Raw genomic sequence first — 52989 nt, 5'->3', positions numbered from 1 at the left:
GGCGGGGGCACCGGCGGCTGCACGGTTGGGCATGCCACGTCCGGTGCGGCCGTCGCCCGCGGTGGCACAGCCACCACCGCGGACATCACCAAGGCGCCACTCAGCGTCATCGTAGCAACGCGAAAGGTAGTCACGTTAACGTACGGTAATCCCGGCGGGGCGGTCGCGGTCGGGGTTGGGTGAAGAACCTGCGGTGACGGTGAGACTTTCTCGTCCGAGCTGGTAGCGGACACCGAGGCGCGGTGCGATAAGGGAGCAGCTACGGCGGGTCAGACGCCGGTGTAGAGAATGGCGTCGACCTCGATGTCAAAGCCTTCCAGCGCGACCGGCAGCGTCGTGCGGACCGGCAGGTTCCGCTCGCCGAAGAACTCCACGTAGATCCTGTTCATCTCGGGAAAGTCGGCGAAGTCGCGCAGGTAGACCCCGACGCGGACGGCCTGGCTCAGGTCGGCGCCGGCAGCCTCGGCGACGCGGGCGAGGTTGGTGAACGCCGCCCGCGCCTGCTCGGCGAACGTGCCGCGCACCCACGCCCCGTCGGGCAGCACCGGGGTGGCGCCGGCCAGGTACACATGGTCTCCGGCGACCACGGCCTGGGAGTACGGGCCGCCGGGTTGCGCGGCCTGGTCGGTGGCGATGACGCGCTTGGGCATGTCAACCTCTCTCATCCGTACCCGGAGGCTGTTCCGGTCGTCGTGGAAACTGTTCGGCCAGCCCGTCGGGGCCGACCAGAGGCGCGCTGAACAGCGCACGCAGCGCACCGGCACGGTTGTCCAGGGCGTGCCGCTGGGCGGTGGTGAGCGGGATCCATGGGCGTGGCGGCTCGGGCAGGCGGGGTGGCAGCAGGCGTCCGGCCACGTACGTGGCGTCGTTGACCAGCCGCTGCTTGCCGACGCGGCGCTGCCGGTGGGCATCGACCAGCTCGACCGGGCCCTCCTTCACGGTGAAGACGGCCAAATCAGCGGGCGCTCCGGGGCTGAGTGTGCCCGCGCCGCCCGGCAGGTTGAGCGCCTGCGCCGGGCGGATGGTCGCCGCGGCCACCACCTCGTCGAGCGGTAGGCCGACCGCCAGGAGCTTCGCCATCGTCGTGGGCAGGTCAAACACCGGCCCGTACAGGCACCGCGCGTGCAGGTCCGACGATACGGTGTGCGGTGTCAACCCCGACTCCAGTTGGGCTTCGAGCACGTCGAAGGCGAAGCCCCCGGAGCCGTGACCGAGATCGAACAGCACCCCCCTGGCGTACGCGTCGTGCATCGCCGGGCTGACTAACTGCGGTCCTGCCGCGATGGCACTGGCGCAGTGGGTGACGATGTCACCGGGGCGCAGGAGCGCGAGGACGTCGGCGACAGCCGGCGGGGACGTACCGATGTGGACCATCACCGGGACGTCGCACGCCTCGGCGGCGGTAATGCCCCGGCGCAGCGGCTCGATCCCGTTCCGGCCCACGGTCTCCCGGTCGATGCGGACCTTGATCCCGGCCACCAGGTCCCGGTTGTCCCGCACCGTGGCGATGGCCAGGTCCACGTCGCAGTTGTCCAGGTCACGGCTCTCGCCGGTCCGCCCGGTGAGCCCGAGTGCGGAGATGTTCAGCAGTACGGGCACCCGGACCTCCAGGCGGCGCAGTGCGACCCGGAACGCGTCGAGCGAGTAGGCCCCCGCCGATCCGGCGTCGACCCAGGTTGTGACGCCGGAGCGCCACGCGACCGGATCCGGGTCGATGCCCCAGTAGGTGGCCCGGGCGGCGACGTGGGTGTGCAGGTCGATCAGGCCCGGGGTGACGACCTTGCCCCGTACGTCGACGACCCGCAGGGCACCGTCGGCCGGCAGTGCCGGCTTGATGGCGGCGATCCGGCCGGCCCGGACGGCGACGTCGTACCGGCCGACGTGCCCGCCGCCGACATCGATGACGTGCCCGCCGGTGAGGAGCAGGTCGTCCTTTGCCTGGTGGCTCACCGGCGCGTTTCGCTGATCGCGAGCCGGTACAGGCGGGTCGGGCGGCCCTTGCGGTTGACCTGCGCGCTGCCGTCGGGGACGACCAGGCCGTGCTCACTGAGCTTGCGGATCAGCCGTCGCCCGCTCGGGTCGGTGATCCCCAGTGAGGTGGCCAGGTCGCTGGGGGAGACGGACCTGCCGTTGAGGCTGCGCTCGATGGCGGTCAGCCGGGACAGCGTGGCCGGGCTGAGCCCGACGTTGCGGGCCAACTCCTCGATGTCGGCACCGTGCTCACGGTAGGTGAAGGACAGCGGCGTGCCGGCCGGCCCCATCGGGCCGATGACCACCCCGCTGTCCTCGATGAGGTAGGCGCCGGGTGCCGCATCCTGTTCGGCGCGGGCGGCGGCCCGTTCGGCGAGGGCGACGCAGGTCCGTGCGGAGGCGCCGATGCCGAAGCCGGCGACGACGCGGACGCCGAGGGTCTCCTGGGCCTGCGCGAGCACGGGCAGGCTGGACCAGCTGTGCGTGACCGTTTCGAACAGGGCGCGGTGTGCGAAGACCACCACCCCGCGTCGGTCCCGGTCCTCGATCCAGCAGTCCGCGAACTCGGGGGTGTTGAGCAGCATGTTCATCAGGCCGATCCGGGCCCGGTCCAGGTCGGGTGAGTGGTTGGTGATGAGGAAGACCCCGGCGGCGAAGCGGAGTTCGTTGGCTTGCTTCGACTGGATTCGTAGGGCCAGTTCGTGCAGCTCGGCGCGAATGGTGGTGGGACCCGGCAGGCCGCTGAGGACCGGTACGCTGCCCGCGAACGCGTCCATGACGCCGGTGCGCACGCTGATGAGGTACGCGCCGCCGGACATGCGCAGTGCGTCGCGGTGAAACTCGACGATGTCCTCGATGCGCTGCTTCGGGTCGAACGGCAGGCAGGCGATCTGGCTGCGGTCCAGCTCGAGTGCGTGGGCCACCTCGTCGATGGTTTCCCGGTCGAAGGTGTCGATGCTGACCGGGGTGGCGGGCCAGCCCTCGGTGAGCGCGCGGCACCAGGCGAGGGCCAGGTCGAGCCCGGCGGACCGGAGGACGGTGACCGGAAGGTCGGCGGGGAGTACGTCGCGGGACCGGGCGTACGGCACCGGCCCGAGCAGCAACCCGGCGACGTTCCGGCGGTCCAGCAGGTCACGTACCCGGTCACGGATTTCGTCCTCGCGCTCGTAGGTCACCCATTCCAGGGTCACCCCGGCCAGGGTGAGGGCCGCAGCCTCGAACCGGCTGCGGTGGCTCGCGTGGATCACGAGTCCGATCACCATCGCCACAGGGCCTGCTCCTCAAATACGATCCGGTTCGAAAGTAGCTCGCTGAAACTCGTTCCAAGAGTGCGGCCTCGCGCCGCGATGGTCAAGCTCCCGCATCGCGATGATCACGTCTGGCCCGTCGCGATGGTCACGTGCCGGCTCGCGACACCGACAGGAAGGCAGCCAGATGAACGTCGAGGGACAGATCGACTGGCGTACCAAGGGCTTCTGGTGGCCGGGGCCGGCGGTGGACGCCGCCGACTTCGCCGCAGCCGGGCACCACCTGTTCAGCGCGGCCTTCACCTGGCCCATTCTCGTCGTGCGGCGCACCGCGATCGAGCGCAACATCCGGACCCTCGCCGACTTCTGCGCCCGGCACGGGCTCGCGTTCGCGCCGCACGGGAAGACCACCATGGCGCCCTCGCTCATCGCCGCTCAGCTGGCGGCCGGTGCGTGGGGTGTCACGGTGGCCACCGCCAGTCAGGCGCTCGCCGTACGCGCGATGGGTGTGCCGCGCGTCGTCCTGGCCAACCAGTTGCTCGACCCGACCCCGCTGCGCTGGGCGGCCGGCGAGACCGAGCACGGCTTCGACTTCCTCTTCCAGGTCGATTCGACCAGCGGCGTGTCGGTCGCCGCCGACGCCCTGCGCACGGCTCCCGGCGACCGGCCGCTACGGGTGCTGGTCGAACTGGGCTACCCGGGTGGCCGAACCGGGTGCCGCACCCTCGCCGAACTCGCCGACGTCGCCGCCGCCGTCCACGCGGCGCCCCGGTTGGACCTGGCCGGGGTGGCCGCCTACGAGGGCGGGCTGCCCGAACGCGCCCACGTCGCCGCGTTCCTCGACCGGGTCCGTGAGGCCACCCGGGATCTCGCGGAGCGCGGCCTGCTGCCAGCGGAGGCGGTGGTCGCGGCGGGTGGCAGCGCGTACTTCGACCTCGTCGCCGAGCGGCTCGCCGGCCAATGGCTGCCCGGGCATCGCTTGACGACGGTCCTGCGCAGCGGGGCGTACGTCGCGCATGACGACGGCTTCTACCGGCTGCGCTCCCCGTTCCGGCACGTGCCGGACCAGGGCTTCCTCGAGGCCGCGATCGAGGTGTGGGCCCAGGTGCTGTCCACACCGGAGGATGGCCTGGCCGTCGTCGGCATGGGCAAGCGGGACGTCCCGTACGACGAAGGACTACCGGAGGCGGCCTGGGTCCGGCGGACGGACGGCACGCTGGTGCCCGCGCATGGCCTTCGGGTGACCAGGGTCAACGACCATCACGGGTTCCTCGCGACCGCGGGCACGGCGCCGGTACGTCCCGGTGACCTCATCGGCTTCGGCATCTCCCATCCGTGCACCGCCTTCGACAAGTGGCGGGCGATCCCGGTCGTTGACGATGACCGGGTGGTTACCGATGTTCTTCAGACCTATTTCTGAATCCCTGAGGTCTTGACTACCAGCCGACGGCGGCCCCACGCTATGACCCTGCGATTACCGAACCATTTCCGAACCTGGCCCGTTTCAAGGAGCCGCAATGAATGTTCGATTGGCGAAGGCACTCGCCGCGGTGTTGGTGGCCGGTCTCCTGGTAGGCGGGTGTGCGCCCGCCACCGCGCCGTCCTCGGGCGGCGGTGACGACAAGACCACCGGGACGCTGCGGGTTTGGCTGTTCGACGAACCCAACCGCGCACCGAAGCAAAGGGTGATCGACGAGGCGGTTGCCGAGTTCACCGCCGCGCACCGGGAGGTGACTGTCGACGTCCAGTACCTCGCGGTGCAGACCCGCAGCGAGCGGTTCAGGGGCGCGTTCAACGACCCGGCGAGTGCACCCGACGTGGTGGAGTTCGGCAACACCGACCTGCCCGAGTACGTGGCGGCCGGTGGGCTCGCCGACCTCGGCGCGGATGTCGACGGGTGGGCCGAGGGCAAGGATCTGGGCCCGGATCTGCGCGCCAGCGCGACGACCGACGGCAAGCTCTACGGCGTCCCCTGGTACCTGGGGGTGCGTGCCCTCTACTACCGAACCGATGTCTTCGCCGAGCTCGGCCTGACCCCGCCGACCTCGCAGGAGCAGCTGGTCGCCGCGGCCCGGAAGATCCGCGCGGCGAAACCGGACCTGTTCGGCCTCGCGGTCGGCGGCAAGTACACCTTCGCAGCCCTACCGTTCGTCTGGGACGCCGGAGGCGACATCGCCGCCACGTCCGGCGACCGCTACACCGCTGCGATCAACTCCCCGCAGTCCCGCGCGGGGATCAAGGCGTACACCGACCTGATCAAGCCAGACAACTGCCCGCCGCAGCAGTGCGCGGACCTCACCGGCGGCAAGACCGTCGAGCTGTTCGCCAGCGGCAAGGCCGGGATGGCCATCCTCGGCAACTTCAACCGCACCGCCGTGGAGGCCGGCGCGGCCAAGGGTAAGTACGCGGTGGTGCCGCTGCCCGGGACGACGCCCGGTTCGATCGCCCCCGCCTTCGCCGGCGGCAACAACCTCGGCATCATGAAGAACACCCAGCGCCGCACGCTGGCCGCCGACTTCCTGAAGCTGCTCGCGAGCAAGAAGTACCAGCAGCAGATGTACGACGCGATGGGCAACCTGCCGACGCTCACCTCGGCCCGTACCGAGCTGGCCGGCAAGGAGCCGTTCCTCCGGCCGTTCCTCGACACCATCGCCGCCGGTACCCGCTTCGTACCGCTGCACCCGGGTTGGGGCAAGATCGACGCGCAGGCGGTGATCCCCACGATGCTGGAGAAGATCGTCACCGGTCAGGCGACCGTCGAGCAGGCGACCGACGAAGCGGCGACCGCGATCACCGCCGCCCTCGCCCAATGAGCACCGCGTCAACGGCGCTGGCGGAACCGCGATCAGGGGTCCGCCCCGCCCCCGCGGGCCGCCGCACCCGCCTCAGAATGCGCCGGCGCACCCCGCTGTGGCTGCTCATCCCGGCCGCCGCCGTGCTGCTGCCGTTGTTCGTCTACCCGATCTACCAACTCGGTCTGCTGTCCGTACTGGACTTCCGGCAGGCACAGGTCAGCGGCGGCCAGCCGACCCGGTTCGTCGGCCTCGACAACTACCTGACGTTGCTGCGGGACGGGAAGTTCTGGTCGGTCCTGCTGGCCACGGTCGGGTTCGCCGCCGCCTGCGTGGCGGCGACGCTGGCCGTCGGCGCCGCACTGGCCGTCCTGCTGACCCGGGTCAGCAGGTGGCCCGGGTACGCCCTGTCACTCGCCGCGATGGCGGCCTGGGCCGCTCCGGCGATCACCGGCTCCACGGTCTGGATGTTCCTGTTCGACGCCAACCTGGGCCTGGTCAACCAGGTGCTCGGGCTCGACGGGCACAACTGGACCTACGACCGGTACAGCACGTTCGCGCTGGTCGGCGCGGCCGTGGTGTGGCACTCGTTCCCGTTCGTCATGGTCACGCTGTACGCGGGAATCCGCGCCATCCCCGAGCAGATGCTCGAGGCGGCGGCGCTGGACGGCGCCAGCCACTGGCGGTCGTTCTGGCAGATCGTGGTACCGATGATCCGCCCGCTGCTGGTCATCGTGGTCATCCAGTCGATCATCTGGGACTTCAAGGTCTTCACCCAGATCTATGTGATGACCGGCGGGGGCGGCATCGCTGGGCAGAACCTCACCCTCAACGTCTACGCGTACCAGCAGGCGTTCGCCGCCTCCGAGTACGGCCTGGGCTCGGCGATCGGCGTGGTCATGATGCTCATCCTGCTCGTGGTCACTCTGCTCTATCTGCGGGCGCTGCGTCGCGGGGGAGAGCCGCTGTGACGACCGGATCGTGGTGGCGGCGAGCCGCCGACCTGACCGCTACCGTCGTCGCGCTGGTCACCGTTTTCCCGATCTACTGGATGCTGCTCTCCGCGCTGAAGCCGGCGGGGGAGATGCAGTCGCTGTCGCAGCGGCCGTGGACGCTCGCTCCGACGCTGGACCACTTCCGGCGCGTGCTGGGTGCGGAGGACTTCGGGCGGTACCTCGTCAACAGCCTCCTGGTCGCGCTGGCCGTGGTGGCGCTGTCCGGGCTGGTGGCGTTCCTCGCCGCGGTGGCGCTCACCCGGTTCCGGTTCCGCTTCCGCAGCACGATCCTGGTCATGTTCCTGGTGGCGCAGATGGTGCCGATCGAGGCGCTGACGATTCCGTTGTTCTTCCTGATCCGGGACGTCGGCGCCGTCGTACCGGAGGTGGGACTCAACACGCTCGGCTCGCTCGTGCTGGTGCATCTGGCGTTCTCGCTGCCGTTCGCGGTCTGGATGCTGCGCGGCTTCGTCGCCGCCATCCCCGAGGAGTTGGAGGAGGCGGCCATGCTCGACGGTGCCAGCCGCCGTACCGTGCTGTGGCGGATCCTCTTCCCGCTCGTCGCGCCGGGGCTCGCCGCCACCAGCGTCTTCTCCTTCATCACCGCGTGGAACGACTTCCTCTTCGCGCGGACGTTCATCATCAGCGCGACCGACAACCAAACCCTGCCCATGGCGCTGCTGGTGTTCTTCAAACCGGATGAGAACGACTGGGGTGGCATCATGGCCGCGTCGGTGCTCATGACCGTCCCGGTGCTCATCTTCTTCATCCTGGTGCAGAAGCGGCTGGTGTCCGGCCTCGGCGGGGCGGTGAAGGATTGATCATCCCCCGGCCCTCCGGCCTGGAACGAAGGCCCGGCACGTTCCGGATCGACGCGGGCACCGGCCTGGCCGCACCACCCGAACTCAACCAGGTCGCGGCGGGGTTGCGCGCCACGCTCGGCCCACCGACCGGGTGCTGGCTGCCGCCGGCGGCGGACGCCGCCATACGGCTGCGGCTCGACCCGGTGCTTCCGGATGAGGGGTACCGGCTGAGCGTGACACCGGACGGGGTGGACCTCGCCGGTGGTTCACCGGCCGGGGTGTTCTACGGCGCGCAGACCCTCCGGCAGCTCCTGCCACCGTCGGCGTTGCGACGCGCCCGAGTCGGCGACGGCCCTTGGGAGCTGCCCTGCGTCGACATCACCGACGCGCCCCGGTTCGCCTGGCGGGGCTGCCTGCTCGACGTCGCACGGCACTTCCTGCCCACGGCCGACGTGCTGCGCTTCGTGGATCTGCTCGCGCTGCACAAGTTCAACGTGTTGCACCTGCACCTGACCGACGATCAGGGCTGGCGGTTGGCGTGTGAAAGGTATCCACGGCTGACCGAGGTCGCCGCCTGGCGCGCGGCGAGCATGCGCGGTTCCCGTCAGCACGGCACATACGACGCTCGACCGCACGGAGGCTTCTACACCCCGGACGACATCCGGGAGATCGTCGCCTACGCGGCCGACCGTCACGTCACCGTCGTACCCGAGGTCGACCTGCCCGGGCACACGCAGGCCGCGATCGCGGCATACCCGTGGCTGGGTAACGGTGCCGAGGAGCTGTCGGTCTGGACGGGGTGGGGCTGCTCAACCCACGTCCTCAACGTGTCCGACGCGGCCCTGCGGTTCTGCCGCGACGTCCTCGACGAGGTTTGCGAGCTGTTCCCGAGCCGGTACGTCAGCATCGGCGGCGACGAGTGCCCGAAGGACGAGTGGCGGGCGAGCCCGCAGGCCCAGGCCCGGATGCGGGAGTTGGGACTGCCCGACGAGGACGCGTTGCAGAGCTGGTTCGTCGGGCAGCTCGCCGCGCACCTGGCCGGCCGGGGCCGCCGGGTCTACGGCTGGGACGAGATCATGGAAGGCGGCGCCCCGGCCGGCGCGACGGTCGCTGCCTGGCGCGGACCGGGTACGACCGTGCTCGCCGCGCGTGCCGGGCTCGACGTCGTGGCCTGCCCTGACATGTGGGCATACCTCGACTATCGACAGTCCGAGCACGAGGGGGAGCCAATCCCGGTGGGCACCGTGCTGTCCACGATGAACGTCTATGGTTTCGAGCCGGTACCGGACGAGCTGACCGCGACCGAGGCGGGCCGGGTGATCGGCGCGCAGTGCAACGTGTGGACGGAGCACATGGATTCCGCCCGGGCGGTGGACTACATGGTCTTTCCCCGGTTGTGCGCGTTCGCGGAGGTGGCGTGGGGGCCGCGCGCACGGGATCCCGCCGACTTCCGCGATCGGCTGGGCGCGCACCTCGCGCGGCTGGACGCGCTGGGTGTCGAGTACCGCCCGGAGTCGGGGCCACGGCCCTGGCAGACCCGCCCGGACGCCAAGGGGTGGCCACGTACCGTCGCGGACCGGCGAGCCCAGCTCGCCGCGTTGACCGCGAACCTGGAGCCCGATACGTGTTGATCGCGGTCGACGAGGCCGCACCGGATCTGAGCGCGGGTCCCAGCCAATGTCCGCGGGCACCGCCGGGCGGGTACTTCTGCGACCGCCATCGACAGGTCCCGCGACATCGGCGACGTCCGCCACGTTCACATAGACCAGCTACTGTCCCGCCCAGACGTACCCGAGGGCTGAGGAGAGACACGTTGATCGTCAAACGCGCGGCCGCCCTAGGACTGGCCTGCCTCACCACCGCCGTAGCCGCGGTCGTAGCACCCTACGGCTCCGCCTCCGCGGCGGTCGACGACCCCGCCGGGTCGGCGGCCCAGTACCACGTCGGTTTCCCGCTGTTCCGCAGTGCGAACATGTCCAGTCCGGATCGGCTGGCGAGCGGGGTCGGGTTCCACTCCTTCCGGATCCCGGCGGTGGTCAAGACCAGCACCGGGCGCCTGCTGGCCTTCGCCGAGGGCCGTCGGCACAACAACGCCGACTACGGTGACATCAACCTCGTCTACAAGCGCACGAGGACCGCCACGAGCCACGGCGCGGCACCTGGCGACTGGGAGCCGCTCAAGGAGGTGGTCGGAACCGGCCCGGGCACCTGGGGCAACCCCACGCCGGTGGTCGACGGCAACACCATTTACCTCTTCATGTCCTGGAACGCCGGCGACCGCAGCGCGTCCGGCAACGACCCGCTACCGGATGGCTCGCGCACCAAGGCGATCGACTCCACCGACGCCGGTCGGCGCCATCTCTACCTGAGCAGGAGCACCGACGACGGCGCCAGCTGGTCGACGCCGGTAAAGATGACCGCGGACCTGACGCCGGACGGCTGGGCGTGGGACGCGGTGGGCCCGGGCAACGGGATAAAGCTGCGCTCCGGCGAGCTCGTCGTCCCGGCGCGGGGCCGCAACATCGTCGGCACCCTCGGGCCCGACGGGCAGCGGGAATGGCGCTACCAACGGCTGAGCGAGACGAACAACGAGGGCACGATCGCGCAGACGCCCGACGGTAACCTCTACCGCAACGATCGGCCGAACTCCGGCGACTACCGGCGAGTGGCGCGCGGCACGCTTAGCAGCTTTGGCTCGTTCGCCAACGACACCGGGCTCCCCGACCCGGAGTGCCAGGGCTCGGTGTTGGCCTACAACATCGACGCGCCGGCTCGGACCATCTTTCTCAACTCGGCGTCCACCGAGAGCCGCCGGGCGATGCGCGTCCGGATCAGCTATGACGCCGACGCCCGGACGTACACCTATGGCCGCAAGCTCAGCGATGCACCGATCTCCGGCGTCGGCTACGAGGGTGGCTACTCCAGCATCGCGAAGACCGCCGATTACAAGATCGGGGCGCTCGTGGAGACCGACTTCTACGAGTACGGCAGCGACCCCCGCTCGCACCGGGCGATCGTCTGGCGGCGGTTCAACCTGTCCTGGATCGTCAACGGACCCAACAATTAGCGAGCGCTGACAGGTCCACGTCGAGTTCGTCCCCGGTCGGGGCCCGGCACTGGTGCACAGCTTGATCACAGTCGGGCCACAGCCGGCTCACTAATGCGATGGTGAGAGTGGGTGTGGCGCCGGGTGGCGTCAGGACCACGATCGGAGGAACTATGCCGCACCGCCAGCAACGCGATCCGATGCCGGGGTACGAGGGCCGTCCGCTGCCCCGGCCCGATGAGGAACTCGTCGACCAGGGGCTTGGCTTCGACCTCGGCACCATGATGGGACGACGACGGATGCTGCGGGCGCTCGGCCTGGGCATCGCCAGCTTCGGCTTCGCGGCCTGTGGGTCGGGCGGCGGCTCGGCGACGCCGTCCTCGTCGTCGACGCCCGCGACCACCGCCACCGGCGAGATCCCCGACGAGACCGCCGGCCCCTACCCGGGTGACGGCTCCAACGGGCCGAACGTGCTGGACGACAGCGGCATCGTGCGTGCCGACATCCGGTCGAGCTTCGGCGACGCCAGCGGCACCGCGCAGGGCGTACCCATGACGCTCGAGCTGGTGATCCAGGACCTGGCCAACGGCGGCGTGCCGTTCGCCGGCACCGCGGTGTACGTGTGGCACTGCGACCGCGAGGGCCGGTACTCGATGTACTCCGACGGGGTCACGGACCAGAACTATCTGCGCGGGGTGCAGATAGCCGACGCGGCCGGCCGGGTGCGCTTCACCAGCATCTTCCCGGCCTGCTACGACGGACGGTGGCCGCACATTCATTTCGAGGTCTACCCTGACCAGGCCAGCATCACGGACGCCGGCAATGCGATCGCCACCTCGCAGGTTGCCCTGCCCGAGGATGCCTGCAAGGCGGTCTATGCGCAGCCGGGCTACGAGGCGTCGGTTCAGACCCTGTCGCGGGTCTCGATCACGAGTGACAACGTCTTCGGCGACGACGGCGGCGCCAGCCAGCTCGGCACCGTGACCGGCGACGTCACCACCGGCTACGCGGTCTCGTTGGTTGCCGCGGTCGACACGACCACCACCCCGACCGGCGGCGGTCAGGCCCCGGGCAGCGGCGGGCCCGGCGGGCCGCCACGCTGACCGTGGCGGCGCGCTGGTAGCGCCGGGGCGTTAGCTGGCCCGACAGTTGCGGCTCCTCGGCAACCGGTCGCCGGCACCGCCGGCCACGCCGACGTCGGCGTGGCCGGCGGTGCCGAGTGTCAAGCCGTACGGTAGAAGCGGAGGTCCATCCGCAGCCCTTCGCGCCGGAGGATCATCAGCACGTTCAGCAGGTTGGGGACGTGGCGTATCAGGACGGAGACGGGCTTCCTGCCGTCGTGGGTCCAGACCTGCAGCCGGGTGCGCCGCAGCCGCACGAGGCTGATGTCGGACCAGAGGGCGTAGCCGCCCGGCGAGGACACCCCGTCCGGGGTGATCGTGATCGCGCCGAAGTCGGCCCGGCCGGCCGCCTCCAAGGCGTGGAGTATGTGCGGCATCCGGGCCTTGGCCGATCGCCGTTCCACCTCCTCGCACAGGTCCTGCCCGTCCACCAGTGGCGGCTTCTCCAGGTTGAGACTGGTGCCGTCGGTCAGGCGCAGTCGGCAGCGGTGCATGGTTTGCGGGCCGTTGTCGGTGTACCAGCGCAGGTAGTAGCGCCGGATCTCGGCGATGTCGTCCCACGCGATCATCCTGGTGAGCCGGGTCAGGTGCTCGGCGGTGAGCAGGCCGCCCTCACACAGGTAGAACCGGCGGCGGATCAGTCGCCAGGTGTCGAGTACGGCCCACACGGCCAGCAGCAGGGCTGTGGTGGTGAGGACGGCGAAGAGCAGGATTCCAATCGGCTTGGTGATCGTGCTGGCAGCGACGCCGAAGGCGGCCCCGAACCCCAGGAACATCGTGACCGAGATGATGTTGACCGAGTACGTCGGGCGGAAGGCTCGTTCCACCCTGCCGAACCCGATTCTCTCCGCCGCCTCCGCTACCGACCGGGGTGTGTCGAGCATCCTTTGAGGATAGAAAGCATCGACAACTCTTGGGCGTCTCCGGGCACTCCGAGCGAGGGTGACCCGCGTCCTGCGTGCTGCGTCTGTGGCGACCTGGTCCGGTCCGCCTGTGGCCGTGCCGCTTCAGGGCGGGCGGCCACCGCCGCCGAGTCGACCAGGTCGTCGTGGTCGGCCGGCGGGGTCGCACGTTCAGGCCCGTCACGCTCGCCTGTGCCCCACATGTGATGCAGCTCCTAAGGCTTCGCGCAGGCTGCTGGACAGCAGATGCAAACGGTTACCGTTTGCGCCCGTGTCTGAAGTCAGGATCCCACCTCGGCGTGGACCGGCGGTGTGGCGCCGTTGGGCGGTGCTCGCGCTGCTGGCCCGGGTCTCTCCGGTGGTCCGCCTACTGGTGGCCACCGGGCTCGCGTTCAACGTCGGCTTCTACCTGGTGTTGCCGTTCCTAGCCGTGCACCTGACCGGCGATCTCGGGTTGTCGGGGGCGTTCGTCGGCCTGGTCCTCGGCCTGCGGATGTACAGCCAGCAGGGGTTGTTCTTCCTCGGCGGGGCCCTGGCTGACCGGTTCGGCACCCGTCCGGTGGCGCTGGCCGGCATCGGCGTTCGGGTGGTCGGGTTCGGCGGCCTCGCGGTGGCGCAGGGCGCCGCGGTCGTGCTGGTCGGTGTGGTGTTGACCGGCGTGGCGGCGGCGCTGTTCACCCCGGCGATCGAGGCGGAGCTGGCACGGCAGACGATCCGCGACGAGCAGACCTCCGGCGTTGCCCGTACCGACGTGTTCGCGCTCTGGTCGGTGTGCAGCGAACTCGGTGCGCTCGCCGGGCCGGCGCTGGGGGCGCTGTTGATCGCGCTGGGTGCGACCTTCCCGGTGGTGTGCGCGGTCGCGGCCGCGGTCTTCGTGCTGATCCTCCTCGCGCACTGGCGGCTACTGCCGGGTCAGCCGCCCGGCAGCCGTGGCGTCGCTCTGGCGGCGGGATGGCGGGACGTGCTGGCCAACCGGCGCTTCCTCGCGTTCGCCGTTGCCTTCAGCGGCTACCTGACCGTCTACAACCAGCTGTACCTGGCACTGCCTCTCGAGCTGGGCCGCCGTGGTGTGGACCCGTCCGCCGTGGGCTGGTTGTTCACCCTCGCCGGAGCGCTGGTGGTGGCCGGGCAGCTTCCGGTGACCCGGTGGTCACAGCGGTCGCTGGGCACGCTGGGCAGCCTGGTCGCCGGGTTCGTCGCCCTCGCCGTCGCCGCGGTGGTGACAGCCGTCGGCGTCTCGGCCGTGCCGGAGCGGGTGCTGCTGGTCGCCGCCGCCCTGGTCGTGCTGCTGACGGTCGGCCAGATGCTGGTGCTGCCCGCCGGCCGGGAGGCGGTGCTGCTGCTGTCGGGCGAGGCTCACCTCGGCACGTACCTCGGTGCTCTGGCCAGTATCGGCGCGATCGGCGTCCTGGTCTGCAGCATGCTGGTCGGCCAGATCTTCGCCACCACCGACGCGGCCGTGCCCTGGTTGGTCATCGCCGCGTTCCCGGCGGCCGGGGTGGTCGGCTTCCTCATGCTCGGCCCCGCGCTACGGGGCCTGGACTCCATCGACGAGGCAAGGAGCACCACGTGAACTGCAGCAGGCGGGCGCTGACCGCCATCGCCGCATTGGTGGAGTCGCAGCAGGTGCAGCAGGCCAGGCCGAAGCCCTGGGCGCAGCGCCAGGCGGGTGCCCGGTCGGCTCCGGGTGTGAGTTAAGTTACCCCGCTCGCTGAGCGGGGAATGAGATCACCTGGCAGAGATTTGGTGGCAGGTGTGATCGCTGCCTGCTCGCCTCCCCGATTCCATCGCCACCCGACGGCGGAGGCGTCATGACCGCCGCCTCCGACCGGGCCGAGGTGACCGCGTCGCCCCAACTGTCTGGTGATGTGATGAGCGCCCGACAACGCCTGCGGCTCGTCCTCGTGCTCGGCTCGCTGATCGCGATCGGACCGCTGACCATCGACATGTACCTGCCCGCGCTTCCGGACATTGCCGTGGATCTCCACACGACGTCGGCAGGCGTGCAGCTGACCCTCACCGGCACCCTCGCCGGGCTCGCCTTCGGTCAGTTGCTGATCGGCCCACTGTCCGACGCGGTAGGCCGGCGCGCTCCGCTGCTTGCTGGCATCGGGCTGCACGTGGTGGCGTCAGTGCTGTGCGTCCTCGCGCCGAACATCGGGGTGGTCGGCGCCCTGCGGGTGCTGCAGGGGCTGGGCGCCGCGGCCGCCTCGGTGGTGGCGATGGCGGTGGTCCGTGACCTGTTCACCGGCGCCGCCTTCGCCAAGCTGTTCTCCCGCCTGATGCTGGTCATGGGAGTGGCGCCGATCCTGGCCCCATCTCTGGGTAGCGGGCTGTTGCGCTGGTCGGACTGGCGGGGTGTGTTCGTGGCCCTCGCCGCGTTTGGTGTGTTGCTGGCCGCGGTCGCGGCGGTCGGGCTCCCGGAGACCCTCCCGCCGGCACGACGTCTTAACGGCGGGGTGGGGGCGACCGCGCGGGTGTACGGCTCGCTGCTGCGCGACCGGACGTTCGTCGGTCTCGTCCTGGTCGCTGGGCTGGCCATGGCAGCGCTGTTCGCGTACGTGGCCGGGTCGTCGTTTGTCTTCCAGGAGCAGTACGGGCTCGATGAGCAACAGTTCGGGCTGGCTTTCGGAGCGGGCGCCATCGGTCTGATCACGGCTACCCAACTGAACGTGCGGCTGCTGCGCCGGTATCCGCCGCAGCGGATCCTCGTCACCGCCCTGGCTGTGGGTACCGCGGCCGGCCTCGTGCTGCTCGTGGTCGCCGTGTCCGGTCTTGGTGGCCTCGCGAGCGTCCTGGCGTCGCTGTGGGTGGTGCTCGCCGCGGGAGGGCTCGCCCTCCCGAACGCGCCCGCCCTGGCGCTGTCTCGGCACGGCGAGGCGGCGGGCACAGCCGCGGCGCTGCTCGGGGCGGTGCAGTTCGGCGTCGGGGCGTTGGCCGCGCCGATGGTGGGGATGCTCGGTACCGGAGTCGTGGCGATGGCCGTGGTGGTGGCCGGCGGAATGGTGGCGGCGACGGTCGTCCTGCTCGTGGTCGTCCGGCCCGGACGGCCCGGCGGGGTCACGCCGCAGGCGGTGGCCGTGGCCGCGCACTGAGCAGGTCGGCCCGGACAGGGAAGCGGTGGGCCCACCGGCCGCCGGCTCGGGGATGATCGGGCCCGAGCCGGCACGACCGGTCGCCCGGTCAGGTCGCCTGGTCGCGGGTGATGTCGTTGACGCAGCGAAGCACGGGGTGGGTGGTCAGCGCCGCCGGGTCCAGCGGCGCCGGCGAGTGGACGGTGAAGGCCGCGGACTCGCCGGGCAGCAGGGTGACCAGGGCCTCGTCGACGGTGGCCGCCGGGTCGAGCCGGTCGGGGAAGAGGGTGAGGTCGCGCAGCACCGTCCCGGCGGTCACCTGGACCCGCTGCCCACCGGCCAGCGGCTCGATCACCGCGTCCCACCGGGCCACGGGCCAGGAGATGTCCTTGTCCTCGGCGAAGAACCAGAACGCCCGCCCCGCGCTCTCGCCGGCGTTGGCCGCCAGCAGCTCGCGCCGGGGCTCGTCGGGCCGCGTCAGCTCCGCCGGCAGGGCCAGGGTCGTCGTGTCGTATGCCGGCACGTTCAGGTTCAGTGTGGTCTTTGCCCTCGGCTCGCCGGACAGGGTCAGCCGGGTCACTGATGCGGTGGCCCGCCAGGCGGTGGCTCCGTCGTTGACCGCCACCAGGGCCAGGCCGCCGGCGCGGGGCTGGATGGTGAGCAGCCGGTCGGCGTAGGCGCGGCGCAGCGCGTACCAGAGGGGTTTGCGTCGGCCGTCGCCGTCGATCGTGGACCAGGAGGTGACCGGCCAGCAGTCGTTGAGCTGCCACAGGATGGTGCCCATGCACACGCCCCGGTGGGAGCGGAAGTGTTCCACCCCGAGTTGGATCGCCCGGGCCTGGTTGAGCTGGGTCAGCCAGTGCCAGTCGTCGAAGTCCGCCGGTGCGGGCAGGTGCGCGGCCAGGCCGTGGTGGAGTTTCCGGTCGCCGTCGGCGGCCTTCTGGTGGTGCGCCATGCCGGGGCAGTCGTGGGCGAGTGGCTGGTCGGACAGCGCCCGGCGCAGCGTCGCGTACGCCGGTGGTGCCTGCCACCCGAACTCGGCGACGAACCGGGGTACGTACTCCCGGTACCGGGTGTAGTCGTCGGTGTTCCAGACGTCCCAGATGTGCGTGGTGCCGTGCGCCGGCTCGTTGGGGTGCACGTCTTCGCTGCCGGAGAACGGGCTGCCCGGCCAGTACGGGCGGGTCGGGTCCAACTCCCCAACGATGCGGGGCAGCAGCTCCAGGTAGTAGCCGCGGCCCCAGCTGCGCCCGGCGAGCGGCTCCTGCCAGTCCCAGTCGTGCCAGCCCCACAGGTTCTCGTTGTTGCCGGTCCACAGCACCAGCGACGGGTGCGGGGCCAGCCGGGTAACCTGCTCGGCGGCCTCGGCGGCCACCTCCGAGGCGAACGGCTCCTCCTCCGGATACGCCGCGCAGGCGAAGAGGAAGTCCTGCTGCACCAGCAGCCCCAACTCGTCGGCGAGGTCGTAGAAGTCCTCCGACTCGTACCGGCCGCCGCCCCAGACCCGCAGCAGGTTGACGTTCGCCCCGACGGCCTGGCCGAGCCGCTCGGCCAGGCGCTGCCGGGTGATCCGGGTCGGGAAGACGTCGTCGGGGATCCAGTTCACCCCCCGGACGAAGACCGGGACGTCGTTGACGTGCACGACGAACGGCGAGCCGTGCGCGTCCGGGGTGGTGTCCACGCGTACCGACCGGAAACCGATCCGCCGGGACCAGATGTCCAGGACACGGCCGTCAGGGTCGGACACGCTCACCTCCAGCCGGTGACGATGCTGGCCGCCGTACCCCCGCGGCCACCACAGCACCGGATCACGGACGGTGACGGTGAGCACGGCCTGCCGCCGGCCGGCCGGGATCGTCACGCACGCGGTCCCGCCGGCCACCGCCGCCCGGACGGTGAGCGGCTCATCGGTGGCCCGCTCGACCTCGACGTGCACCTCCACCCGCCCGTCGCGGCCGGCCATGGTGACCACCGGCCGGACGGTCGCCAGCCGGGCGACCGACCAGGCGTGCAGGCCGATCTCCTGCCAGATCCCGGCCGTCACCAGGGTCGGCCCCCAGTCCCAGCCAAAGTTGCAGGCCATCTTCCGGATGAAGTTGAACGGCTCCGGGTAGGCGTTCGGCCGACCGCCGAGCCGCTCCCGGTGCACCTCGGCATACCGGTAGGCCGAGTCGAACCGAACGGCCAGCGTGTTGCCCCCACCGCGCAGCAGCGACCGGACATCGAACCGGTACGACCGATGCATGTTCTCGGTACGCCCCACCTCCACCCCGTTGACAGTCACCCTGGCCACCGTGTCCAGCCCGGCACAGACCAGATCAACCCGGTCCGCCTCCCCCTGCGGCGGGGTGAACGTCGTCTCGTAGACCCAGTCCGCCCGCCCGATCCACGCCACCCGCTGCTCGTTGTCATCGAGGAACGGATCCGGGATCAGCCCGGCGGCCAGCAGATCGGTATGCACACAACCAGGCACAGTCGCCGCCGCCACCCGGCCAACAATCCCGGCCGGCACCTGCGGCCCGGACACCACCCGCAGAGTCCAGCCCTCACGCAACGGGATCACGACTTCACCGCACCTTCCATGATTCTCGGATCGTCACCGGCGAACGTGTCGCCGGCCGGCGCGGACGTCTCCGACTGTGGCCGACGTCCGCACCGCCGGCCGGCGGTCAGGACGGTGGGGCCTGGAGGTGGATCATCTCCAGGCTCCGGTTGGTTTCCCGCATGATGTTCGTCATCTCGTGGTAGGGCTGGTCCTGTTGGTTCACCAGGCCGATGTTGAACGCCTCCGTCGAGCCCGGCTTGTTGGTCACCGCCTGGTCGTAATGGGCGAACCACGCCGAGCCGATGAAGAACGGGGTCCTGGCCAGTGCCTCGATGAACGACGCGTACCTCACCCCCCGGTCGGCCTGGCTGCTGGCCGCGATCGAGGGGTTGTGCGACGTCATCCCGCGGTCGGGCAGCATGAAGCAGTACTCAAGGTTCACGATCGGCTTGTCGTGCACGCCGTACCGGGTCAGCTCGCTGATGTTGTTCGAGTACCAGTCGAAGGACAGGACATCGACGTGGTCCACCCCGCCAGCGTTCCACTCGGGACTGGTCCGCCAGGTGGGCACCAGGCAGGAGCCGAGGAACAGGTGGTTCGGGTCCTGCCGCTTGATGGCGTTGCGCACCTGCTGGAAGTACCGCTTCGCGGCCAGGGTGATGAACGCCGCGACGTCCCCCGGGGGCACCCGGTTGATGTCGATCTGCTCGTCCGCCAGCGCCCGGAAGGACGGGGCGCTGGTGCCGAGGAGTTCGTTCACCCGGGTCAGGTTGTCGGCGTAGGCGTCGGCGAGGTAGTGGATGAACGCCCGCTTGGCCGGGAGGTCGCCGGCCTGCCGGACCACCTCGCCCACAACCTCCCGGTTCCATCCCCGCTCGTTTTCGAAGAAGTACCCGATCAGCCAGGGGTCCGTGCGGTAGGGCCTGAGGTTGAAGGTGCGGTCCAGCTTGGTGGAGAAGTCCGGGTCGAACGGGTCGATCGCCCACCGCACCTTGATCACGTCGAGCGGGGTCGGTGCCCGCTCGATGTACGGGAAGGGGACGGCGGGGTCCCGGTGCCACTTTCCCTGCGCGTTGAAGCCCCAGTCGAGCATCCGGCGGTGGGTGAGGTCGCGCCACTTCGCCTTGTAGTTGTCGCCGTACTTACGCATCAGGTTGGCCTTGACGAAGTTGACCGTGATGAGCCCGTTCTCGACGACGGCGTAGGCGTTGGCGAACCGGTCCGGATCGGGTAGCTCGTCGAACATGTCCCGCGGGCTGCCGTCGGGATTCTCGTACACCGTGCCGTAGCCCCATTCCTCCTCGGAGAAGGCGTCCACGGCCTTGAGGAAGAACAGGTGGCCGTCCGGGGTGACGAACCACCAGCGCCCGTCGACCTTCTTCACCCGGAAGTACCCCGTGGCGCCGTGCCGACCGAGGCTCTTCACACCCCCGTACCGGTCGTACCGCTCCGGGTCGAGGGCGACTCCGGCGAGCGCCGCCGCCTCCTGCGCGTACTCGCGCTGGAGCTGGTCGTCCGAGGTGACCTTGCCGGGCCAGTCCTGGTAGAGGTACTGCCCGTAACGGTCCGCCAGCCGGGTGTACCTGCCCAACTCGGCCCGCAGTTGAGCGACGGTGAAGGCCGGCCCGGGATGGGGCCCGGCGTCGCCGTGACCACGTTGGATCTCCACGTGGGACAGTGGCACGTGTAGTAGGGCGCTGGACCGGATGATCTCGATCCGAACGAATCGGGCCGACCGGTCGGCCATCGGGACCACCAGTTCGTAGTCCGTCTCGCCGGTCCTCGTCGCCTTGCCGGCCAGGCGGTACGCGGTGTCGCCCTCGGACCGGTAGGTCACGCTGATCCCGGTGAACCCCCAGCCGGGGGCGGGGGCGTTGCTGACGATCCGGATCTGTGCCAGTGGGAGGTCGTTCAGCAGGTCGAAGACCAGGGCGATGGTTCGGGGCGCGTTGCTCGCCCCGCGCCAGCCGACGAACCGCGAGGGGTCACCGTCGCCCAGCGCGCCCTGCGCTAGAGGGATGAGGCCCCCGTCGCGGTCGGGGGAGCCGTCGTCGGGCGTAACACCGAGGTAGTAGTTCCCCGAGCTGATGATGTCGTGGTGGCTGGCGGCGGCGGCGCGCGGCATGGCGAGGGCGCCGGCGATGGAGAGAGCGGGCACGCCGAGGATGAGACTGCGTCTGGACGTCATGGCGCACGGACTCCTTGCGTTGTGGCGGCAACGGTCAGGGACGTGAGGCGCCGCCCGGGCCGCGGGGGCGCGGCCGGCGGAAGCGGGACGAGAAGCGTTGGAAGGTTCCCCGCCGGTTACATGGCGTCCACGTTTGTAGACGCCACTTTCTATGCCGAACACGCTCCCGTAACACGAGTGTCGTGTCAAGACCGTGCGCAGGTCCCGGCATCCGGTTGCCCGGTCCCGTTCGGACGGCCAGCCGCGAGGGTGGGTGCCTGTCCGCGCCCACCCGAGCCCGTCACACGGTCGCGGCGCTGGTCCGGTGGCCCTGGATCCGTTCAGGGCCGGCGACCAGCGCCGCGGTGGCGAGTCAGCGGTCGATCGTGGGTGGGTGATCCGATCTCAGCGGATGCCGTGTCGGCGCAGGGTGCTGGCGAGGGCGGCGGTGTGCCCGCTCACCGCCCTGGCGACTCGTTCGATCTCCTTGTCGGTGGCCGCCGACACCGGCATGGAACAGCTGATGGCGTCGGTGGCGGGGATCCGGTAGGGGACCGCCGCGGCGATGCACGCGACGCCGATGGTGCCCTGCTCGCGCTCGAGCGCCCAGCCACGGTCCCGGACGTTGGCCAGCTCCTCGTGCAGCGCCACCCGATCGGTGATCGTGTGGTCGGTGAAGCCGGCCAGGTCGGCCGGCAGGATCTTGTCCACCTCTTCGCTGGTGAGTTCGGCGAGCATCGCCTGGCCCAGGGCGGTGAGATGGGCGGGCAGGCGACGGCCGACCCGGGAGACGACCCGGACCGAGTCGCGCGATTCCCGGCTGGCCAGGTAGAGGACGTGCGCGTCGTCACGGCGGGCGAAGTGGACCGTGTATCCGATGTCGGCACGAAGGTCCTCCAGCGTCTCGTACGCGTAGGGCAGAGCCGGATCCCGGTCGAGGTAGGCGGTGCCGGAGAGCAGCGCGTGCGGCCCCACCCCGAAGGCCGAGCCGGTCTCGTCCGCTTCGATCCACTTGGCCTCCCGCAGCGTGCGGATAAGCGCGTGCAGGCTGCTGCGCGGATAGCCGGTGCGCTCCTGGAGCTCGGAGAGGGTGAGTCGAGCCGGTGAAGCGGCCAGGGTCTCCAGGATGCGTACCGTGCGCTCGGCCGATTTCACCGGCGAGACATCCGACCGCGATGAGGGCATTGGGGTCACCATCCAACTGTTCGCCACGTTGACGGTCACGATACCGGACGTTAACTTGGAACTGCACCGCCTACACATAGCCGGATGACGTTCACATCAGTGGATTGCCACAGTATGATCTCTGCCCACGCGTATCCCTGGGACGTCCTTGGAGACGCGGGCTTCGCGGACCGGGTGATCGCGAGCGGCGCGGACGCGGTGCGTCTCGCCGTCACCTATCACTCCACCCGCGCGGCCACCCCGCTGCACCCGACCCGGCGGTTCGTCGAAGCGCCCCACGCCGCGCTCTACCGGCCGGTCCGCCCGTCGAGCTGGGCTGGTCGGCGACTGGTTCCGGTCGCTGCACAGTGGACGGAGGGACCGGATCCGGCCGGCTCCGCCACCCACGCGCTGGGCAGGGCCGGCATACCGGTTGACGCCTGGCTGGTGCTCGCGCACAACACCCGGTTGGGAACGGCGCACCCCGACCTGACGGTGACCAACTGTTTCGGCGAGTCGTACCCGTACGCCCTCTGCCCAGCCTCGGAGGAGGTGCGCGACCACTGCGCCACCCTCGCCGCCGAGGCACTACACGACCTGCCGGTGCGCGGCGTCGTACTGGAATCGGCGGGGCAGATGGGCGCCGCGCATCTCGGCTGCCACGAGAAAACCGACGATGCCTACCCGTCGACCGCCCTGCGGGCGCTCTCCGTCTGCTGCTGCCCCGGCTGCCAGCGTCGCTGGCAGGCCCGTGGTCTGGAGCCCGGGCACGTCCAGCACCAGCTGCGCCGCGCGGTGGACACCGACGAGTGGGTGCCCGAGGCGGTGGCGTCCGAGCTGCTCGCCGTCCGTCAGGACAGTGCCGACGAACTCCGCGGCCAGGTCATCGCGGTACTACGGCAGACCGTGCCCGGCGCGTCCATCACGCTCGCCGGGCACCCGGACCCGTGGGCGACCGGCTCGTCACCGGGGCTGACCCCTCGCGCATGCGCCGAGGTGGACGCCGTCCAGGTGCCCTGTTGGTCGGTCGCCGCGCGCACCGCCGACCTCGTCCGCACCGTGCGGGCCCACGCGGCCGCCGCCCCGCCACCGCATGTCGCGCCACCGGGTCGGGCCGCCGACGGTTCCGGTCGGCCCCTGGTGGACGCCTACGTGACCGTGCTCCCACCGGTCGACCCCGAGGCGCTGCCAGATCACGTTCGCCGGTTACGCGCCGCCGGCGCGGACCGGCTCAGCCTCTACCACCTCGGGCTCGCGTCACGCCGCCGTCAGCCCCTGCTCGCCGTACTCGCCAAGGAGTTCCGCGCATGAACCCTGTCGCCGGCGCGGTCGCCCGGGCCACCGCCGCCGCGGCCGCTGCGAGCGGCCGGGAGCGGCGCCGAGGCGGCCCGGTCGCTGCTGCCCGGCCTGGTCCAGCGCGCCGGGCGGGATCAGTCGCGCGTGGTGACGCGGTCGGCGGTAGCCCCGCCGGTGACCAGCACGGGGATGCGGGCATTGGTGAGATCGTTGCCGACCAGGGCGACCCGCTCGGAGCGGCTCCCGGAGACGCGGGCGAAGACATCGGTGCCGCGTGGCGCGCGCGAGGTGCGGATGGATGCGTCGCGGGTGTCGCGCAGATCGAGGAGCGCGACGTCCGGCCCGGGGCCGGACCCGTCGATGTCGGTGAGATTGAGGTCGGCGGCATCGTCGGTGACGAGCAGTGGCCGCCGATCCGGCACCGTGCAGCGGACGGTGAGACCACTCACCGTCACGCCCGTCACGTGACGACAGTAGAGGCCGTACGACGGCAGCCGACCGAACATGCGGGCCTCGGGGTAGTCGGCCTCGACCTCCGGAACGACCCGGTCCACCCACTCGCGCTGTCCGCCCTCGTCGGTGTCGATCCGGATGTTGCGTAGCGTGACGTCCTCGACGTGCTGGTCGACTACCCCGCTGATCGAGGACGTCAGGATCGCACCGCTGGCATGCAGATCGGAGATCATGACGCCGCGCAGCCGCCCGGGGGACGGTGCCGGCCTGCCGTCGCCCCGGTTGCCGAGGCGTACGAAGATCGGCGTCCGGACGTTCTGCAGCCGCAGGCCGGTGACGACCAACCCGTCGATCCAGCCGCCGTCGACCACCTCGATGGCCAGGCCGGCGATCACCCGCTCGTTTAGGGGCACCTGCCGGCTGTAGATGACAGAATTCGAGAAGGTGATGTTCTCGAACCCACCCAACGTCCGCGTGCCGATCTTGAAGCCGTTGCAGCAGGTGCTCAGCACGCAGTTGGTGACCGTGATGTTGCGGGACACCCGCAGCCCGCCGTACGGGTCCTCGCTCTTGAGGCAGATGGCGTCGTCGCCGGTGTCGATGTCGCAGTTGGCGATGAGAACGTTCTCGCTGCAGGTCGGGTCGATGCCGTCGGTGTTGGGACCGTCGATCGGATTGCGGATGACGATGCCCCGGATGAGCACGGTGTCACAACCGATCGGCCGCAGCGTCCACCCCGGAGAGTTCCGCAACGTCACGTCTTCGATACGGACGTTACGGCACTCGACCAGTTCGATCATGGGGGAGGGGCGGTCGTTCTCGCCCACCGGCTTGAGGTTCCAGGCGATGACGTCGCGCCACTGGTCCTCCAGTGGGACAGGCGGGCGGCCCCGCGACTCCCAGAAGGCCTGGCCCTGGCCGTCGATGGTGCCGAGACCCGTGATGGCGATGTTCTCCGCGCCGCGGGCGTAGATCAGGTGCCGTTGGTTGGCGTCGCAGTCCACGGGCGGGCCCGGGTATGCCGGATAGTCGGCGAGGTCGGGGCTGCCCAACAAGGTGGCGCCCGCCTCAAGGTGCAGGGTGACGTGGGATTTCAGGGCCAGGCCGCCGGTGAGGTACGTGCCCGGGGGCACATACACCAGGCCACCGCCGGCGGCGGCTGCCGCGTCGATGGCGTCTTGGATCGCCCGCGAGTTCAGCGTGCTCCGATCGCCCTTGGCGCCGTGGTCGCGGACGTCGAAGAAGTGGCCGAGCGAGGGGCGCGACGGGCTCATGAGGACTCCTGCCGGTCCAGGTATGTGGACGCTGTTCTGTGGGCGGGATGGTCGCTAGGGGACGCTACCCGGGCGGACAGGCGGGGGTCAACGGCGCGCGAACGACGCGGGTGCGGATCGGGCCGGGCCGGTCATCGGACGCCGGCGCGGCGGAGCCGGGCGGCGAGGCGGTCGGTGTGCTCGACGACGGCGGCGGCGATGCGTTCAACCGTCGCCGGATCGTCGGCGTCGGAGACGGGAAAGGCGCAGCTGATCGCGTCGGTGGCGGGGATCCGGTAACCCACCGCCCGGGCCACGCACGCGATGCCCTTCAGTGATCGCTCCCGTTCGTGCGCCCAACCGCGGACCCGGGTGCTCTGGATCTCGTTGGCCAGGGTCCGCGGGTCCATTGGTCGCACCCCGGCCGGTACCGCCGGTGCGGCGGCGAGCACCTGCTCGATCTCGTCGTCGGTGAGTTCGGCGAGAAGGGCCAGCCCCAGCGCCGTCACTCCGGCGGGCAGCATCCGGCCGACCCGGGGCACCCGCCGGCCTTCGGTCCGGGCCTCTCGGCTGGCGAGGTAGATGATGGCGCCGCCGTCCCGACGGGCGAAGTGCGCGGTGTGCCCCACCTCGGCGCGCAGGTCCTCCAAGGTCTGCCGGGCGTACGGCAGGGCGGGATCCCGATCGAGATAGGCCGTGCCGCAGAGCAGGACGTGCGGGCCGATGCCGAAGTGGGAGCCGCTCTCGTCAGCCTCCACCCACCTCGACTCCCGGAGCGTGCGCAGCAGTGCGTACAGGCTGGAGCGCGGGAAGCCGAGGCGCTCGTGCAGCTCGGCGACGCTGAGCCTGCCCGGTGCGGCGGCCAGCGCCTCGAGGATCTGGATGGTGCGGGATGCCGACTTGACCGCGTGGGACTCGTCGCTCTTCGCCGGGACTGCGACAGGTCGTGCCATGGATACTCTCCAGCCGTCGGACCGCGTCGTCGCTGCCCCGGGATCTCGCCGCCGAGTGCCAGGCCCTGCCGCGGGGCCCCTCAGGATAGCGGCTGTCGCCGCATCTCACCTGGGCCGTGAGTCTCCCGTCCGCGCCCCTAGTGGACGGTGGTGCCGGGGGCCGGCCACATCAGAGCGTTGACAAACACATCCATGTTTCGGGAGAGTGTCGTGTAGAAGAACGATGTCTACATACGTGGACGGAGTATCAATGAGAGGGCAACGATCTAATCTCCTGGCGTGTGGCGTCGTCGCGGCGCTTGTGTTGCCCGCGGCCGCGTGCGCAGGTCAGACCACATCAGACGATGACGGCAAGGTCAAGATCACGGTCGCCGGTCTGTTCCCGACGACGCAGGAGAAGAACCGCCAGGCATTCCTCAACGAGGTGAAGGCCTTCGAGAAGGCCAACCCGACCGTCGACATCACGCCGACCGAGTCGAAGTGGGAAGCGAAGACCTTCGCGGCGCGGCTGGCCGGTGGCCAGCTCGAGACCGTGTTTCTGGTTCCGCTGACCGAGCCGCAAGGGCTGATCAAGCGGCGCCAGATCGCCGAGATCACCGAAGAGATGAAGAGGCTCCCGCACGTCGCCGACTTCGACCAGCGCGCGTTGGCGCCCGCCACCGGCCAGGACGGCAAGGTCTACGGGCTGCCCACGAGCATGTTCGCGCTCGGCCTCATCTACAACCGGGACCTCTTCACCAAGGCCGGGCTCGACCCCGACAGCCCGCCGAAGACCTGGGAGGAGGTACGCACGGCCGCCAAGGCGATCAGCGACAGGACCGGACTCCCGGGCTTCGCCCAGCCGACCACGAACAACACCGGCGGCTGGACGCTGAGCGCCATCACCTACACCTACGGCGGACGAATCGAGAAGGAGCAGGACGGCTCGTTCGTCCCGGCCTTCACCGAGGGGCCCACCCAGCGGGCGCTGGAGTGGCTGGCCGCCATGCGGTGGCAGGACAAGTCGATGGGCACCCAGCACCTGCGCAACGCCGGGGATCTGCAGCAGGACTTCGCCGCCGGAAAGATCGGCATGATGGTCGCCACGCCCAGCACCTACGGTGACCATGTCACGAAGTTCAACGGAGACCCGAAGCTGTTCGGGGTCGCCGCGCTGCCCTCGGCCGGCACGCTGGCCACCCTGACCGGCGGTTCCATGGCAGTGGTCAATCCCAAGGCGAGCGCCGCCCAGCGCGAGGCCGCCGTGAAGTGGATCGACCACTACTACCTCCGCCCGCGCTACGACACCACCGTCGCCGCTCAGCGGGCGCAGGCGGACGCCTCCGACAAGGTCCCCGTGGGCATGCCCCGGGTCCCGTTCTACTCGGCCGCGGTCTCCGGTCCCATCCAAGAGGTCGAGCGCAAGAACGCGAACGTCCCGCTGGACAACTTTAAGCCGTACGAGCAGGGCGTGGCGGCGCAGCAGTTCATGACCGAACCCCCGGTCGCGGCGCAGGATCTGTACGCCGCGCTGGACACCGCCCTGCAGGCGGTTCTCACCCGGGCCGGCGCCGACATCGCCGCGGAACTTCGCAAAGCCGAGGAGAAGGTCCAGCCCGCCCTGGAACGGGCACAGCAGTGACCATGCTCAACCGTCTGGACCGGTCGTCGCCTGCGACAACCGGAACCAATGCCCCGCCGTCCGGGCCGCAACCGGCCCGGACGGCAGGTCGGGCCGCGTCGGGACGCCGCCGGCCAACCTGGAGGCGTCACCCGCGACGGGGGTCCGGGTTGGCCGCGGGACTGTTTCTGCTCCCGACGCTGCTGGTGTTCGGCGTCTTCGCCTGGTGGCCCATCGCGCGAAGCGTCCAGCTGAGCCTGCAGTTCACCAACCTCGTGGACCCGGCTGTCTGGGTGGGGCTGGATAACTACGCGAACCTCTTCGCCGACCCGCTGCTGTGGACCACGGTGCGCAACACCGTCTGGTTCGTCGTCCTGGCGCTGCTGTTCGGCTACCCGCTGCCCCTGGTGATGGCCGTCGTGATCTCGGAGGTCCGCCGCCTGGGCGGCCTGTTCCGGGTGCTGGTCTATCTACCAGTGGTCATCCCACCGGTCGTCGCCGTGCTCATGTGGAAGTGGTTCTACGACACCGAGTTCGGCCTGTTCAACCAGGTTCTCACCGCCGTGGGGCTCGGCCCGATGCCGTGGCTGCAATCCACCGCGACCGCCATGCCCAGCCTGGTGCTGGAGGCGACCTGGGCGCACGCCGGCAGCACCGTGCTGATCTATCTTGCCGCCCTGAGTTCCGTCCAGACCGAGCTCTACGAGGCGGCCGAGATCGACGGCGCCTCCATCTGGCGGCGACTGTGGCACGTCACGCTGCCGCAGCTGCGCGCCGTGCTGCTCATCATGCTGCTGTTGCAGATCATCGGCACCTTCCAGGTGTTCACCGAACCCTTCGTGCTCACCGACGGTGGGCCCGAGGACTCGACCCTGACCATCCTGCTGTTGATCTATCGCTACGCGTTCATCAACGGCGACTTCGGCATGGCCACCGCGCTGAGCGTCCTGCTCGCCGCGGCGCTCGCCCTGCTGTCCGCGGTCTACCTGCGCCTGACCCGCACCTGGAGCACCACATGACGGCAAGCGCCGCAACCGAACCCGCGTCCTCGGCGACCCGCCGACAGCGCCGGCGCCGCCCGCAGGACGCGGGACGCGGCCTGATCTCGCATGCCGACCGCAACCGGCCGCGGGTGCGCTGGACGCTTCGCGTGGTACAGGCCGTGTTCCTGGTCGGTGCGGTGATCGTCGGGCTCGGCCCGCTGCTGTGGACGGCCAAGGGTGCCATCTCGCCCACCCAGGAGATGCTGCAGGACCCGCTCCGACTCTGGCCGTCGGCTCCCCAGTGGGGGACCCTGGCCTCCGCCTGGGCGGAACTGCGGGTCGGGCACTACCTGCTCAACACCGTGGTGCTGGTGGCCGGATCGTGGCTGGTGCAGCTCACCGTGGCGACCACCGGCGCGTTCGCCCTGTCGGTCCTGCGCCCGCGCTACGGCCGTTTCGTCTACGCGGCGGTGCTCGCCACGCTGTTCATTCCCGGCACCGTGTCGCTCGTGGCTCTCTACCTGACGGTGCTGGATCTCCCGGTCACCGGCGGCTCCATCGCCAACACCCCATGGGCCGTCTGGCTGCCCGCCGGCGCGCACGCCTTCAACGTCCTGATCATGAAGCAGTTCTTCGACGCGCTGCCCCACGAGCTGTTCGAGGCCGCGCAGGTCGACGGCGCCGGGCCGGTACGGCTCTTCTGGCGGATCGTCATGCCCATGTCCCGGCCGATTCTGGCCGTCGTCTCGCTCCTGGCGATCATGAGCGCCTGGAAGGAGTTCCTCTGGCCGATGATCGCCATCGCCGACACCGAACGCCAGCCGTTGGCCGTCGCGTTGCCGCGGTTGGCCGAGGTGGCCGAGCAGAACCAGGTCATCGCCGGCATGTTCATCGCCACCGTCCCACCGCTCCTGCTCTTCCTGGTCTTTCAGCGCCACATCGTCCGTGGTATCGGCTTCACCGGTCTGAAGGGGTGACATCGCCATGACCATGAAGGCCGTCCGTCTGGGTTTCGCGCTCGTCCCAGCGCTCGTCGCTCCGCTCCTCGCGGTGCCGATCGCCCAGGCGGATGCCACCACCCGCATCACCACCGGAAGTTACGTCTACGACCAGCCCACCAACGGCGGTGCGGCAAGCGACCTCGGCAAGAGTGGGCTGATCTCCTACGCGCGAGGAGCGCTGGGGGACGGCGCCACCACCACGACCGCCCAGTGGGTCGGCAACGGGCAGCTGACGTACAAGGACGTCTCCGTCGTCCTCGACCTGTACCGCGACTACCCGCTGGGGCAGCTCACGGTGACCAGCAACGCTCCCAACCGCTACTACGGCATCAGGTCCATCTCCATCCGGACCCGCGCCGAGGCCGAGCCCGACTTCACCTCCGTGCATGCCCAGAGCTGGTACGGCACCTCGACTCCGCTGCCAGAAGGCGTCCCGCTGAACCACACGACCTCGGTGGACCTCGCCGACCGGCGGGCCAGATTCGTCATCATCAAGATCACGCGCGGGCACGAGTGGCAGCACATGCCTCTCACGGAGGTCACCGTCACGGCCGGCGCCGGCGAGCCGGGAGCCGACCCAGCCCTGCCGCTGAACGCCGACCAGCTGCGCGCCGAGATCGCCAAGCCGGTCACGCAGATCCCCCGCCCCGGCATGGCCGACGTCGGCAACTACCACGCGAGCACCAAGCCCGACGACGGTGCTCCGGACAACGCCGGCGGCGTCACCGGCTTCCGCTACGGCCAGCTGTTCAACCGGGATGCCGGCAGCGGCGCGGGATGGCGTGGCCGCGCGGACGCGCCGAAGAACGTCACGGTCGTCTTCGACCTGCTCAACGACTTCCCCCTGGACCGGATCAGGATCTTCAGCAGGGCGCCGAACCAGTTCTGGGGTTTCGACGAGATCAACGTGACCTATCGCGCCGAGGCGAGCGCCACCTATCGCGTCGCGAGCCGCGCCAGCCGCGCCCGGACCGAGCTGGACTATCAGCTCGACATCCCCGTGGCGAACGCGACGGCCCGGTTTGTCCGGATCGAGATGGTGCGACAGAACCAGTATCTGCACCTCCCACTCTCCGAGATCGAATTCGTCCAGGGCAGCGGGCCGGTCGGCGCGAACCCCGGCCCTCCCTTACCGCTGGCGGGTCTGCAGCAGGAGCTGACGCGATACACGCGGCTGGCGGATGAGTACGGCCAGTATCTCTACCAGGACTGGCCGGGCAAGGTCACGTCGGACGAACAGCTGCGCCAGGAGTACCGCGACGAGGCGGCGCGGCTGGCCGACGTACGGCGCGACACCGCCACCTACGACCGCTACGGCGGCGTCAGGGCACTGGGGGACCACGGCGCCGCGGGGTTCTTCCGGCTGGAGAAGGTCAACGGCAGGTGGTGGTTCGTCACACCTGACGGGCACCTGTTCTTCCTCAAGGGCGTCGACTCCGTCTCCGACGAGGAGTGGGGGTACGGCACCGTCCACCGCAACGCCGACGGCAGCCCGCGTGACGTGTTCGACGCACTGCCCGATCCGCGGCTCTACCCGGGTGCCTACGCCACCACCGAACGCGGGCACGTCGTCAGCTTCGTCAAGGCCAACCTGACGCGTAAGTACGGTCAGGACTACGGCGACCGCTGGCGGGACATCACCACCCGGCGCCTGCTCGACTGGGGGTTCAACGCCCTGAGCAAGTGGGCGGCCGACCCGGCGTTGGAGTTCCCGCACATCGACCAGGTCACCGCGCCGCCGGACGCGATCCGGGTGCTGTGGGGCATCGACCCGTTCGACCCGGAGTTCCGCGCCAAGCTCGACCGGCACATCGACATCAAGAGCAAGAAGAACGACCCGTGGCTGATCGGGTACTTCTTCGACAACGAGCGGGGCTGGAACCGCGATGTCGTCGCGGAGGTGCTCCGGAGCCCCTCGAGCCTGCCCGCCAAGCGTGCGTTCGCGAGCTACCTCGCCGACGCGTACGGCGGGGACCTCAACCGGGTCAACGCGATGCTGGGCACGAACGCGGAGTCCTTCGACGCCCTCGCCGACCTGCGACTGGATGTGGCGAGGCTGCCCGCCGCGGACCTCAACGGCTTCATCACCCGGGCGTCAGAGGTCTACTACTCCACCGTTCGGGCGGCGATCCGCAAGCAGGACCCGCACCACCTGTTCCTCGGATCCGCGCTGGTGCCGACCTGGCGCACCAGCCTGGAGTGGAACGTCGGCGGGCTGGACCACCTGGACGCGATCTCGCTCGACGTGTACGGCGACAACGCCAACTACCTGACCGAGTACGAACCGTACGACAAGCCCGTGGTGAATCTGGAGTACTCCTTCAACACCCACGACCGGGGGATGCGCGCGATCAACGCCGCGGCCAGGTCGGCCACCGTCGCCGAGCGGGGGACCAAGTACCGCTCCTTCGTCGAAGCCCAGGCCACGAGCCCGGTGTTCGTCGGCTCGGGCTGGTTCGTCTACTACGACCAGGCGGTCACCGGCCGGCCCGGCGACGGCGAGAGCTTCAACTTCGGCCTGCTCAACCAGCAGGACCAGCCGTACACCGAGATGACCGAGGTCATGGCCAGCACCAACGACACGTTGGAACTGGTGCACCGGTACGGCTCGATCGACCTGACCGCTACCGCCGTCGCCGAGACCATCACACGGCTGGAACCCGTGCGCCTGGGCTCGACGCGGCTTCCGATGCCGCAGCGATCGGACCGGTTCGTCGTCTCGGTCGCCTGGTCGAGCCGGCCCGACGTCATCGACCTGTCCGGCGCGGTGCGCCACCGGCCGGTGCCGACGGTCGTGCGGTTGGTGCTGCGCGTGACGAAGGTCGCCGACGGCAGCGTCGCCGTGACCGAGCCGCTGGCGGTCCGCGTCGACGGCACCCGAACCGATCCGAGCTGATCCGGCTGCCGCTGGGGCACCGGAGCCGCTGCCCCAGCAGCCGCCTCCACCGACCCCGTCCCGACACGAAGGGAACGCCGTTGACTGGCAATGCTCTCGATGGAGTCATGTCCTTCCCGGTCACCGCCTTTCAACCCGACGGCACCCTGAACCTGGCCGCGTACCGGGTGCACGTCGAGGATCAGGTGGCCGCGGGGCCGGCGGCGATCTTCGTGGCCTGTGGCACCGGGGAGTTCTTCTCCCTCGACGTCGAGGAGTACGGCCAGGTGGTCCGGGCAGCCGTGGAAGCGGCCAACGGGAGACGGCCGGTCTTCGCCGGCGTCGGCTACGGCACCACGTTGGCGATCCGGCTGGCCCGGCTGGCCGAGGAAGCGGGCGTGCAGGGCCTGCTCATCCTGCCCCCGTACCTGGTCCACGCGCCGCAAGAGGGGCTCGTGGCGCACTACCGGGCGGTGGCCGCCGCCACCGACCTTCCCGTCATCGTCTACCAGCGCGACAACGTACGCCTGACGCCACAGGCCGCGGCGGAACTCGTTGCCGTGCCCAACGTCGTCGGCCTGAAGGACGGCCTCGGTGACCTCGACCTGTTGCAGCGGATCAGCGGCGCCATCAGGGACGCGCGCCGTGCGGACCCGTCGATCGCCGACCCGGTGCTGTTGAACGGGTTGCCCACCGCGGAGATGACGGCGCTGGCCTACTGGGGGATCGGAGTCCGGTCGTACTCCAGTGCGGTGTTCTGTTTCGCACCGGACATCGCGCTGGCCTTCAACAAGGCACTGCGGGCCGGCGACCTCACCCTCGTCGAGGCGTACCTCGATGGTTTCTTCCGGCCGCTGGTGGAGCTGCGCGCCCGCGGTGCCGGCTACGCGGTTTCGCTGGTCAAGGCAGGAGTGCGGTTGGCCGGCTTCGAGGTCGGCCCGGTGCGTCGACCACTGACCGATCCGAGACCCGAGCACGTGCGGCAGTTGCGGGACATCATCGCGGCGGGCCGGGTGATCGGTTGATGGCGGGCCTCACCTTCGACTTCACCGGCGCCCGGGTACTCGTCACCGGCGCCGCCGGACTCCTCGGCGGCGCCTGCGCCCGCGCCTTCCGCGACGCCGCCGCGCAGGTCGTCGCCACCGACCTGAAACCGGCGGAGATCCCCGGCACCACCTTCGTCGTCGGCGACCTCACCGAGGACACGTTCCTGGACCGGCTCCACGCCGATGCGGGTCCGCTCGACATCCTCGTCAACTGCGCGGCCGTCACGCACCAACTGATGGACTTCTGCGACACGACGGGCGCCATGCTCGACGAGCAGTACGCCGCCAACCTGCGGCCGGTGCACGGCTTGTCCGCCCGGGCCGCCCGCGACTGGCGTCGGCTCGCCCGTCCCGGCGTGATCGTCAACTTCTCCTCCCCGGGCGCCGTGCGGGCGCATCCGGACCAGAGCCTTTACGACGCGACCAAGGGCGCCATCGAGGCGCTGAGCCGCGCGATGGCGGTCGAACTCGGGCCGTACGGCATCCGCGTCAACTGTGTCGCGCCGGCGTCCATCGGTGAAGCGGGCGACATCCGTCGGGACACGCCGTTGCGCGACGCCGTCACGCCCGACGATGTCTGTGACGCCGTGCTGTTCCTCGCCTCGCCCGCCGCCCGACGGATCACCGGCACCGTGCTCGCCGTCGACTCCGGACTCTCCGCCCAACTGAGGACTCCCTGATGCGTGTGACGAATGTCGTGGTCACTCCAGTCGCCTTTCGCGATCCTCCGCTGCTCAACGCCGTCGGAGTCCACCAGCCGTACGCGCTGCGCACGGTGATCGAGGTCAACACCGAGGACGGGGTGACCGGCCTCGGTGAGACGTACGGCGACGGGCCGGTGGTGGCCGGGCTGCGCGCGGTCGCCGCCCGGATGGCCGGCCTGGACGTGTTCGACCTCGCCGGACTGCGCCGGCTGGTGCGGCAGGCCACCACCGTCGCCGCCGGCACCGGGCGGTCCGAACTGGACGGCCGGTCGAGGGCGGCCGAGGTGCTGTACTCGACCTTCGAGGTGGCCCTGCTGGACGCCCAGGGCAAGGCGCTCGGGCGGCCGGTGGTGGACCTGCTCGGCGGACGGGTCCGCGACGAGGTTCCCTACAGTGCCTACCTGTTCTACAAGTGGGCGTCGCACCCGGATGGACCGGAGGACGACTGGGGGCCGGCGCTCGACCCGGACGGTATCGTCGCCCAGGCCAAGCGGATGGTGGGGGAGTACGGCTTCACGGCGATCAAGGTGAAGGCCGGCGTCCTCCCTCCGGAACAGGAGTGCGCGACGATCCACGCCCTGGCCGACGCATTTCCCGGCGTGCCGCTTCGGATCGACCCGAACACCGCCTGGTCGGTGCCCACCGCCGTCGAGGTAGGCCGGCGGCTTGCCGGCGTGCTGGAATACCTGGAGGACCCGACCCCGGGCATCGCGGGGATGGCCGCCGTGGCCGCCCAGGTCGAGATGCCGTTGGCGACGAACATGTGCGTCGTCGCCCGCGAGCACCTACCGCCGGCGATCGCGCAGCGCGCGATCGGGGTGCTCCTGTCCGACCACCATTTCTGGGGCGGGCTGCGCCACACCCAACAGCTCGGCGAGCTGTGCGACATCTTCGACATCGGGCTGTCGATGCACTCCAACAGCCATCTCGGGATCAGTCTGGCCGCGATGACCCACGTGGCAGCCGCCACCGAGCACCTGACGTACGCGTGCGACACCCACTACCCGTGGAAGACCGAAGACGTGGTGGAGCCCGGCCCGCTGCGCTTCGAAGGCGGGTCCGTGCGGGTGCCGAGCGGCGCCGGCCTCGGTGTCACTCTCGATCGAGACGCCCTGGCCCGGCTGCACGAGCAGTGGCGCCGCAGCGGCATCCGCACGCGCGACGACGTCACCCCGATGCGTACGGTGCAGCCCGAGTGGACCGGCGCCCTGCCCCGATTCTGACCCCTCAGGGAGGCAACCAGTGACAGCGACAATCCCGCCCGGCAGGCAGGTGCTGTTCATCGGTGACAGCATCACCGACGCCGATCGGGACCGGCACCATGCCGAGGACCTGGGCCGCGGGTACGCCATGATGGCGTCAGCCTGGTTCACCGCCCGGCATCCGCAGCACCGTGTCACGTTCCGCAACCGCGGTGTCAGTGGCGACCGAGTCCGGGACCTACGCGCCCGGTGGGACACAGACTGTTTGCAGCTCGCGCCGCAGGTGGTGTCGGTGCTGATCGGCATCAACGACACCTGGCGCCGGTACCGGCACGGTGATCCCACCAGCGTCGACGAGTTCGCGCGTGACTACCGGCAGATCCTCGAGCTGACCCGGCACACATGCTGCGGCTGACGACGATCACCCATCTGGTTGACCGGTTGACCGCCGCGGGGCTGGTGCCGGGCGCGACTACCGGCTCGCCGGTTGGCGGGTCACGTCCCCGCTGGTGCCGGGCCTGTTGAAGTGCAGCAGCGTCTCGTCGAGGTAGCAGTACGCCCAGTCCTCGCCGGGCTCCACCGACGCGGCGATCGGGTGGCCGTGCTCGCGGTGGTGTCGGGACGCGTGCCGTTCGGGAGAGGAGTCGCAGCAGCCGACGTGGCCGCAGGACAGGCAGATGCGCAGGTGAACCCAGGAGGTGCCGGCCCGGAGACACTCCTGGCAGCCGGGGGAGCTGGGCAGGACCGGGGTGATCGCGTCGACGTGCGGGCAGGCCGTGCCCGGGTCGGGCCGCCAGGCGACGATGTCGTTCACGTCGACCCTGGTCGGGCCGGACGCCCGTCCGTTGGTGAGTCCGGCGAAGACCGCGTCGTTGAGGGCTGCCCGGCTCGCCCGGGTGGACTCCACCAGCGTGTCGGCGCCGGCCGCGGCCAGGGCGTCGAGGTCCACGGGCTCGTCGACCCGTACCACGATCTGCGGTCCGGGGGCGAGGGTCCGCACGACGGCGGCGATCCGTTGGGCGGTCTCCGGGTCGTCCTCGGGGATCACCACCATCCGGGCACGTGACACCCCTGCGCGCTCCAGGGTGTGCTGCCGGGCGGAGTCGCCGCGCAGCACCTCGTGGCCCTCGGCCTCGGCCTCCGCGGCGCCGTCGGGGTTGAGGGTGACGATGACGAACGGAACGTCGGATCTGGCCAGTTCGGTGGCGAGTGTCCGGGTGGTGGGGCCGTATCCGCTGATGATGACGTGGTCGCGCGGCCCGTCGCCGTCGGTCTCCACCACGGTCGGCTTTGCCGCGCCCTGCGCCGCCGGGCGTTCCCGCCGCTCGGCCACGGCACCGAGCCGGCGGCCTGCGGCGCCGAGCCACGGGGTGGCGGCCATGAGCAGCACGGTCGCCGCCACGAACGCCTGCGAGCCGTTCTCGCCGAGGCCGGCGGGGGAGAGCCCGGCGTCCCGGCCCACCCGCTCGAGCACGAACGAGAACTCGCCGACCTGTGCGATCAGCAGGGACAGGCCGGCGACTACCGCTGGTCGGATCCGGAGCACGGCCGCCGACGCCGCCGTGGCGACGCTCTTCACCAGCAGGATGCCGGCCACACCGGCCGCCACCAGCGGCAGGTTGCCGAGCAGGAAGCCGAGGTCGAGCAGCATGCCGACCGAGACGAAGAAGGTCGCCGAGAAGAGAATCTGCAGGGGGAGGATCTCGCCGAGGGCGTGTTCGGAGTGGCGGCTCTCGCTGACCACCATGCCGGCGAGGAACGCGCCGAGCGAGACGCTCACCCCGGCGAGGCTGGTCAGATACGCGGTGCCGAAACAGATCGCGATGACCGTCAGCAGGAACACCTCGGGCGAGCAGGCCCGGGCGACCACCTCAAGCAGGCGCGGCATGATCCAGCGGGCGACGACGAGTACGACCGCGACGATCCCGACGGCCGTGCCGAGGGCGCTGGCGATGTTCAGCGGCGAGCCGCCCGCGCCACCCAGCATCGGCACGAGCAGCACCATCACCACGATCGCCAGATCCTGGAAGATCAGGTAGGCCAGGGCGGTCCGGCCGGTGCCCGTCTGCGTCTCGCCCCGGCTGCCGAGCAGTCGCAGCACGATCGCCGTGGACGACAGCGACACCAGGAACCCGGTGAAGACCCCCACCTGCCAGGACACCCCGAACAGCGCCAGCACCGCCGTCGCCACGCCCACGGTCAGCGTGACCTGAAGGCCGCCACCGATGACGATCAGCCGCCACATGGTCGCCAGCCGGGTGAGCGAGAACTCGACGCCGATGGTGAACAGCAGCAGGATCACGCCGACCTCGGCGGCCACGTCGATGGCCTCCTGGCTACGCACCAGGCCCAGTGCGTGCGGGCCGATGGCCACCCCGGCCAGGAGGAAACCGACAATCGGTACGGTTCGTATCCGGGTCGACAGGTAGCCGATCATTGCCGCGGCCAGTAGCAGCGCGACGATCTCGGCGAGGAACGCGGGCGGGCCGCCCCCTGCCTCGCTGGCCAGTACCGCAGGGATGTGCACGCCGGAATGCTAGCCGGCGGTCGCGGGTGCGGGACGCGGGCGACCGGCGGGCCGCACGCCGTGGGTCGGGGCGCGCCGGCCGGGCGCGGGCACGGCGGACTGTCACGCAACTGTCATATGTCTGCGCGGTGACCGCCAATCCCCGCCGGCAGGCTGTGAAGCCGGCCGGACCCGGACAGCGGAAGGGTGGCGGAGGAGAGGACAAAAGGATGACTGTCGTTCCGGACGACAACCTCATGACCCTGATCTGCGATACCTGCGGCGACACCATCACCAGCACGGCGTGCGTGCTGCCCGACGCCGAGGTGGTCTGGACGCTGGTGGCCGAGCACGGCTGGAGCGGGTCCCCGTTCGCCACCGGCCCGCACCGCTGCCCCCACTGCAGCCTGCTGCCCCCGTCGGCTGGCGGCCCGGCGCGCGGCGACGGCGACGAGCCCGGCGGCATCCTCGGCATCGACCACCTCGGCGGGGCCACCGTCGTCACCACCGCCGGCGACATCGACCTCGACACCAGCGAGACGCTGCGCACCGCCCTGCGCCACGCGGCGGAGATGGGCGGACACGTCGTGGTCGACCTCACCCGGGCGCACCTGATCGACTCCACCGGTCTGGGCCTGCTGGTACGTGCCCACCGCGACGCCCGCGACCGCGGCGTCATCCTGTGCCTGGCCGCCCCGTCACGATTCATCCGTACCGTCCTGCACACCATGCGCCTCGATGGCGTCTTCTCGATCTACGACAGCCGTCACGACGCGCTCACCCACCTGTCCGCCGGGCTGGCCACCGCCACCACCGCGGAGGTGGGCGACCCCCGGCAGCTCACCGACTCGCGGCAACCCCGCCCCTGACGCCACCCCGAACCCGCATCATGAGCATGGAACCGAACGTGGAGAGAACTGTGGCGTCCCTGTCGATCACGACAACCACCCTGTCAGCGGGCATCGTGGTGCTGCTCATGCGCGGGACCATGCGCCGCGGCGACATCGACACCTTCCGCGACGCCCTCACCCGCGTGCAGCGCACCCGCCCCCGGGAGGTGCAGCTCGACTTCTCCGGCCTGGTCGACGTCGACGCCGGCGCCGCCGCGGCCGTCACCGCCGCCGCCCTGGAGGCCCAACGCACCGGCACGGCCGTGACCGTGGTGCGGGCGTCCGAGGCGGTACGCCGAGGCATGACGGTCGCCGGAGGAGCGGACATGCTGCGCTGACCCCGTGCGAGCCCCGGTCACGCCCACCCGGCTGCACGGGGTGCCGTCGGCGTCCAGGCCGGCGTGGGGTGGGGATCACCATCTCGGTCCAGAGGCGCCGAGGTCGCCGCGGTTGATGCGGGCGGCCACGCGTACGGGGGTCGGGGAAACCTCGGATCGCGTGGCAGGATATCGACCATGACGAGCGACAAGCAGGTGAAGGCCAGCCACCGCAGCACCCCGACGAGCGGCGAATTCCGCGCTTTCATCGCCTCCGGATGGGCCAGCCGGAGTGCGGCACCTGTCCCACGCGCAGAGGTCGCGGATTACGCGGCCCGTCGCCGGGCGGTCCTGTCACGGCGGTTCCCGGGCGAGCGTCTCGTCATCCCTGCCGGCGGCCTCAAGGTGCGCAGCAACGACACGGACTATCCGTTCCGGCCACACACGGCCTTCGCCTACCTGTCCGGTCTGGGCGCCCACAGCGAGCCGGACAGCGTCCTGGTGATGGATCCGAAGCCCGGGGGCGGCCACGAGGCGGTCCTGTTCTTCCGGCCGCTCGCCCCGCGCGACAGCGAGGAGTTCTTCGCCGACGCCCGGTTCGGCGAGTTCTGGGTCGGGCCACGCCCCACGGTCCAGGACGTCGAGTCCCAGCTGGGCATCAGCGCCCGTCACATCGACTCGTTCCCCGATGTCCTGGCAAAGGATGCCGGCGCCACCCAGGTGCGCGTCGTCCGCCCGGCCGACGGACAGGTGGCCCACCTCGTCGACCAGACCCGGGCCCAGGCGGAGGTGTCCGCGTCGGTGGCGCAGCAGCACGAGGCAGACGAGGAGCTGGCCCGCTACCTGTCGGGAATGCGGATCGTCAAGGACGAATGGGAGATCGGCGAGATGCGCAGGGCGATCGCCGCCACCCACCAGGGTTTCGAGGCGATCATCCCCGGGCTGCCCGAGGCGGTCCGCAAGGGCCGCGGTGAGCGGTGGGTCGAGGGTCTCTTCGGCCTGTACGCGCGGCACGAGGGCAACGGGGTCGGGTACGAATCGATCTGCGCGTCCGGGGACCACGCCAACACCATCCACTGGACGCGGAACACCGGCCAGGTCCGCGAGGGGGACCTCATCCTGGTCGACGCGGGGGTGGAGGTCGATTCCCTGTACACCGCCGACATCACCCGTACCCTTCCGGTGACCGGCCGCTTCACCGAGGTGCAACGGAAGATCTACGAAGCGGTCCTGGAGGCGCAGGAAGCCGGCATGGCAGCGGTGAAGCCGGGCAACAAGTTCAGTGACATCCACGCCGCCGCGAACCGGGTCATCGCGCAGCGGCTGCACGACTGGGGGCTGCTGCCGGACGGGGTGACGCTCGAACAGACGCTGGACCCCGAACATGGCGCCTGGCATCGGCGGTGGATGGTCCACGGCACGTCCCACCACCTCGGCATGGACGTGCACGACTGCCAGCTGCTGCTGCGTCAGGAGTACATGGACGGCGAGCTGAGGCCCGGCATGATACTCACCGTCGAACCCGGTCTCTACTTCAAGGCGGACGACCTGTTGGCGCCGGAGGAGTTCCGCGGCATCGGCGTCCGTATCGAGGACAACGTCCTCGTCACGGAGGACGGTCACGAGAACCTGTCGTCGGCCATGCCGCGCACCGTCGACGACGTCGAGGCGTGGATCGACCGGGTGCAGTCCGGTGCGGGTGCGTGAGCGCACGTCAGGCCGACCGGCCGGCACGCGCTGAGGCGGGCCGCCACCGGAGCGCCGCCCCCATCCGGTCGGCGTGATCCGCTGACGCCGGTCGGGCGCCGGCATCCGGTGTCCGACCGGCGGTGGCATGACGCGAACCGGCAACCCCACTGGACGGCGGCGCGATGCTGTCCGGCGTCCCCGCCGTGCGGGGAATGGCCCCGGCTGACCGCCACCGGCGCCGTCGGGGAATGGTTCAGCGGCCGGGCGGACCCGGTGCTGCGGTCCGAACGGCCCCGCACGCCGAGGTGAGCCGGAGCGGCCCCTGGTGCGACGGCACCCGGGTGTGGACTGTCGCGAGAGCGACGCAACTTGCACCTCCGAGCACCGTCAATATCTGGTACCGTCAATGCCGGCGGGCCGTTGTGGCTGGCAGGAGTGACAACGTCTGCATTGTCGGAAATGAATGTCGACGGGGGCGCTTTCGATTACTGCGTCGAGACTTCTGAGATCAACCACATGTCCGATTGCTGCTCGACGGTGCAGCACCGTGCGGCCGAACAGACCTTGTCGAATGGTTTCCGGTCGCACCGCGAGCCGTCGGCCGCCGGGCGTTTTGCTTTCTCCTGAACCACCGACAGCGACGGTCTGAGGGCAGCCGCACCGGAGTGGGGCGGGCTGGCCCGTCCGGGCCGCCACCCCGGTCCGACACGGATGGACAGCCCCGGCGGCGGCGATCCGGGATGCATCCAGGCGCCGCTGGTGCCGGCATGCCTGCTCGCCACGGTCGCTGCCGACGTCGCTGCGCGCAGATCGAACGGTGAGGACAACGCACATGAGAACCCGCGATCCGGATGCCCGGCGCCACCCGTCCCGCACCCACACATCCCTCGCTCGGCGTCCGCAGATCTGCCGGTTCCGGTCCCGCCGAGGCGCGCCATGAGTCCCACCGCGGGCGCGACCGCCGGGCTGGACCTCGCCCAGCCCGTCACCGTCGCCGTCATCGGCACCGGGGCGATCGGCCAGGACCTGATCAGCAAGATCGATCGATCACCCGCGTTGGACTGCCGGCTGGTGGCCGGGCGCAACCCGGGCTCGCCCGGCCTGCGGCACGCCGAGCGGTTCGGCTACCCCGCCAGCACAGCCGGGATCGAGGCCGTCCTGGCGGCTGAGCGCCCGTTCGACGTCGTGTTCGACGCCACCAGCGCGGCGTCCCACCGCCACCACTGGCGGCTGCTGGAGCCGCTGGGCACGCTGGCGGTCGACCTGACGCCCAGCGGTGTCGGGCGGATGATGGTGCCGACCGTGACCGGGGTGGAGGTGGCGACCGGCCGCAACATCAACCTGATCAGTTGCGGCGGTCAGGCGTCCATCCCCGTCGTGCACGCGCTCGCGACGCGCTTCCCCGTGGCGTACGTCGAGGTCGTCTCGACGGTGGCCAGCGACATCGCGGGCCGCGCGACCAGGCTGAACCTCGACGAGTACGTGGCGACCACCGAACAGGCCATCACGACGTTCTCCGGGGTGTCCGACGTCAAGGCGATCCTCAACATCAGTCCGGCGGTGCCGCCGGCGACCTTCCGGACAGCCGTCCATGCCCGGATCCCCGGCGGTGACATCGCCGCGCTGCGCGCGGCGGTCGACGAGGCGGCCGAGCGGGTGCGCTCCTTCGCCCCCGGGTACGCGGTCACCGCCTGCACGGTCCTCGACGACCGGGTGACGGTCGCTCTGCAGGTGCTGGCCCACAGTGATGTCCTGCCGCCGTACGCCGGGAATCTCGACATCATCAATTCCGCCGCCGTCCTGGCCGCCGAGCAGCACGCGGCCCGGCTGGACCGGTCCAGGCGGGCGGAGGTGGCCGGATGAAGAAGGTCGTGATCCACGACCCGACGCTGCGGGATGGCCAGCACGCGGTCCGCCACCAACTCGGAACGGCTGCCCTGCGCCGCTACGCGCAAGCAGCGGACGCGGCGGGGATTCCGGTGGTGGAGGTCGGCCACGGCAACGGCCTCGGCGCCTCCTCGCTCCAGGTCGGGCAGGCCGCGGTGGGCGACGACGAGATGCTGTCGACGGTCCGGGAGGCGCTCCGGCGCAGCCGGATGGGCGTCTTCATGCTGCCTGGCTGGGGCACTTCCGCCGACCTCCGGCGAGCCATCGCCCACGGCGCCGACGTCATCCGCATCGGGGTGCACGCCACCGAGACGTCGCTGGCCGAGCGCCACCTGGGCGTCCTGCGCGACGCCGGCGCCGAGGCGCACTGCGTGCTGATGATGAGCCACATGGCGTCCCCCGAGGAGCTGGCCGAGCATGCCGCGCGGGCCGTCGGGTACGGGGCGCAGGCGGTGGGAATCATGGACTCCGCCGGTCACTTCCTGCCCCCGGACGTCACCGCACGGATCACCGCGATCGTCACGGCGGTCGGCACCACCCCGGTGATCTTCCATGGGCACAACAACCTCGGCATGGCCGTCGCCAACTCGGTGGCCGCGGCCGACGCCGGGGCCCTGATCATCGACGGCTGCGCCCGCGGCTTCGGCGCCGGGGCGGGCAACACCCAGCTCGAGGTGCTGGTGCCGGTGCTGGAACGCAGCGGGTTCGCGACCGGCATCGACCTGTACGCGCTCCTCGACGCCGCTGACCTCGCCGAGCGCGAACTCATGCCCACCCCACCGGTGACCGCGTCGATGAGCATCGTAAGTGGCCTGGCGGGGGTGTTCTCCGGATTCAAACACCGGGTCGTCGAACTCTCCGCACCCGCCGGCGTCGACCCGCGCGATGTCTTCTTCGAACTCGGTCGGCGGCAGGCCATCGCCGGGCAGGAGGACCTGATCGTGGACGTGGTGGCGGAGCTGAGCGCACGCCCGGCCATCGGGTGACCGGGCGCGTGACCCGCCCTTCAGTTAGTGAGGACAGACGAGATGGCAGTTTCGGACGCAGTGACTGAGCCGGACGGATCCGCGGGCGTGCCGGTTGCCCGCATGTCCTTCGACGAGTTCATGGCCGTCGGCCCCGGCGGCCTGTTCAAGGCAGACGTGCCCGTGGTGATCGCGCTGCCGCGCAGCGTGCAGGGGCTCGGCAGGGAGGGCGTGGCAGCCCGCCTGGCCGACATGACCGTCACCCTGTTCACCGAGCCGGGCGACAAGAACCACCCCGGGCGCTGGGAGACCCGAGACATCAAGCTTCGCGAGTTCTTCGCGGACGAGCGCCACCTGACCAGCCCGGACACCTGGCACCGGGTGGTGTCGAACATCCGCAACAGCCCGGCCGACGTGAACGCCGTCATCGGCTTCGACGCGGAGAAGTTCTTCGGCTACAACAACACGTTGTACGCGGCGAACCTGTGGATCAGCCACTGCGGCGTGTTCACCAAGAACCACTTCGACGAGTTCGAGAACTTCAACATCGCGCTGGAGGGCCGCAAGCGGTTCATCATCGCCCCGCCCGGCTCCCGTGAGTACTACCCCAGGTCGGTGCTGCGCGGGTTCGGGGACAAGTCCCAGGTGTTCGATCTCGACAACGTCGACCTGGCGCGGTACCCGAGGCTGGCGCCCAAGCTCGCCCAGCGCCGGGACTTCGTCCTCGAACCGGGCCACATGCTCTACCTGCCGCTCGGCTGGTGGCACCAGGCCGAGTCGCTGGACGAGATGAACATCAACGTCAACTTCTGGCTGAAGTCGAAGAAGATCCTCCGCAGGCCGCACGTGCTCGGCGTGGCGCTTTACACGTACGCCTACCGGAGGGTCAAGGGTGTCTACAGCTACAAGCCCACCGAGGTGAACGCCTGATGAGCGAGCGCAAGACCATCACCCCCACCCACCGGTACCGCAACAACGACAAGCTCATCGGCATCGGGAACACCTTCTGGAACATGTCGGAGGAGCACGGGGTCGCCGGCATCGTCGGCGATCTCTCCGACGGCGTGTTCCGCATGGCCGACGGGCACGAGTTCGTGAACTTCACGGTCTGCTCCTACCTGGACCTGGACACCCACCCCAAGGTCATCGACGGTGCGGTCGCCGCGCTGCGCCGCTTCGGCGTGCTGGACCACTGCATCCCGCGCACCCGGGTCCAGACACCGGTGCTGCTGGAACTGGAGGAGTCGCTGGGCGAGCTGTTCGACGCGATGGTGGTCAGCGCGATCTCCACGGCGGCGGCCAGCACCGGCCTGCTGCCGCTGATCGCGTCGGGGCACCTCGGCAACGGCACCCGGCCGCTGATGGTCTTCGACAAGAACGCCCACGTGTCGATGGCCAACGCCAAGCCGAGCTGCGCCGACGAGACGGAGGTCGTCACCTGCCGCCACCACGACCTCGACTACCTCGAGGACATGTGCCGCACCTACGAACGCGTCTGCTACGTGGTGGACGGCTCGGACAGCCTCGGCGGCTACGCGCCGGTCAAGGAGCTGGCTGAGTTGCAGGAGAAGTACAACCTCCTGGTCTTCTACGACGACTCGCACTCGCTGTCCGCCTACGGCGAGCGCGGCATCGGCTACGTCCGTTCGCACTGCCCGGTGCTGGACGAGCGAACCATCACCGTCGCGACCCTGAGCAAGGGGTTCGGTGCCGGTGGCACGGCGATCCTGCTCAACGGCTTTCCCAAGGAGACGCGGCGGCTCATCGAACGCTTCGCGGGCCCGCTGGGCTACTCGCAGAAGATGAACGCCGCCGCGGTGGGTGCCGCGCTCGCCTCGGCCGAGATCCACCGCACCGAGGAGCTCCCCCAGCTCCAGGGGCGGCTGCGGTCCAACATCGCGCACTTCGACTCGCTGCTCGCGACCGAGCAGGCGGGCAGCACGTACCCGATCCGGGTGGTGCCGATGACTGACGAGACGGTCATCGGCGCGGCCCAACGGGTCTTCGCGGCCGGGTTCTACGTCTCGCCGGTGTTCTTCCCGATCGTCGCCCGCGGCACCGCCGGGCTGCGCGTGATGCTGCGCGCGGGCCAGACAGCGGAGCAGATCACCCGGCTGTGTTCCGTGCTCGTCGAGGCGGGGGCGCGCCCGGCCGCCGCACTGCCCGAGCCGGTGGCCCGATGACCGGCGCGCCACGGGCGATCCCGCGCAGCATCCTGTACACCCCGGCGCTGTCGCTGGACCGGGTCGTGAAGGGGTGGTCCTACGACGCGGACGTCCATCTGATCGACCTGGAGGACTCCGTACCGCCGGCCGAGAAGCCGGCGGCGCGCACCGTGTGCCGGGCCGCCCTGGAGAAGGCGCCGCGGCCGGCGAACATCGCCGTGCGCATGAACGAGCTCGGCAGCGTCGCGGCGGTGCAGGACCTGGTGATGCTCACCGAGTGCCCGGTGCGGCCCGGCATCGTCATGATGACGATGGTGACCTCGGCGGCAGAGGTGGCTCTGCTGCGGCGGATCCTGGCCTCGGCGGGCGCGCGTCCGGAGATCTATGTGACGGTCGAGACCGTCGAGGCGGTCACGGACATCGACGCGATCGCGCGGTCGGCCGACGGGCTGGTCCTCGGCTCGGCCGACCTGGCCGCCACGCTCGGGGTCGAGATCACCTGGGAGGCCATGCTCGCCGCCCGACAGGCGATGGCACTGGCCTGCGCCCGGCACGGCACCGCCTGCATCGACACCGCCAACTTCCGGCTCGCCGAGCCGGCGGTCCTCGCCGAGGAGACCGCCCGGGTGCGGGCACTCGGCTTCCACGGCAAGGCGACGGTGCACCCAGGCGAGCTCGACGTGATCAACCAGGCCCTGCGGCCGAACCCTGACGACCTGCGATTGGCTCGCCGGGTGGCCGAGGCCGTACGGGCGGCTAACGGCGGGATCGCCGTCCTGGACGGGAACATGGTCGGCCCGCCGTTCGCCCGGATGGCCCGCGCCGCGGTCGCGCGCGAGGACGCCTGGGCCGCCCGGTTCGGCGCCGACGGCGGTACCACATGACCGGACCGGTGCTGGTCGACGCCGCGGACATGGCTGGTACGCACCGGATGACGCGGGTCATCGACGTACTGGGGGAGATGTTCGCGGACCTGGCCGCCGGCCGGACCCGCTCCCCGGCGCGAACCGTCCTCGAGCACGGTCGCCAGCGGCTGCTGCTGGTCAGCCCCGCGATCTGGGAGCAGCGCGGCGTGGGCAGCGTGAAGATCACCACGCTCACCCCCGACAACCCGGGGCGCGGACTGCCGCTGATCCACGGGATCGTCGCCCTCACGGACCTGGCCACGGGGCAGATCACGGCCCTTCTGGACGGTGCCGAGCTGACCGCCGTCCGCACCGGCGCGGTCGCCGCCCTGGCCACCCGGTGGTGCGCCGCCGACGACGCCGAGGACCTCGCGGTCATCGGTGCGGGGGTGCAGGCGCGCTCCCTGGTACGCGCGGTGGCGGCCGTGCGCCGGATCCGCGCCGTCCGGGTGTTCTCGCGTACCCGGGCCAGGGCGGAGGAACTCGCCGAGTGGGTCCGCGACACGTCGTCCCACCCGATCCACGCGACGGTCTGCGACACGGCGAAGGCTGCCGTCGCCGACGCGGCGATCATCTGTACGGCGACCTCGACCAGCACGAGCACTCCGGTGGTGGAAGCGGACTGGGTGGCGCCCGGGGCGCATCTCAACGTGATCGGCGGCACCCACCCGGACGCCATCGAGATCGAACCCGCCCTCCTGGGGGGCGCCATGGTCATCGTTGAGGACCGGACCGCGGCGCAGGAGGGCGCAGGTGAGGTGCGGGCCGCCCTGGCCGCCGGAACGGTCGGCGTGGACGACCTGTACGAGTTGGGCGCACTGGTGACCGGTGAGGTCCGCGCCAGCGGTCGCACCTCGGTCCTGCGTACCGTCGGAATGGCCATCGAGGACACCGCGGCGGCGGTCGCCCTCCGTGACGCGGCTGCGGACGTCAGGTAGGTCAGGAGCCCTCGCGGCAGCGGACCATGAAGGACCGTTCGAAGACGATGACCGTCTCCCCGGTGGACTTCGTGCCCGTGGTCTCCACCGTGATGATTCCCTGTCCGGGCCGGGACCGGCTCAGGCGCTTGTGGAGGATCCTGCTGGTCGCGTACAGGGTGTCTCCGACGAACACCGGCTCCCGTAGGCGGACCCTGTCCCAGCCGAGGTTCGCCACCGCCCGCGCGGACAGTGCCTGCACGGTCATCCCGCCGACCAGGCACAGCGTGATCCCGCTGTTGACCAGCGTCCGTCCGTACTCACTGCCGCTGCCGTAGTGCTCGTCGAAGTGCAGCGGATGCTGATTCATGGTGAGCAGGGTCAGCCAGGTGTTGTCGGTCTCGGAGATGGTCCGGCCCGGCCAGTGCCGGATCACCATGCCGGGCTCGAAGTCCTCGTAGTCCCCGCCGTGCTCTTCGCGATACTCGTTGCCCTGGACGTGACGCAGTGTCATGGACAAACCCTCCGTGTTGCGCGTCGGCACGCCGGCCCCGGCCTGATGCTAATCTATCGATCTTACTGTCTTGGATGGATCGGTCCGCGACGACGAGCTGGGCTGCTCGGCCCTGCACTCAGCTTCGGGGGAGCGCCAGATGGCCACGCTTGAGGATGTCGGCACCACGGGTTCGTCCGGGCACCCGTGGTTCGGCAGTCACCGCCTGACGCCGGCCGCACCGGTGGACACGATCCGCCAGATGCTGCGCCACGAACTCCGGGACACCGGCTGGCCGTACCAGAGACTCCTTCCCGCGGCGCCGATGGCGATTCCGCGCGCGTCCTACGCCGAGGTCTTCCGGGTGAGCGTCGCGCTGCTCGATCTGGTGCGCCGCACCGCCCTCGACACCGCGCCCACGACGGCCGGCAGGCTGGCGGCCTACCGCATGCCGCACAGCGAGAACCAGCTGTTCGTTCGGGACCCGTTCGTCGAGGAACGGTACGCGGACCGTGTTGTCCGGCCGGACGTCGTCATCGGGCCGGACGGGCCACAGTTCCTGGAGTTCAACGTCAGCGGCGCGCTCGGCGGCGCGGTGGAGACCCACTGCCGCCTCGAGGTGTGGCGCCAGCTCCACGCCGACGACGAGGGCAGGATCCCGTTCAGCTCGCCGAGCCCCTTCGCCGTACGCGCCGAGATGTTCAGATCACTCAGCGCCGAGCTGGCGCTGGCGCCGCGAGTGGCCATCGTCGGGAGCGCCCGGGTCGAGGGTGTGGACAGCCGATACTTCCAGATCGAGGCCGACTACTTCAACAGCCACGGCCTGACCGCGCGGTTCTTCGAGCCGGAGGAACTGCCCGAGGCGTGGGACTGCCCGGCCCGCCTGCGCTATCCCGTCGGACTGCGCAACTTCACCATCCCGGACTGGCTCGACGTCGGCCTCGACACCACGCCGGTACAGGATGCACTGGACAACGGTTGTCTGCTGGTCGGCACGCAGACGTCCACCTTCCTGCACAGCAAGCTCACCATGGGTCTGCTGTCGGAGGGGCGACCGTGGATGAGCGCGGCCGACCGCCGGTTGGTCGACAGGTACCTGCCGTGGACGCGAATCCTCTCGGACCGGAAGACCACTCGCGCCGGTGCGGAGGTCGAGCTGCTCCCGTTCGTCGTCAAGAACCGGGACCTCCTGGTACTCAAGGCGGGCCTGGGTGAGAGCGGCAAGCAGGTGGTCATCGGCCGGGAGGTCGACCAGGCGACGTGGGAGTCCGCCCTCGACGCGGCCGCCGCCGACGGCACCAGCGTGGTCCAGGACTTCGTGGCGCCGCAGACGTGCCGGGTCGCGCTGATCGCCGACGGTGCGGACGAGCCCCACGACGTCGAGGTTGCCCCGGTCCTCGGGCCGCTCCTGTTCGGCGGCCGCCCGGCCGGTCTGTTCTGTCGGTTCTACGGCGACGGCTCAGCCGGAGTCGTCAGCGCCAGAGGGGCGAGCAGCAGCTCCGACAACTGTATGGTGGCGGTCTGATCGACGGGATCGGCGGGCCGCCGCGAGCGGCGGAGACCATCCGAGCACGGCATCACCGCAGCTGGCTAACGCCTGGCGCGCAGACGCGCAGACCGCCACCGCGCCGTCGGGACGACGAGGGCGGCGGTGTGTGTCGGGGCGGAACGCGTACGAGTCGTCCGCTCCACCTCGTCCGCCTTGACACTCGCAGCGAAGGTTAGGCTAACCTAAGCGCGTGTCAGCTGAGCGAGAGCAGGTCCGGCGGGACGAGAGCCTCCGTGGCGTGGACCTGCGCCTGGGGTACCACGGGGCGGTTGTGGTGCATGGCGCCACCATCGCCCTGCGGCCGAGTTCGGTCACCGCGCTGGTGGGCCCGAACGGCAGCGGCAAGTCGACCCTGCTGCGTGCCCTGGCCCGGCTGCACCCGATCGGCAGCGGTGCCGTGACCTTCGGCGACGGCACGACCGCGGCCGGCCTGCCGGCCCGGGAGTTCGCCCGCCGGGTCACCCTGCTCGCCCAGAGCCGCCCGGTGCCCAGCGGGGTCACCGTCCGCGACGTGGTCGGCTACGGCCGGCACCCGTACCGCGGGCGCTGGCGGGCCGAGGACCCGCAAGGGCCGGCGGCGGTCGCCCGCGCCATGGAGGTCACCGGCGTCGCCGCGATGGCGGCCCGGCCCGTCGACGAACTCTCCGGCGGCGAGTTGCAGCGGGTGTGGCTGGCCACCTGTCTGGCCCAGGACACCCCGGTGCTGCTGCTCGACGAGCCGACCACCTTCCTCGACCTGCGCTACCAGGTGGAGATCCTCGACCTGGTGCGTGACCTCGCCGACCAGCACGGGGTCGCGGTCGGCGTGGTGCTGCACGACCTCAACCAGGCCGCCGCCGTGGCCGACCAGGTCGTGCTGCTGCACGGCGGCCGGGTCCGCGCCACCGGCACCCCCGCCGAGGTGCTCACCGAGCCGGCGCTGACCGAGACGTACGGCATCCGCACCGAGGTCACCACCGACCCGTTGACCGGGCTGCTCTCCACCCGCCCGGTCGGCCGGCACAGCGTCCGCGTCCCCGCCTGAACCGACATTTCCCCTTCACGAGAAAGACCACCATGATCCGTACCCGTGTCACCGCCCTGGTCGCCGTCGCGACCGCGGCCGTGCTGGCGCTCGGCGCCTGCGGCACCACCGAGAACACCTCCTCCGCGGCGCCCAGCAGCTCCGCGGCCGGTGGGCCGGTCACCGTCACCGACAGCCGCGGCAAGGCGGTCAGCCTGAAGGCGCCCGCCACCAAGGTCGTCGGCCTGGAGTGGGGCGAGGTCGAGATGCTCGTCGGTCTCGGCGTCATGCCGGTCGGCGTCGCCGATCCCAAGGGGTACGCGACCTGGGTGAGCGCCGCCAAGCTGGACCCGACGGTCAAGGACGTCGGCACCCGGGCCGAGCCCAGCGTCGACTCGATCGTCGCGCTCCAGCCCGACCTGGTGGTCATGGAGGACGACCGCGGCGGCGCGCTCGTCAGCCAGCTGGAGAAGTACGTCCCGGTGCTGGTCACCAAGGGCAGCGACGCCTCGGACAACCTCGGCCGGATGCGGTCGGACCTGAAGATGATCGCCACCGCGGTCGGCCGGACCGCCGAGGGGGACCAGCTGCTCGCCGACTTCGACGCCGCGCTCGCCGACGGCAGGAAGAAGGTCGCCGACGCCGGCGCGGCCGGCAAGGAGTTCGCCATCGCCGACGGCTGGAAGGAGGGCAGCACCATCTCCGTGCGCATGTTCGGTCAGGGCGCGCTGGTCTCCCAGATCGGCATCCAGCTCGGCCTGAAGAATGCCTGGACCGGCAAGACCGACGAGGTGTGGGGCCTGGGCCAGACCGACGTCGAAGGGCTGACCGCGCTGAAGGGCAAGGACCTGCACTTCTTCTACAACGCCTCGGACGGCACCGACGTCTTCGCCGACGGCCTCGCCGGCAATGCGATCTGGAAGTCCCTGCCCTTCGTCCAGCAGGGCAACCTGCACCGGATGCCGGACGGCATCTGGACCTTCGGCGGGCCGCTCTCCGGCAAGCAGTACATCGACGAGCTCGTCAAGGTCTACACGGTGTGAGCCGGTTGACCGCACTCCCGCGCCCGGAGCCGGCCACCTGGCCGGCCCCGGCCGGGGGCCGCTCGGCTCCCCGGGTCGTCGGAGCCTTCGCGGTGGCCACCGCCGTCCTGCTCGTGGTCGCGGCGGTGCACCTCACCCAGGGCACCTCGTCGGTCGGCGCGCTTGACCTGCTGCGGCTGCTGGTCGGCGCGGACGACGAGGCGGCCCGGGTGCTGGTCGCCTCCCGGGTGCCGCGCCTGCTCGCCGGGCTCGCCATCGGTGTGGCGCTGGGCTTCGCCGGTGCCGCGTTGCAGTCGATCGCCCGTAACCCCCTCGCCTCCCCGGACACCCTCGCCGTCAACGCCGGCGCGCACCTGGCCATCGTCGCCGCCGCCGCGTTCGGTGTCACGTTGCCCGTCCTGCCCGCCGGCGGTCTCGCCCTGTGCGGTGGGCTCGCCGCCGCCGGCCTGGTGATGGCGCTGTCGGCGGGCGGCCAGTCCGGCACGACCCGGCTCATCCTGGCCGGTTCGGCGACCGCGCTGGCGCTGAACTCGCTGACCACCCTGTTGCTGTTGCTGTTCGAGCAGGCCACCATCGGCCTGTTCGCCTGGGGCAACGGGTCGCTCGTGCAGAGCGACCTGCGGGCACTGACCCAACTCGCCCCGGTGATCTGCCTGGCCGTCGCCGCGCTGCTGGCCCTGGGCCACCGCCTCGACATCCTCGCCCTGGGCGACGACACCGCCACCGTGCTCGGGCTCGACGTGCGGCGGACCCGGCTGCTGGTCACCGTCCTCGCCGTGCTGCTCTCCGCCGCCGCGGTGACCCTCACCGGGCCGGTCGGCTTCGTCGGCCTCTGCGCGCCGGTGATCGTCCGGCTGCTCGCCCCGGTGGTGCCGGGGGTGCACCGGCACCGTGTCCTGCTGCCGCTCTCCGGCATCGCCGGCGTGATCATCGTGCTCGGCTCCGACGTGCTGCTGCGGGCCGTGCTGGGTGGTCAGGCCGGCGTGGACATTCCCACCGGCGTGGTCACCACCCTGTTCGGTGCGGCGATCCTGATCTGGCTGGCCCGCCGGCACCGCGACGCCGGGCCCACCCGTCGCCCGCCGGGCGGGCACGCCGTGGTCCGGTCGGCGGCCTTCCACCGGGTGGTGGTCGCCTGCTGCGTCGCCGTCGGCGTCGCCGCGGTCGTCGTCGGCATGCTCGCCGGGGACACCTGGGTGCTGGTCGGCGACATCGCCAACTGGATCCAGGGGCGCACCGGGCCGGCGTACACCTTCGTGCTGGACCAGCGGTGGCCGCGCGTCGCGGCCGCGGTGCTGGCCGGCGCGGCCCTCGCGGTCGCCGGCACCACCGTGCAGGCGGTCTGCCGCAACCCGCTGGCCGAGCCCGGCATCCTTGGCATCACCGCCGGGGCGGGCCTCGGCGCGGTGGCGTTGCTGACGTTCGTGCCGCTGGCCGGGGTGTGGGCCGTCTCCGGGGTCGCCGGGG

The 52989-nt window shown here is 70.7% G+C and carries 42 protein-coding genes and 1 pseudogene; 32 read left to right on the top strand and 11 right to left on the bottom strand.

Features of this window, described 5'->3' with window-relative positions; all coding sequences use genetic code 11:
• Positions 1-269: 269 nt before the first annotated feature.
• The 3 genes from C1I99_RS04990 to C1I99_RS04980 are packed head-to-tail and all read right to left on the bottom strand — an operon-like array spanning position 270 to position 3233.
• A complete protein-coding gene (locus tag C1I99_RS04990) occupies positions 270-650 on the bottom strand; it encodes a RidA family protein (protein WP_111132954.1) in 381 nt (126 codons plus the stop codon).
• 1 nt (position 651) lies between these two features.
• Entirely contained in the window at positions 652-1950 is a 1299-nt protein-coding gene (locus C1I99_RS04985) for an amidohydrolase/deacetylase family metallohydrolase (protein ID WP_111132953.1), read from the bottom strand.
• Complete coding sequence (locus C1I99_RS04980; RefSeq protein ID WP_111132961.1) at positions 1947-3233, bottom strand: helix-turn-helix domain-containing protein; 1287 nt, start codon at positions 3231-3233, stop codon at positions 1947-1949. The genes C1I99_RS04985 and C1I99_RS04980 overlap by 4 nt, the downstream gene beginning before the upstream one ends.
• A gap of 172 nt (positions 3234-3405) precedes the next feature.
• On the opposite strand from C1I99_RS04980, the gene C1I99_RS04975 reads away from it, so the two are divergent.
• From C1I99_RS04975 to C1I99_RS04945, 7 genes are all read left to right on the top strand, one after another.
• A complete protein-coding gene (locus C1I99_RS04975; protein ID WP_111132952.1) occupies positions 3406-4638 on the top strand; it encodes an alanine racemase in 1233 nt (410 codons plus the stop codon).
• A gap of 97 nt (positions 4639-4735) precedes the next feature.
• Entirely contained in the window at positions 4736-6031 is a 1296-nt protein-coding gene (locus tag C1I99_RS04970) for an extracellular solute-binding protein (protein ID WP_111132951.1), read from the top strand.
• A gap of 77 nt (positions 6032-6108) precedes the next feature.
• Complete coding sequence (locus C1I99_RS04965) at positions 6109-6981, top strand: carbohydrate ABC transporter permease (RefSeq protein ID WP_199561960.1); 873 nt, start codon at positions 6109-6111, stop codon at positions 6979-6981.
• Positions 6978-7826 (top strand): carbohydrate ABC transporter permease, encoded by an 849-nt coding sequence (locus C1I99_RS04960; RefSeq protein ID WP_111132949.1) that lies wholly within the window; start codon positions 6978-6980, stop codon positions 7824-7826. Before C1I99_RS04965 ends, C1I99_RS04960 begins: the two co-directional genes overlap by 4 nt.
• A complete protein-coding gene (locus C1I99_RS04955) occupies positions 7823-9439 on the top strand; it encodes a beta-N-acetylhexosaminidase (RefSeq protein ID WP_111132948.1) in 1617 nt (538 codons plus the stop codon). Before C1I99_RS04960 ends, C1I99_RS04955 begins: the two co-directional genes overlap by 4 nt.
• Positions 9440-9621: 182 nt before the next feature.
• Positions 9622-10875, top strand: a complete 1254-nt coding sequence (locus tag C1I99_RS04950) for an exo-alpha-sialidase (RefSeq protein WP_111132947.1) — start codon at positions 9622-9624, stop codon at positions 10873-10875.
• A 179-nt stretch (positions 10876-11054) separates the two neighbouring features.
• Positions 11055-11957 (top strand): intradiol ring-cleavage dioxygenase, encoded by a 903-nt coding sequence (locus C1I99_RS04945; RefSeq protein WP_199561959.1) that lies wholly within the window; start codon positions 11055-11057, stop codon positions 11955-11957.
• A gap of 119 nt (positions 11958-12076) precedes the next feature.
• Here C1I99_RS04945 and C1I99_RS04940 read toward each other — a convergent pair whose 3' ends face one another.
• Positions 12077-12859: a DUF6585 family protein gene (locus C1I99_RS04940; RefSeq protein WP_146603893.1), complete on the bottom strand. Its 783-nt coding sequence runs from the start codon at positions 12857-12859 to the stop codon at positions 12077-12079.
• Between the two features lie 289 nt (positions 12860-13148).
• Between C1I99_RS04940 and C1I99_RS04935 the strand changes: the two genes are divergently transcribed.
• From C1I99_RS04935 to C1I99_RS04930, 3 genes are all read left to right on the top strand, one after another.
• Entirely contained in the window at positions 13149-14450 is a 1302-nt protein-coding gene (locus C1I99_RS04935; RefSeq protein WP_199561958.1) for an MFS transporter, read from the top strand.
• Entirely contained in the window at positions 14447-14575 is a 129-nt protein-coding gene (locus C1I99_RS34505) for a hypothetical protein (protein ID WP_267897471.1), read from the top strand. Before C1I99_RS04935 ends, C1I99_RS34505 begins: the two co-directional genes overlap by 4 nt.
• Positions 14576-14748: 173 nt before the next feature.
• Positions 14749-15972 (top strand): multidrug effflux MFS transporter, encoded by a 1224-nt coding sequence (locus C1I99_RS04930; protein ID WP_111132959.1) that lies wholly within the window; start codon positions 14749-14751, stop codon positions 15970-15972.
• An 88-nt stretch (positions 15973-16060) separates the two neighbouring features.
• Here the strand turns inward: C1I99_RS04930 and C1I99_RS04925 are convergent, their stop codons facing one another.
• The 3 genes from C1I99_RS04925 to C1I99_RS04915 form a co-directional block, all read right to left on the bottom strand.
• The gene (locus C1I99_RS04925) at positions 16061-18514 is read right to left on the bottom strand and encodes a glycoside hydrolase family 2 protein (RefSeq protein WP_111132944.1); all 2454 of its coding nucleotides are present in this window, start codon (positions 18512-18514) and stop codon (positions 16061-16063) included.
• A 106-nt stretch (positions 18515-18620) separates the two neighbouring features.
• The gene (locus C1I99_RS04920; RefSeq protein WP_146603892.1) at positions 18621-20684 is read right to left on the bottom strand and encodes a hypothetical protein; all 2064 of its coding nucleotides are present in this window, start codon (positions 20682-20684) and stop codon (positions 18621-18623) included.
• A gap of 384 nt (positions 20685-21068) precedes the next feature.
• On the bottom strand, positions 21069-21818 hold the full coding sequence (locus C1I99_RS04915) for an IclR family transcriptional regulator (RefSeq protein ID WP_233512333.1): 750 nt from the start codon (positions 21816-21818) through the stop codon (positions 21069-21071).
• A 144-nt stretch (positions 21819-21962) separates the two neighbouring features.
• Between C1I99_RS04915 and C1I99_RS04910 the strand changes: the two genes are divergently transcribed.
• The gene (locus C1I99_RS04910) at positions 21963-23138 is read left to right on the top strand and encodes a hypothetical protein (protein WP_111132942.1); all 1176 of its coding nucleotides are present in this window, start codon (positions 21963-21965) and stop codon (positions 23136-23138) included.
• 119 nt (positions 23139-23257) lie between these two features.
• Here the strand turns inward: C1I99_RS04910 and C1I99_RS04905 are convergent, their stop codons facing one another.
• Both C1I99_RS04905 and C1I99_RS04900 read right to left on the bottom strand, forming a co-directional pair.
• Positions 23258-24850 carry a glycoside hydrolase family 28 protein gene (locus tag C1I99_RS04905; protein ID WP_111132941.1) on the bottom strand — a complete coding sequence of 531 codons (1593 nt, stop codon included), beginning with the start codon at positions 24848-24850 and terminating at the stop codon, positions 23258-23260.
• A gap of 131 nt (positions 24851-24981) precedes the next feature.
• The gene (locus C1I99_RS04900; protein WP_111132940.1) at positions 24982-25782 is read right to left on the bottom strand and encodes an IclR family transcriptional regulator; all 801 of its coding nucleotides are present in this window, start codon (positions 25780-25782) and stop codon (positions 24982-24984) included.
• Positions 25783-26032: 250 nt separating this feature from the next.
• On the opposite strand from C1I99_RS04900, the gene C1I99_RS04895 reads away from it, so the two are divergent.
• The 8 genes from C1I99_RS04895 (at position 26033) to C1I99_RS04860 (ending at position 35608) form a co-directional block, all read left to right on the top strand.
• Positions 26033-27403, top strand: a complete 1371-nt coding sequence (locus C1I99_RS04895; protein WP_158553971.1) for an extracellular solute-binding protein — start codon at positions 26033-26035, stop codon at positions 27401-27403.
• Positions 27404-27552: 149 nt separating this feature from the next.
• Positions 27553-28401 carry a carbohydrate ABC transporter permease gene (locus C1I99_RS04890; RefSeq protein WP_233512332.1) on the top strand — a complete coding sequence of 283 codons (849 nt, stop codon included), beginning with the start codon at positions 27553-27555 and terminating at the stop codon, positions 28399-28401.
• The gene (locus C1I99_RS04885; RefSeq protein ID WP_111132938.1) at positions 28398-29342 is read left to right on the top strand and encodes a carbohydrate ABC transporter permease; all 945 of its coding nucleotides are present in this window, start codon (positions 28398-28400) and stop codon (positions 29340-29342) included. The genes C1I99_RS04890 and C1I99_RS04885 overlap by 4 nt, the downstream gene beginning before the upstream one ends.
• A gap of 7 nt (positions 29343-29349) precedes the next feature.
• Positions 29350-32262, top strand: a complete 2913-nt coding sequence (locus tag C1I99_RS04880; protein WP_111132937.1) for a hypothetical protein — start codon at positions 29350-29352, stop codon at positions 32260-32262.
• Positions 32263-32342: 80 nt separating this feature from the next.
• Positions 32343-33266, top strand: a complete 924-nt coding sequence (locus C1I99_RS04875; RefSeq protein WP_267897470.1) for a 5-dehydro-4-deoxyglucarate dehydratase — start codon at positions 32343-32345, stop codon at positions 33264-33266.
• Entirely contained in the window at positions 33266-33967 is a 702-nt protein-coding gene (locus tag C1I99_RS04870; RefSeq protein WP_111132935.1) for an SDR family NAD(P)-dependent oxidoreductase, read from the top strand. The genes C1I99_RS04875 and C1I99_RS04870 overlap by 1 nt, the downstream gene beginning before the upstream one ends.
• On the top strand, positions 33967-35214 hold the full coding sequence (locus tag C1I99_RS04865) for a glucarate dehydratase family protein (RefSeq protein WP_111132934.1): 1248 nt from the start codon (positions 33967-33969) through the stop codon (positions 35212-35214). Before C1I99_RS04870 ends, C1I99_RS04865 begins: the two co-directional genes overlap by 1 nt.
• 19 nt (positions 35215-35233) lie before the next feature.
• The gene (locus C1I99_RS04860) at positions 35234-35608 is read left to right on the top strand and encodes a GDSL-type esterase/lipase family protein (RefSeq protein ID WP_199561957.1); all 375 of its coding nucleotides are present in this window, start codon (positions 35234-35236) and stop codon (positions 35606-35608) included.
• 57 nt (positions 35609-35665) lie between these two features.
• Here C1I99_RS04860 and C1I99_RS04855 read toward each other — a convergent pair whose 3' ends face one another.
• On the bottom strand, positions 35666-37720 hold the full coding sequence (locus C1I99_RS04855) for a cation:proton antiporter domain-containing protein (RefSeq protein WP_199561956.1): 2055 nt from the start codon (positions 37718-37720) through the stop codon (positions 35666-35668).
• A gap of 209 nt (positions 37721-37929) precedes the next feature.
• Here C1I99_RS04855 and C1I99_RS04850 point away from each other — a divergent pair.
• From C1I99_RS04850 to C1I99_RS04810, 9 genes and pseudogenes are all read left to right on the top strand, one after another.
• A pseudogene (locus tag C1I99_RS04850) lies at positions 37930-38475 on the top strand (STAS domain-containing protein); the annotation flags it as partial.
• Positions 38476-38606: 131 nt separating this feature from the next.
• On the top strand, positions 38607-38927 hold the full coding sequence (locus tag C1I99_RS04845; RefSeq protein WP_158553970.1) for an STAS domain-containing protein: 321 nt from the start codon (positions 38607-38609) through the stop codon (positions 38925-38927).
• Positions 38928-39104: 177 nt separating this feature from the next.
• Complete coding sequence (locus C1I99_RS04840; RefSeq protein WP_111132930.1) at positions 39105-40613, top strand: aminopeptidase P family protein; 1509 nt, start codon at positions 39105-39107, stop codon at positions 40611-40613.
• A 918-nt stretch (positions 40614-41531) separates the two neighbouring features.
• Positions 41532-42458: an acetaldehyde dehydrogenase (acetylating) gene (locus C1I99_RS04835; protein ID WP_111132929.1), complete on the top strand. Its 927-nt coding sequence runs from the start codon at positions 41532-41534 to the stop codon at positions 42456-42458.
• Positions 42455-43468, top strand: a complete 1014-nt coding sequence (gene dmpG, locus C1I99_RS04830; protein WP_111132928.1) for a 4-hydroxy-2-oxovalerate aldolase — start codon at positions 42455-42457, stop codon at positions 43466-43468. Before C1I99_RS04835 ends, dmpG begins: the two co-directional genes overlap by 4 nt.
• Positions 43469-43570: 102 nt before the next feature.
• Positions 43571-44377 (top strand): cupin-like domain-containing protein, encoded by an 807-nt coding sequence (locus C1I99_RS04825; protein ID WP_111132927.1) that lies wholly within the window; start codon positions 43571-43573, stop codon positions 44375-44377.
• Entirely contained in the window at positions 44377-45630 is a 1254-nt protein-coding gene (locus C1I99_RS04820; RefSeq protein ID WP_111132926.1) for an 8-amino-7-oxononanoate synthase family protein, read from the top strand. The genes C1I99_RS04825 and C1I99_RS04820 overlap by 1 nt, the downstream gene beginning before the upstream one ends.
• Positions 45627-46496 carry an HpcH/HpaI aldolase/citrate lyase family protein gene (locus C1I99_RS04815; RefSeq protein WP_111132925.1) on the top strand — a complete coding sequence of 290 codons (870 nt, stop codon included), beginning with the start codon at positions 45627-45629 and terminating at the stop codon, positions 46494-46496. Before C1I99_RS04820 ends, C1I99_RS04815 begins: the two co-directional genes overlap by 4 nt.
• Positions 46493-47455 carry an ornithine cyclodeaminase family protein gene (locus tag C1I99_RS04810; RefSeq protein WP_111132924.1) on the top strand — a complete coding sequence of 321 codons (963 nt, stop codon included), beginning with the start codon at positions 46493-46495 and terminating at the stop codon, positions 47453-47455. Before C1I99_RS04815 ends, C1I99_RS04810 begins: the two co-directional genes overlap by 4 nt.
• Position 47456: 1 nt before the next feature.
• On the opposite strand, the gene C1I99_RS04805 is transcribed toward C1I99_RS04810, so the two are convergent.
• Entirely contained in the window at positions 47457-47948 is a 492-nt protein-coding gene (locus tag C1I99_RS04805; protein ID WP_111132923.1) for a MaoC family dehydratase, read from the bottom strand.
• 139 nt (positions 47949-48087) lie between these two features.
• Between C1I99_RS04805 and C1I99_RS04800 the strand changes: the two genes are divergently transcribed.
• The 4 genes from C1I99_RS04800 to C1I99_RS04785 form a co-directional block, all read left to right on the top strand.
• Positions 48088-49452: a hypothetical protein gene (locus C1I99_RS04800; RefSeq protein ID WP_111132922.1), complete on the top strand. Its 1365-nt coding sequence runs from the start codon at positions 48088-48090 to the stop codon at positions 49450-49452.
• Positions 49453-49666: 214 nt separating this feature from the next.
• Positions 49667-50500: an ABC transporter ATP-binding protein gene (locus C1I99_RS04795; RefSeq protein WP_199561955.1), complete on the top strand. Its 834-nt coding sequence runs from the start codon at positions 49667-49669 to the stop codon at positions 50498-50500.
• 32 nt (positions 50501-50532) lie between these two features.
• Positions 50533-51522, top strand: a complete 990-nt coding sequence (locus tag C1I99_RS04790) for an ABC transporter substrate-binding protein (protein WP_111132920.1) — start codon at positions 50533-50535, stop codon at positions 51520-51522.
• A 5-nt stretch (positions 51523-51527) separates the two neighbouring features.
• Positions 51528-52989: iron chelate uptake ABC transporter family permease subunit (locus tag C1I99_RS04785; RefSeq protein WP_111132955.1), on the top strand; the 1462-nt coding region annotated here is incomplete at its 3' end.

Origin of the sequence: Micromonospora deserti (assembly GCF_003236335.1) — a bacterium.
GTDB lineage: Bacteria > Actinomycetota > Actinomycetes > Mycobacteriales > Micromonosporaceae > Micromonospora > Micromonospora deserti.
Note: the sequence above shows the minus strand (reverse complement) of the source record. Positions and strands in the feature narration are given on the sequence as shown.

Bases quoted from the DNA above. Each gene is read 5' to 3' on its own strand.
- C1I99_RS04990 (WP_111132954.1), bottom strand. From the start codon at position 650: ATGCCCAAGCGCGTCATCGCCACCGACCAGGCCGCGCAACCCGGCGGC.
- C1I99_RS04980 (WP_111132961.1), bottom strand. From the start codon at position 3,233: ATGGTGATCGGACTCGTGATCCACGCGAGCCACCGCAGCCGGTTCGAG.
- C1I99_RS04975 (WP_111132952.1), top strand. From the start codon at position 3,406: ATGAACGTCGAGGGACAGATCGACTGGCGTACCAAGGGCTTCTGGTGG.
- C1I99_RS04970 (WP_111132951.1), top strand. From the start codon at position 4,736: ATGAATGTTCGATTGGCGAAGGCACTCGCCGCGGTGTTGGTGGCCGGT.
- C1I99_RS04965 (WP_199561960.1), top strand. From the start codon at position 6,109: ATGCGCCGGCGCACCCCGCTGTGGCTGCTCATCCCGGCCGCCGCCGTG.
- C1I99_RS04945 (WP_199561959.1), top strand. From the start codon at position 11,055: ATGCCGGGGTACGAGGGCCGTCCGCTGCCCCGGCCCGATGAGGAACTC.
- C1I99_RS04940 (WP_146603893.1), bottom strand. From the start codon at position 12,859: ATGCTCGACACACCCCGGTCGGTAGCGGAGGCGGCGGAGAGAATCGGG.
- C1I99_RS04930 (WP_111132959.1), top strand. From the start codon at position 14,749: ATGAGCGCCCGACAACGCCTGCGGCTCGTCCTCGTGCTCGGCTCGCTG.
- C1I99_RS04920 (WP_146603892.1), bottom strand. From the start codon at position 20,684: ATGACGTCCAGACGCAGTCTCATCCTCGGCGTGCCCGCTCTCTCCATC.
- C1I99_RS04910 (WP_111132942.1), top strand. From the start codon at position 21,963: ATGATCTCTGCCCACGCGTATCCCTGGGACGTCCTTGGAGACGCGGGC.
- C1I99_RS04905 (WP_111132941.1), bottom strand. From the start codon at position 24,850: ATGAGCCCGTCGCGCCCCTCGCTCGGCCACTTCTTCGACGTCCGCGAC.
- C1I99_RS04900 (WP_111132940.1), bottom strand. From the start codon at position 25,782: ATGGCACGACCTGTCGCAGTCCCGGCGAAGAGCGACGAGTCCCACGCG.
- C1I99_RS04895 (WP_158553971.1), top strand. From the start codon at position 26,033: ATGAGAGGGCAACGATCTAATCTCCTGGCGTGTGGCGTCGTCGCGGCG.
- C1I99_RS04885 (WP_111132938.1), top strand. From the start codon at position 28,398: ATGACGGCAAGCGCCGCAACCGAACCCGCGTCCTCGGCGACCCGCCGA.
- C1I99_RS04880 (WP_111132937.1), top strand. From the start codon at position 29,350: ATGACCATGAAGGCCGTCCGTCTGGGTTTCGCGCTCGTCCCAGCGCTC.
- C1I99_RS04870 (WP_111132935.1), top strand. From the start codon at position 33,266: ATGGCGGGCCTCACCTTCGACTTCACCGGCGCCCGGGTACTCGTCACC.
- C1I99_RS04865 (WP_111132934.1), top strand. From the start codon at position 33,967: ATGCGTGTGACGAATGTCGTGGTCACTCCAGTCGCCTTTCGCGATCCT.
- C1I99_RS04840 (WP_111132930.1), top strand. From the start codon at position 39,105: ATGACGAGCGACAAGCAGGTGAAGGCCAGCCACCGCAGCACCCCGACG.
- C1I99_RS04835 (WP_111132929.1), top strand. From the start codon at position 41,532: ATGAGTCCCACCGCGGGCGCGACCGCCGGGCTGGACCTCGCCCAGCCC.
- dmpG (WP_111132928.1), top strand. From the start codon at position 42,455: ATGAAGAAGGTCGTGATCCACGACCCGACGCTGCGGGATGGCCAGCAC.
- C1I99_RS04825 (WP_111132927.1), top strand. From the start codon at position 43,571: ATGTCCTTCGACGAGTTCATGGCCGTCGGCCCCGGCGGCCTGTTCAAG.
- C1I99_RS04820 (WP_111132926.1), top strand. From the start codon at position 44,377: ATGAGCGAGCGCAAGACCATCACCCCCACCCACCGGTACCGCAACAAC.
- C1I99_RS04815 (WP_111132925.1), top strand. From the start codon at position 45,627: ATGACCGGCGCGCCACGGGCGATCCCGCGCAGCATCCTGTACACCCCG.
- C1I99_RS04810 (WP_111132924.1), top strand. From the start codon at position 46,493: ATGACCGGACCGGTGCTGGTCGACGCCGCGGACATGGCTGGTACGCAC.
- C1I99_RS04805 (WP_111132923.1), bottom strand. From the start codon at position 47,948: ATGACACTGCGTCACGTCCAGGGCAACGAGTATCGCGAAGAGCACGGC.
- C1I99_RS04800 (WP_111132922.1), top strand. From the start codon at position 48,088: ATGGCCACGCTTGAGGATGTCGGCACCACGGGTTCGTCCGGGCACCCG.
- C1I99_RS04790 (WP_111132920.1), top strand. From the start codon at position 50,533: ATGATCCGTACCCGTGTCACCGCCCTGGTCGCCGTCGCGACCGCGGCC.